Origin of the sequence: Vibrio sp. 10N.286.51.C3, assembly GCF_003050065.1 — a bacterium.
Taxonomy (GTDB): domain Bacteria; phylum Pseudomonadota; class Gammaproteobacteria; order Enterobacterales; family Vibrionaceae; genus Vibrio; species Vibrio crassostreae.
Genome location: NZ_PIGC01000005.1, coordinates 1 through 56,234 on the forward strand (window position 1 = coordinate 1; position 56,234 = coordinate 56,234).

Here is a 56,234-nt window from a genome sequence, read left to right on the forward strand (position 1 = left end):
GGTGGAGGGAGACGGATTCGAACCATCGAAGGCAGTGCCGGCAGATTTACAGTCTGCTCCCTTTGGCCACTCGGGAACCCCTCCAGGGTGTGTCTTACTCTTCACAAAGTAAGCCTAAATTGATGTTTTCCCATAAGCCCATCAACTAGGTCGTTCTCTTAACTCTCAAAGGAGGTAAGAAGAATATGGTGGAGGGAGACGGATTCGAACCATCGAAGGCAGTGCCGGCAGATTTACAGTCTGCTCCCTTTGGCCACTCGGGAACCCCTCCAGGGTGATTTTTCCTAACTCATAATGGATAGGCTAAAGAGATGTTTTTCCCAACGCATCTCTCAAGTGCGGAGCGCATCATAGCAAACACGCTAAACCTGTAAAGGGTTTTTCTTATGGTTTTGTGTTAAATGCTGCCTTTTTGGGCAAAGATGGCGAAAAGTACGCATATTGCTCGTGAAGTGAACATCTGTACTAAGGTTTACGTACTGATAGATAACACCTTGAGGTAATTGGCTTTCTGTATTCTATTCATTGTGTCTAGAACGTGATGAAACGTAAATGGAATTTAATCTAGATTTACACTTCTTGACGTTACAGCATTCATCAGTTGATAGAATACGGTTAATTTCATTTATAGATAATAATACCAATCGTAGTAAGTAACTTGTCATTCTAGCTTGTTAAAATGCTCGATAACTGCGTTAGAATTTTTGATTGTAGGATAACTACTTATCTAAAATGCTGCCTTGTTCTCAAGCCTTTTCCCTACGCTATTTTTGACCACTGACTCACTGTGATTGGTATAAACCTTACTTGCAGACCATTATTATGAAGCATAAATCTGTTTTAACCCTGCTTAGCTTGTCTATTCTTTTGGCGTCTCCAGCCGCACTTGCTAAACGTATGGGCCCTAGCACTGTCACTGTTGTTACTGAGCAAGTTGATATCCACCAAGTTAGTCAATCTCTTTCTTTGGTCGGTAAGTTAGAAGCTGAGCAATCTGTCATGATTACTTCTGAAGTGGCTGGCAGAGTGGACTCTATCAACATCAAGGCCAATCAAGATGTCACCAAAGGGCAGATGTTGGTCCAGCTCGACGATGATAAAGCGAAAGCGGCGGTTGCAGAGGCGCAAGCGTATTTAAAAGACGAGAAACGTAAGCTAGCGGAATTCCAACGACTAGTGAAACGCAACGCGATCACGCAAACTGAAATTGACGCTCAGAAAACTAATGTAGAGATCGCCAATGCTCGCCTAGCTGCTGCGAATGCTAATCTTAAAGACTTACACATTAGCGCGCCTTTTTCTGGCACGGTCGGCTTTATCGACTTTAGCCGCGGTAAAATGGTGACAGCAGGTACTGAACTAGTGACCTTAGATGACCTTTCAGTAATGCAGTTAGACCTCCAGATCCCTGAGCGTTATCTTTCCAAGCTATCTAAAGGCATGAAAGTGACGGCTCGCACCAGTGCATGGGGAGATACTCAGTTCACTGGCACTGTAGTGGGCATTGATTCTCGTATTAACGCTGAAACCTTGAACCTTCGAGTTCGAATTAATTTCGATAACAACAACGATTACCTAAAGCCGGGCATGCTGGTGTCGGCAGCGATGGACTTCCCACCAGTTGAAGCGCCAATTATTCCAGTTCAAGCCTTAGAGTACTCAGGTACCAAACGTTTTGTTTATGTGGTTGGTGAAGATAACAAGGCGACGCGAACTGAAGTTTTCCTTGGTGCTCGTATCGACAACGAAGTTGTGATCGACAAAGGCATCGACATTGGTCAGAAAATTGTAGTGCAGGGCATAGTGAATATGCGTGATGGTGTTTTGGTTCAAGAGCTTGCCGTCAATCGCCCAGCTGATGCAGCAAGTGAAAAAAAAGCACAAGAAGGCGCTAACTAATGTTGTTATCTGATGTTTCTGTAAAGAGACCAGTAGCGGCTGTCGTATTGAGCCTACTATTGGTTGTGTTTGGTATTGTCTCTTTCAATAAGCTTGCGGTTCGTGAGATGCCAGATATTGAAAGCCCGGTGGTATCGATCAGTACTCGTTATGAGGGTGCTTCGGCTACCATCATTGAGAGCCAAATAACCTCCAACCTCGAAGATCAGTTATCCGGCATCAGTGGTATCGACGAGATCGAGTCCACTACCCGTAACGGTATGTCGCGTATCACGATTACTTTTGAGCTTGGTTACGATCTCAATACTGGTGTGAGTGATGTTCGTGATGCGGTAGCTCGTGCACAGCGCTCATTGCCAGATGAAGCCGACGACCCTATTGTTTATAAGAACAATGGTAGTGGTGAAGCCTCGGTCTACATCAACTTAAGTTCGACAGAGATGGATCGAACGCAGCTAACCGATTACACCGAACGTGTGTTGATCGACCGCTTTAGTTTGATCTCTGGTGTGAGCTCGGTGGATATCTCAGGTGGCTTGTACAAAGTAATGTACGTCAAGCTGAAACCTGCGCAAATGGCAGGGCGTGGGGTTACCACATCTGACATCACTTCTGCGTTAAACAATGAGAATATCGAAAGCCCAGGTGGTGAAGTACGTAACGATGCGATTGTGATGTCGGTTCGTACCGCTCGTTCTTACACTGAAGCGGAAGATTTTGAATACCTAGTCGTTAAACGCGCTTCTGACAACACGCCTATTTACCTTAAAGATGTCGCTGATGTTTACATTGGCGCAGAGAACGAAAACTCGACCTTTAAGAGTGACGGTGTTGTTAACGTCAGTATGGGTATTGTGCCTCAATCAGATGCAAACCCGCTTGAAGTAGCTGACCTAGTACATAAAGAAGTCGAAGCAATTCAAAAGTTCTTGCCAGATGGCACTCGTTTAGCTGTCGACTATGACTCAACAGTCTTCATCGATCGTTCTATCTCAGAGGTTTACAGCACGCTCTTTATCACGGGCGGCTTGGTTATCCTTGTGCTTTACATCTTTATTGGTCAAGCACGTGCAACACTTATTCCAGCGGTGACCGTACCTGTATCTCTGATCTCGTCGTTTATTGCGGCTTACTACTTCGGTTTCTCTATTAACCTGATTACTCTGATGGCACTTATCCTGTCGATTGGTTTGGTAGTAGATGATGCGATCGTGGTGGTTGAAAACATTTTCCACCACATTGAACGTGGTGAGTCACCACTGCTTGCTGCCTATAAAGGTACTCGTGAAGTAGGCTTCGCGGTAATCGCAACGACGCTTGTATTGGTGATGGTATTCCTACCAATCTCTTTCATGGATGGCATGGTTGGACTGTTGTTTACCGAGTTCTCTGTATTGCTCGCTATGTCGGTGATCTTCTCGTCGCTAGTTGCATTAACGTTAACGCCAGTATTAGGCAGTAAAATCCTAAAAGCGAACGTTAAACCAAACCGTTTTAATCTGTTTGTCGAGCGCGTATTTGGCAAGCTTGAGTCTGGATATCGCTCGGTATTGCGCCGTGCTCTAAATTGGCGTTGGGCAGCTCCAATTATCATTATCGCGTGTATGGGCGGTAGTTATGGCTTGATGCAACAAGTGCCGTCGCAACTGACGCCGCAAGAAGACCGTGGTGTTATCTTTGCGTTTGTTCGTGGTGCCGATGCAACCAGTTACAACCGTATGTCTGCCAACATGGACATCGTTGAAGAGCGTCTAATGCCATTGCTTGGTCAAGGTTTCTTGAAGTCATTCAGCATTCAATCACCAGCATTTGGTGGCAATGCCGGCGACCAAACGGGCTTCGTTATCATGATCCTCGAAGATTGGGACGAGCGTGACGTGACCGCGCAAGAAGCACTTAATGAAGTTCGTAAGTCACTAGCTGGTATTCCAGATGTGCGCGTATTCCCTTTCATGCCGGGCTTTAAAGGTGGTTCAAGTGAGCCAGTACAGTTCGTACTTGGCGGTTCTGATTACACTGAACTTCAAAAGTGGGCAGAGCTCTTAAAGCAAGCCGCTGAAGACTCTCCAATGATGGAAGGTGCGGACATCGATTACTCTGAGAAAACACCAGAACTATTGGTAACTGTAGACAAACAGCGTGCAGCAGAGCTAGGCGTTAGCGTTTCAGACATCTCAGATACCTTAGAAATCATGCTTGGCGGACGCAGTGAAACCACCTTCGTTGACCGTGGTGAAGAGTACGATGTTTACCTGCGTGGTGATGAGAACAGCTTCAACAACGCCAACGATTTAAGCCAAATCTACATGCGAACTCAGTCAGGCGAGCTAGTAACGCTTGATACACTGACACACATTGAAGAAGTGGCATCATCGATTCGTTTGTCGCACTACAACAAGCAAAAGTCGGTGACCATCAAAGCTAACCTAATGGAAGGTTACACACTGGGTGATGCTCTGGATTTCCTTGATGAGCAAGCGATTGAACAGCTACCGGGTGACATCTCTGTGAGCTACTCAGGTGAGTCTAAAGACTTCAAAGAGAACCAATCAAGCATCTTAGTGGTGTTTGCGTTAGCGATGTTAGTTGCGTACTTGGTACTTGCAGCGCAGTTTGAGAGCTTCATTAACCCGCTGGTGGTGATGTTCACCGTACCTATGGGCATCTTTGGTGGCTTCTTAGGTTTGGTGCTGATGAGTCAAGGCCTCAATGTCTACAGCCAGATTGGTATGATCATGTTGATCGGTATGGTAACCAAAAACGGTATCTTGATCGTTGAGTTTGCTAACCAACTTCGTGACCGTGGTATTGAGTTTGAAAAGGCGATCATTGATGCTTCGGCTCGACGCTTACGTCCAATCATGATGACGGCGTTTACCACACTAGCAGGTGCTATTCCATTGATTACTTCAACGGGCGCAGGCTATGAAAGCCGAGTCGCTGTGGGTACGGTTATCTTCTTCGGTATGGGCTTTGCGACACTGGTCACTCTGTTCGTAATCCCTGCGATGTACCGACTGATTTCTGGCTCAACACGCTCTCCGGGTCACGTCGAAGCGGTGCTCAATAAAGAGCTTAGCCATGACAACGTGGGAAGAACCAGTCACGGTTAATGAACACGAAATAGTGTAACAATATTGAAAAGCCTGCGTTTGCTCCTAGCGAATTGCAGGCTTTTTTTGTATAACAAACAGAGCTCAACGAACTAATACAATAAATCGAATAAAGGAAAGTAAAGTGGCTGAATTTAAATACAAAGATCTTTCTCAAGAAGAACAAGACAAGCTTGATGCAGCAACCTTTCGTCGCCTGCTAGCACACTTGGATGATAACAAAGATGTGCAGAACATCGACTTGATGATCTTGGCGGGTTTCTGCCGTAACTGTTTCAGCAAGTGGTACAAAGCAGAAGCTGAGCAACAAGGCCTAGACTTGGATATCGATGACGCTCGTGAGCGCATATATGGCATGACTTACGATGAGTGGAAACAAAACCATCAACCAAAAGCGACGCCTGAACAACTAGCGGCATTTGAAGCGAAGCAGAAGCCAGAGTAATTTGTTGTCGTTAGTGATTGATTAACAGAACAAAAAAAGAGCCCATCAAGGGCTCTTTTCAATTTTGGTGTCGGTGCTTACCCTGTGGTTAAGCCAACTCACCTGTTTGCGAGAAAGCTTCCAACTTCGCTGCGTAAGGCTGTAGGTCACCGATATTCAGATTTACCCACTCGTCATTGAAGTAAGTGTCTAGGTAACGTTCACCACTATCACATAGTAAAGTCACGATAGACCCTTTCTCGCCACGCGCTTTCATTTCACTGGCTAGCTGAAGCACACCGTACATGTTAGTACCGGTTGATGCGCCAACCTTGCGGCCAAGAATGTCAGATAACCAATGTGTCGTTGCGATACTTGCTGCGTCTGGGATTTTACGCATTTCGTCAACCACACCAGGAATGAAGCTTGGCTCTGCTCGTGGGCGACCAATGCCTTCAATCTTGCTGAACGTACTGCCTTTCACGTTCGCATTACCGGTTTGGAAGTATTCGTGGAATACAGAGTTCTCAGGGTCGACAACACAAAGCTTAGTTTCATGCTGTTGGTAGCGAATGAAGCGGCCGATAGTTGCAGAAGTACCGCCAGTACCTGGGCTCATTACTACCCAAGCTGGAACTGGGTGATCTTCCATCTGCATTTGATTGAAAATCGAGTTAGCGATGTTGTTGTTACCACGCCAGTCGGTTGCGCGCTCAGCGTAAGTAAATTGGTCCATGTAGTGACCATTCAGCTCTTCTGCTAAACGACGAGACTCATCGTAAATTTCATCTGAGCGGTCAACAAGATGCGCTTGGCCGCCGTAGAATTCAATCTGCTCAATTTTCTTCTTCGCTGTGCACTTTGGCATTACAGCAATAAACGGCAGGCCAAGTAGGCGAGCAAAGTACGCTTCAGATACCGCAGTGCTGCCCGATGAAGATTCAATGATCGTTGTTTCTGGACCAACCCAACCGTTACAGATAGCGTATAAAAACAGAGAACGTGCTAAACGGTGCTTTAAAGAGCCAGTAGGGTGTGTGCTTTCATCTTTAAGGTAAACATCAATGCCTTCGATACTTGGTAGATCGAGCTTAATAAGGTGCGTATCCGCTGAGCGTTGGTAATCGGCTTCAATTTTACGAATCGCGTTGTTAATCCATTGATGGTCAGTGCACATAAGCGTTCTCCTGATCGAGTGTAGGAATTCTTTGTAATTGGTATGGTTCTAATTTATCTATAATTTGAGAGAAAAACTTTGCCATATTTGCTTTGTTTTGCTTAAATTGTAGAAAATTATTCTCTTTAAATTCGATCTGGTGAAAGTGTGATAGATGCCGTAGACAAAAAAATATTAGGGTTACTGCAAGAAGATAGCACGCTGTCATTGAACGATATTTCTGAAGCGGTCAATCTCACCACAACGCCTTGTTGGAAAAGGCTTAAGCGCCTTGAAGAGAACGGCATTATTGAGAAAAGAGTCGCACTGCTGAACCCGGAAAAATTGGATCTTTCCTTTACCGCGTTCGTATTGGTGAAAACCAGTGATCATTCTCATGAGTGGTATGGTCGTTTTGTGAATACCGTGTCGGAATTTCCAGAAGTGATGGAGTTCTATCGCATGGCCGGCGAATATGATTATATGATGAAGGTTCAGGTTAAAGACATGAAGTGCTTTGATGATTTCTACAAGCGCTTGGTGAATAGTATTGATGGTATCTCTAATGTGACCTCGACATTTGCGATGGAACCATTGAAGTACACGACAGCATTGCCGCTTTAAGCTAAATCTAGCGTTACGCTAACTATTTCTCAGTTTAGATATTGCCTCAGCGATAAAGAAAAGGATTATTCATGTTTGCAAAAGTTTCGACTGCTATTCAGCTGGTGTTAGCTATCGCTATTTTTTACCTTGGCTACACTATCTATTCATTCACCAATAAAGTCGGTGAAATTGTCGATACCTATCCTCAGGTTATAGAGGATCTTTCAGTGCTTACTAAAGAGCTAAAAGTCGAAGAGTTTCTGATACTGGCGGAGCACGTCGACGAGTTGGCGCCACAGATGCTAAATACCGTCGAAGATGTTAGAAAGACGGTTGAGAAGGTGAACAAAACGGTAGCATCGGTCGACAGTAAAATCCCAGCTATCCTAGATGAAGTAAAAAACGTTCGAGTTGAAGTTGAGCAGGTGAGAACCGATGTGATCCCCCCAACGTTAACAGAATTAAAGAGATACCGCGTAGACGTAATGCCACCAATGCTCGCTGAAAGTAAGTCTTACCGCGAACAGACTATTCCTGTCATCGTCACTGAGTCTGAAATGCTACGAGCGGAAGTCCCTGGTATTTTGGCACAAGCTAATTTGTTAGCTGATAAGAGTAAAGAGCTCGCTCAGGGAGCCGCAGAGGGCGCGGTGAAAGGCGTAGTGTTATCGCCATTTAATTTACTTAGAGACGCTGGCGATGGCATCAAAACACGAGTGCAAGGTGAATTCGAGCCTACGCCAGAAGCTGAGTAGAGTTTATGGATTCGAAGTAACGACTTTTCGTTAATATTAAAAATAGAGGCTAGGTACTAAACCTAGCCTCTATTTTTTGTGCGTATTTTGGGCTTGTAAGAAGCGTTTATCCGTTACTTAGTAAAACGCATCACACCTTCTTGTACTGCCGTCGCTACGAGCTCACCTTTTTGGTTAAAGATCTCGCCGCGCACTAAGCCACGAGTGTTCGCCGCCGTTGGGCTTTCAATCGCATAAAGTAACCATTCGTCCATCTTGAACGGGCGGTGGAACCAGATTGAGTGGTCAATCGTCGCCACTTGGAAATTTGGTGTCATGATAGAGACTTCATGAGGATGAAGCGCCGTAACTAAGAACCCCCAATCCGATGCGTAAGCAAGTAGGTATTGATGAATTAATTGGTTGTCTGGCATCGCGCCATTTGCTCTTACCCAAAGGTACTGTTTCGCTTCCGTCTTCTTTGGGTTGAGTGGATTCACAACCGTCACCGGGCGCATCTCAATCGGCTTTTCGCCACAAAAGGTTTTGCGCAGTTTCTCTGGTAAGAATTCTGCAATGTGGCTCGCTAATTCAGTTTCTGAAGCAAAATTCTCTGGTCCAGGAATATCAGGCATTGCAATCTGGTGCTCAAAACCTGGCGCATCGCCATGATAAGAAGCGGTGAGATAGAAAATAGGGCGGCCATTTTGAATCGCTTTCACACGGCGCGTGCTAAAGCTGCGTCCATCTCTTAGGTTCTCAACATCGTAAATGATTGGCTTTTCAGGATCACCGGGAAATAGAAAATAACTGTGGAAAGAGTGAACACTACGGTCGTCTTGAACGGTATAACGAGCAGCAGAAAGCGCTTGTCCCAATACTTGACCGCCATATACCTGTGGTAGGCCTAAGTTCTCACTTTGCCCGCGGAACAGACCTTCTTCTAGTTTCTCTAACTGAAGTAAATTGAGTAATTCTTTTAAAGGTTGACTCATCGCCAGCATGCCTCTTGGTAAAATAGGTGTCAGATTATGGTGTTAATCATTTAGCTTAGTCAGATATCTGTCAATAAATCATAGGGTTTCGAGACAGAATATGAAAGCTCTCTTATAATTGCTGAGTAGATTTGCCGAGTCCGGCAAACATGTTGAGAGAAATTGAATATGAAAAAGGCTCTAATTCTTATTACGTCTTTAGTATCGTTTGGCCTACTTGTTGGTTGCCAAGCAACATCAGAAACGAATGCTTCTCAAGAAGTGGTTGCAGAGAACACTCAAGTGATTTCAGGAACAGTTAGCTACCGTGAAAGAATTGCATTGCCAGAGAATGCAGTAGTTACCGTTACGCTAGAAGATATCTCACTGGCTGACGCACCATCAACGGTTATCGCAACTCAAGAGTTCACTACTGATGGTAAGCAAGTACCGTTCGCATTCGAACTGAGCTACGACAACAACAAGATTAAAGCTAACCACCGCTACAACATGCGTGCGTCGATTCATGTCGATGGCAAACTGCGTTTCACAACTGACACGATTAAGTCAGTGATTACAGACGTAGAAAACACGCAACAAGCAGACCTACGCTTGGTTGGTGTTCGTTAATTAGAAATAGATGCCACTGTTAAGGCATCTTAATTAACGTCTTTCGATAAATGGCAGCTCTAGGGCTGCCATTTATATATTCTTAGTTTGATCTTTCCGGCATCACTCACTTCAACCCCTTCTTTAACCAAATGCCGCTTTTGTCGGTCGAATGAATCGCCCTTTAAAGAGATCTCTCCCTTGCTGTTTATCACTCGATACCAAGGCAGTTTGCTACCTTCTGGTAGGTTACCCAGCGCTTTACCAACATGGCGCGCATAGCCCGGAAATCCTGAAAAACGTGCTATGTCTCCATAAGTTGTTACTTTTCCATATGGAATTTGGTGAATCACAGCAAAGATTTGGCTCAAAAATTGGTCCATACTAAATGTTCCTAGTTCATAAATACCAATCACAGTAAGTAAGTGTTCAAAAATAGCGCAGGGAAAAAGCTTGAGAGCAAGGCAGATTTTTTTGATAAGTAGTTATTCTCCAATCAAAAAATCTAACGAGGTTATCGAGTTTTTTAACAAGCTAGGGTGACCAGTTAATTACTACGATTGGTATGGTACCACGGATCGGTAGAAGGAGAGGGCTATGGTATTTTCAACGTTTCAGTTCTTGATCACCACATTATTAGCGGTTGTTTGCGCGAGAGCAATCAGTTTAAGTGAGGGAGATATCCCGGTGCTTGCAATGGTAATTCCTGCCTTATGGATTTTACCGCAGGGGGGCATAGCTGGATTAGCTTTGCTTGTTTCCATGACTACTTATGGTCTAACCCTTCCTTTGCAGCCCATCACGCTGTCTGTCAGTGCGTGGGTACTATTCCCGCTATTGATGGTGGTCTTCTCAAGACGCAGTAGTTTGTCGGTCGTGATTATTTCTGGCTTGATCGTGACTACGTTGCAGGTTGGAATCATGGTCACGCAATCAGCAGGCAAGCTTGAAGGCGTCCCGTGGGTTACCACACTTCAAACCTTATCTATCATCGTAATTTGGTGGGCGGCAAATCACCTTAAGCCAGCCAGCCGACACAGCTGGTGGTCATTAGGCTTAATACTTCCATTATGGATAGCCGATTTACCTTATGCTGCTTTGGTGGCCTTGTGTATAACGGGCATCATGGCATCAATGGAAACGCTGACGCGCTTGAAAACGTTCCGCTGGAATAAACTATTATGTTGGACACTGCCAACGGTCGGTTTTGCGGCTCTGGTAATTACTCCAAGTATCGAAGTTCCAAGCCCTGTCTTTGTGGTGTGGTTGTGTCTATTAGGCACCGCGTGGATGACTGACTACATCATTCGTACAGAAGATAATGAAGACATCGATGTCTAGTACTTCAGCAATCCAAACTTTCCAAATGCAGGTAAATGGTGAATTTACCTGCGATTTTCTAGTGGTTTGAATAAAGGATAAGCACTTAGACCGTAATTGTTCAAAAATAGGGTGGAAGGGCTTGCAATGGTTGCTGTGATGCTTAATAATCCAATCACTCTTTGAGGCAAGCCTCTTAGAAAACGAATCTATGGGGGCCTGGTCCTCCCGCAACAATAGCTCGTGAACTCGGTCAGGCCTGGAAGGGAGCAGCCGCAGCGAGTGACTTGTGTGCCGGGATGTGGCTGGGTTCCCACCCTTTAAAAAAGCCGCTCTTCATGAGCGGCTTTTTGCTATCTGAAGCTTAATTTTATCTTGTTTATGACTAGAGGTGCGAAAATATCAGTTTTTGAGGAAACGGTTATAAACAAACAGCAACACGAATGCGCCAAGCGTTGCGGTTATAATACTACCGATGTTAATGCCGTCAGCACTGCCGAGGCCGATGAAGCTCCCTAAAAAACCACCAACAAAGGCACCAGCAATACCTAGAACCATGGTGGCGATCCATCCACCACCATCGTTGCCCGGCATTAGCCACTTAGCTAGCGCCCCTGCAATCAACCCAAGAATAATCCAAGATATAAACCCCATAACTTCTCCTTACTCATTATTGTGTTAGGTGCATGTCGTCACACATCTATGGTTACGTTTAAATCATAGACCATGAATCAAAACTCGATTTAACTAACTGATGACCATTGCGATGTAACCCAGAATAAGAACCAATACCGATGTTAAAGCGTAGGGCACAGGATAGCCGATCGCTGGCATGTCACTGTGACTGGCATCTTGTGCGCCTTTCATTGCAGGCGTACTGTTCCTGCCTCCGGCACAAGCACCAGCTAAAATTGCAGGATTCATTTTGCGGAAATATAAGCCGTACAACCAAGCTAATAAGGGGGGTACTAAAGCAGCTGTCACCCCGAGCAAAGCTATCTTGATGACAATGATGCCTTGAAAAGAGGCCAGTATTTTGGGGCCTACCGTCGCTGCCAATACAGCAACAAACAGATTTAGGCCGATGTCTTGTAGAAAGCTTCTTGCTCCCTCGCTCATAGGGCCGCCAAAACTTGGATTCCGCGTGCGTAGGAAGGAAAAAATGATCCCGGTGAGCATACAGCCTGCCGAGGTTCCCAATGCAAATGGAATACCTGCGACTGTGACACTTAAATGGCCGAAGACATAACCAATTAATAAAGAAACGGCGAGATAGAAGGTTTCTGTGACGGTACTCTCGACGATGGGTACACTGTTCAACTTAGTGGCTGTTTGTTCTACACACCACTGAGAGCCGGCAATTCGAACCACATCGCCAACTTCGATCTGGGTTTGTGGTAATAGAGGTTGCTGGTGGCCTTGTCTGAAGACTGCTTTAAAGTAAACACCAAAACCGACTTCGGAATGTAACTGCGCTATCGTTTTTCCTGCATGTTCGGACTTCCCAACGTGAATGTCCGCTACTTCGATATCGACATTTCTAGCTCGTGGTTCATCGACTTCATTTCCGATATCAGCTTCACCTTCCGCAATCAAGACGCGATATTCTCCGCGAATGCCAATGACATCATTTAACTCAAGCATTGGATTATCAGAAGCATCAATGACTTGCTCACCTCGAACCACTTTAAGCACGGCCGCATCAGGGAAGTTTCGATACAGCTCCTGCACTGAACGACCGACTAACTCTTGGTGTGTGACCTTATAAGAGCGAACATCAATGGGTAGAATGCCAACATCTGAGAACCCAAAGGTACTTGGGAGCTTCTCGTTGTCATCGCCAGTTGAGAACTCTGCTTCTGCTTCTTTACCTGCTTTGACGGGGTCAATTCCAAAGAGAGAAGGGAGGTATTTAATGAACAAGATGATGAGGACGGTCGACAGGACATAGCTTATCGCGTAACCCGCCGCGATATTGGCACTGACCTGATCAATGCTCATGCCTTCTGGTGGCGTAAATGCCCCAGAGCTGATTGCTGACTGCGCTACGCCCATTACTGCCGTCACTGTGTAACTGCCAGAAATGATGCCCGCGGCATAGCCGGGCTCAAGGCCCATGAGCTTGGCGCCGATGACAACAATCGCAAAATTGCTGAACACGACAATTAAACCAATGACGACGAAGTCGATGCCTCCTCTAGCAAGGCCGGAGAAAAATTGCGGTCCTACTTTCATCCCAATGGCGTACATGAACATCATTAAGAAAATGTCGGAGACCAATCCTGGTTCTTCAATTTTTAGTCCATAAACTGAGAAGGACGTCAGTGCTATACCAACGCCAACGATTAGGGTGCCAGCTGTTGTGCCTAAGCTCACACCTTTAAAAGTGAGTCGACCAAGTGGATAACCAATGGTGAGTGATAGAAAGAGAAATACAAACGGATTCACTGACAAGTAACTAAATAGAAAGGACATAATGTCACCTGCTAACTTGTTGATATAAGGGCAAGGAACCATCAAGGCTCCTTGCTTTAAGTAAGATGGGACAATTAGCTGTGATTAAAGTTACTCGACTCGTCAGCGTCGCTACCATTGACGACCGGGTGTTTGTCAAAGAAATCAACGCAGTGTTGTAAGTCGGAAATCAAAAGGTCAGCCATATCACGACTAAAACCATGACGAACTAAAATACGCATGATTACCAGATCTTCACGCTCGGCGGGCATCGCATAAGCGGCAATTTGCCAACCACGAGATCGGATGCGATCCGAAAGATCGTAGAGGTTAAAGCCTGGGGTTGCGCCATCTTTAATTGACCAACTCAAGGCCGGGATACCACCATGGCCATCGTAGATGATGTGAAATATACCCATCTTTTCGACTTCTTTGGCAAGGTAACGAGCCGTGTCATAACAAGCATCATGGATCTTACGGTAGCCCTCTTTACCAAGACGTAAAAAGTTATAGTATTGCGCAACGATTTGCCCCCCAGGGCGGGAGAAATTGAGCGCAAAGGTCGGCATGTTGCCACCGAGGTAGTTGACGTTGAAAATCAAGTCTTCATGCAGAGCATCCGCATCTCGCCAAACAACCCAGCCAACACCAAGTGGAGAAAGACCAAATTTATGCCCAGAAGCATTAATTGATTTGACCCTTGGCAAACGGAAATCCCACACTAAATCTGGGTCGCAGAATGGGGCGAGAAAGGCACCACTTGCACCATCAACGTGAATCGGAATATCTAATCCGGTCTCTTCTTGTAGTTTATCTAACGCTTCGTGTACCGCTTGTACTGGCTCGTATTGGCAAGTAAAGGTCACGCCTAGTGTCGGGACGACGCCAATCGTGTTCTCGTCACAACGTTTGATTACTTCCTCTGGGGTCATGATCAGACGATCACCTTGCATTGGGATTTCGCGAAGTTCAATGTCCCAGTAACGGGCAAATTTATGCCAACAAACCTGAACTGGACCACAAATAAGGTTAGGACGGTCAGTTGGCTTACCTTGCTTCTTCATTTTCTCACGCCAAGCCCATTTTAGCGCCATACCACCAAGCATTGCGGCTTCACTTGAGCCAGTTGTTGAACATCCCATTGGATTTTCAGCGTTAGGTGCATGCCAAAGATCGGCGAGCATATGTACACATCGAGATTCGATTTCTGCCGTTTGTGGGTATTCATCTTTATCGATCATGTTTTTGTCGATGCATTCATCCATCAATTTATGGACTTCGTCTTCGACCCATGTTTGACAGAAGGTCGCAAGGTTCTGCCGCGAATTGCCATCTAGCATTAGTTCATCATGCACGACTTGGTAAGCATGAGCGGGTGCATGCTCTTGCTCTGGGATTCGATACTTGGGCATAACAACGGAAAGATCTTTGGAAGAATAAACATCATCTAAGAGTGAACCACGAACAGTCGATTTTTTATGAAGAGGCATGGTGAATCCTTTATCTTATTGAATTTATTTTACTTATTGCCATTGAAACATCAGTAAATAGCAATATTGGCAGCTAAATAAACATAGCAGGATTTTATAAAAATTCAGCTTAAATAAGAGTCTGGTTGCTTATTTCACATTGTTTTATCTTGTTTTGTGCACGGTAAAACAAATATTTCAAAAGTACACTGTGTGGTGAAAAAACGGAGTTGTCATGATGAACTTTATATGAGTGTTAATGCTTATTTTTTAGTGTTGTAAGTTTTGGATATATAATTTTGGTGGCTGATTATAATTTGGTCATTCTACGATGTTAAATTTTTAATCCTCTTAATTCGCAGGCAACACAACGGCAGACGCTTCTTCCTCTGAATCTTCTTTGTCTTCTACTTGATCCGCAACCCAATCAATTGTCTTTGTTAGATAGAGCTTATTGGTTTCAGTATCACACCAACTCTTCGACAATCCTCTTCGATTAAACTCACTGCCAATGGCTGCCAATGTTTGGTTGCTCGAGCGCCCGTAATATAAGGTGTCGCATAGTTGTAGGTTCGACATTGATTGTGGGTATGTATTAACCGACGAGGAGTTCATGCTTAGTGCTTTGGATTGATTGTGCGTGCAGCCTGTAAGGCTTAAGAAAAAGATCAATGCTAAGGCTTTCTTCATAATATCTCTGAACAGTTGCCAATAGTTGGTGGGGATTATGAGCATGATTAAGTCACTGATTTGTCAATTCTTCGCCAAGTACCTAAACAGCATGACTTTGCTCGCAATTAGAGCGCGTTATTGAGTTGTTTAATTCCTCGGTCAAAAAGCGCATTAATCGCCAAATGCGCAATTTTGTACAAAAGCTGAAAGAGACTATAGAGTAGACTGATAAGTCGCTCGATAATCAACAGGCTTGGGAATTGTTATGGAGAACAAGAAACGCTCTAAAGAAAAGGCCGAATATAAGATAACGGAAGAGCTCGGCGGCCTTGAAATTCTTAATGCTGAATATGAAAAGCAGAACTTCTCACGCCATAGCCACGAGGGCTACACGCTGGGAGTCATCGAGCAGGGCGCTCAGCGTTTCTATCGAACGGGCGGACATCATATTGCGCCACAAGATGCGATTATTTTGGTCAATGCCGACGAAGTTCATAGCGGTCACTCTGCCACTGAAGGCGGTTGGGCGTATCGAGCCATGTATCCACTCCCAGAGCAACTTGCTAAGATCACTCAAGAGCTTAACCTACCCAATTACGGCGCGCCTTATTTCCCAAGAGCCGTTGTTGAAGACCCAGAGCTCGCCAATCAATTGAGGTTGGTCTTCAACACGATTGATGAATCCGACAATCGCCTGTTAAGAGAGACCTTGATGTATGGGATGTTGGTTAAGCTGATTAGCCGACATGGAAAATCGCCGCTTAACCCTCAACTCGATGGGAAAACTCAGCGGCAACTTGTCTTAGTGAAAGAGTTCTTAGATGACTTTCCACAAGCCGATGTGTCTCTAGAAGAACTCTCTAAACTGGCGGCTTTAAGCCCGTTTCATTTGGTACGCTCTTTTCAGAAAGAGTTTGGCCTTCCGCCGCATGCGTATCAGATCCAATCTCGATTAAGGCTTTCCCGTAAGTTATTGAAACAAGGGCATACCATTTCTGATACCGCGCAAGAGTGTGGTTTTCACGACCAAAGCCATTTTCATCGACACTTCAAAAAGGCCAATGGCTACACGCCGGGGCAATACATCAAAATGCTCTAAATCGGACACCTTAATTCGTTTGTGAAATCGAGCAAGTTTGTACAATCGAACCGACTCAACTCTTCTTACATTGAATAGCTAATGTGGGAGAGAAAAGAATTATATGGATAATGAAACAATGGATAGACGAACACAGTTATGGAAGGGCGTTTTAGCGGGAATGCCCTTGAGCATTGCGGTTATCCCTTGGGGAATTCTAGCGGGCTCATATGCGATAGATGCTGGGTTGAATCAGCTTCAAGCTCAAGCGATGTCGGCTATTTTATTTGCTGGCTCAGCGCAACTTGTCGCAGCGGGTATGTTCAAAGCGGGTATTGGTTTAGGGACCATGTTGTTGACCACACTGTTCATCACCTCAAGGCACTTTCTGTATAGCGTATCGATGCGAGACAAAATCAGTCATCTTCCTGCGCGTTGGCGTCTATTACTCGGATTTTGGCTCACCGACGAGCTGTTCGCGATTTGTAGTGGGCAGTCTCAGCAAGAGTTTAATCGTTGGTATGCCGCGGGTGTAGGTGGAGGTTTTTACCTTGTTTGGAATATCGCGAGCTTTGTTGGCATTGTCGCGGGAAGCCAAATCCCGTCACTCAATGAAATCGGTCTCGACTTCGCGGTAGCCGCGACGTTTATCGCGTTGGTTTTTCCACTAATCAGAACATTGCCTGTTGTCGTGTGTGTGGTGGTTTCACTGGTCACTTCGGTTGCCATGTCGGTTAACAATATTGATGGTGGGCTAATGATTGCAGCGATCGCTGGTATGTTAGCCGGCTTTTTCAGCGAATCATTCCAAGAGCGAACCAACGGTGACAAGACAATCGTGGAGGGGAAATAGAGATGATTTGGTTAACGATATTCCTCATGACTGCGATTGTTTTCTTTAGTCGGTATCTGTTTCTTGAACCTGCAATCCCGCTTCGACTCAATCAAACCGCAAGGCGCCTATTGCGCTATTCAAGCCCAGCGGTGCTGACTGCGATTTGGGGGCCAATTGTATTTGCTCCTGAACAAACATTTTGGCCAAGCCTTGAAAACCCTTACTTGATAGGCGCGGTGGTGACTGGCTTGCTGATTTGGAAAACAGGCAATGTGTTACTTACGATTGGCGTCAGTATGGGGGTGTTTTTGTTTTATAACCTTGTCGCGGTTGATTACCTTTTCTCGTGAGCTTCAACTTCAACTTTATGTTTCTCCCATAATTTAAGGGCCGTATAAATATGATTACTTGTTATGTTCGATATGTGATTGATCCTAAAAAGGTAAATGAGTTCGAGACATACGCAAAAATGTGGATTCCTCTGGTCGCTAAATTCGGGGGCCAACACAATGGTTATTTCTTACCGTCGGAAGGGGCGAACAATATTGCCTTGGCGCTGTTTACCTTTGAAAGTTTGGTTGCCTATGAAGAATATCGGATTAAATCGCTGAGCGATGCTGAGTGTATTAAAGCGTTTGAATTTGCGGACGAAGTTGATTGTATCGTGAGTTATGAACGAAGCTTTTTTAGACCTGTTTTAGAGTGATAGACCTTGCAACGTATAGCGTGGTGGCATCTAATGTACTGATTCACTGTTTGTGTGTTTAGGTTTTGGTAAGGAGTTAGTTTGGCTAAGAAATATTATGTGGTTTGGAAAGGTCGCACACCGGGTATTTTTACTACTTGGAACGAGTGTAAATCGCAAGTCGATGGCTTCGCTGGTGCGAGATATAAATCGTTTCCAACATTAGGCGAGGCTGAGTCTGCTTTCGGTGGTAAAACGTCGTCTGTGTCAGGCTCTACAGCGACAAAGCCAAGCTCTGCGGGGAAGGCGACGAAAGCAAAGGTTCCGCCTCTTTCAGAGCAGCAAATCACTGATATGCCTTTTGATATCAAGATCTTTACTGATGGTGCTTGTGAGCCAAACCCTGGTGAAGCGGGGACGGGTTTAGCGGTCTATCAAAACAACCAATTAACCGAATTATGGTATGGCTTGTATCAACCTGTTGGTACCAATAATACCGCTGAGTTACATGGCCTTAAACAGGCGTTTTTGCTTGCGAAAGATAAGTTAAACGCAGGCCTCTCTGTGGCGATTTATTGTGACTCGAAATACTCGATAGACTGCATTACTAAGTGGGCAACAGGTTGGGAGAAAAAGGGCTGGACCAAGTCGGGAGGCGAGATCAAAAACCTCGATATTATTAAGCCTGCGTATGCTCTCTACCAAGAGCTTGCTTCAAAAATCACCATCTACCATGTGAACGGACACGTTGGGATTGAAGGCAACGAATTGGCCGATAGAATGTCTATTGTGGCGATTTCATCGAAAGAGCAACAACTCGCTCAATATCGTGACATCGAAGATATTGAGTCTATTTTGGCATTGCGAGCTGGCTAGCTAGGCTTCTTAATGAAAAGCTAATGAAAGTCACTGAAAGCATAAGTCGCCATCATTGGGCAGTGCTAAGTTGAGCGTTACATTTCAAATTGATGTAGCGCTCTTTTGATCTTGTGGTGCTCAGTTTTCTTATGGTGCTTTGTTCTTGTGATGCTTAGCTGCCTGAGTTAATCCTTATTGAGCTGGGTTCTCTATCCAGCGAGATAATTGCTGAGCTTGTTTTATCGAATTAAAACTGTCTTTCACTCTCTGACGTGCCTCCAATCCCATTGACGCTTTATCATTACTGCTCAACTGCGCAAAACGCTCAATCGCTTCTCTTAATTCCTCAACGTTCTTTTCGCTAACCACAAAACCTGTTTCAGGTGAGACGATCTCTTTGCATCCCATGATGTTGGTTGTGATGACAGGCGTACCAACGGCCATCGCTTCTTTTAAAACCAGTGGCCCGGTATCCACACATCCTGTTTCGGAAAAGCAGAAGGGCGCGATTAGGCTCTCATAGTTCGACAGTTTCTCTTTCACCCATTCGTGAGATTTGGCACCAAGAAAGGTCACGTTTCGAGTGAGCCCTTGCTCTTTGACCTGCAATTTTAATTGTTGCTCTAAATCGCCAGTACCGATGATATCGAGATGAATGTCGAGAGGTTCGGCAATCGGCGCTAGTGCATCAATAAGATGGTGGATGCCTTTCTGCTCCACTAATCGGCCAAGAAAAACAAAGCGAAGTTGCTTGGTTTCGGTTTTTGGGTTGAGTTGGAATTGTTTGGTATTAACTCCGCAGTGCAGGAGCTTAATGTTTCCTTTCGCCATGGTGTTGAAGTCAGCTAGCATGTCTTTACATACTGCAACCACAAAATCACTCGATGAAATCTTGTGTTCAATATCATAAGCAAACTCGTAAACATCATGGCCGTGAGCAACGAACGAACAGGTAATATTCAGCAGTTTTGCCGCGACGATGGCGTGAGCTGCAGTGTGCTGACAGAAATGTGCATGAACGTGTTCGACGTCGTTTTCCGCGAGTTGCAGCGCTAATTTAAAGCCATAAGCGAACAGTGACTTCTTGGGCATGCTGGTTTGCTTAGAAATAAATGAGACAGCCTTGATTAACCCTATCCAATTAATGTGGGTGACTTTACTCATCCGAACATCTTTACCTATCTCGACAATGTCGTAGTCGAACTGTTTTTCGCTGTTTTCAATTTTGAACGTCATTACACAAACATCGTGCCCACAGGCTTTCACAGAGTCGACTTCTGTTTGAATGAAGGTCTCACTGAGTACAGGGTAGGTTGGCGCCACAAATGCTACTTTCTTCATTCTTTGCTCCTCAAATCCATCTGATTAAAGCTATCAAGCCAAGGTAATAACCAATAAAGCAAGATACGAACCAAGATCAAATCGTAGCTTTGGCGGGCATTTCAATGGTTTCCTGAAGGTTACCCACCCAGAAGTAGTCCGTTTTCTCAAATTGAAAATCAAATTGAGGTTGTAGGTTTTTTGACCGGTTGTGTTTTGTCGTCATTTTGGGAATGGGTACGTAGGGGACTGATCTAGAAGTGATTTTATCGCAAGGTGCTCTCGGCATAGAACATGCAACGATAGCCATATAACGTATAAATCTGAGGGCGTCATTATGGCTAAAGTAAGCGTTATCATTCCTACTTACAATTGTCTGGATTACCTGCCTAAGGCAATTGGTAGCGTGCTTAAGCAGACTCATCAAGACATAGAATTAATCATTATCGATGATAATAGTAATGATGGTACGTCGACTTACCTGGCGTCAATCCATGATGATCGTATCGTCAAGTTATCAACCTTGGGTGTCGGGGCTCCTCAAGCAAGAAACCTTGGTATCGAAAAGGCGACGGGTGAATTTATTGCGTTTTTAGATGCTGACGACTTTTGGTTTCCCGAAAAAGTCGAACGCCAGTTTGAATTTCATCAACGATATCCTGATCTTGCGATGAGTTTTACCAATTACGAGCACCTTACGGAAGACTACCAAGTGATAGTCGATTGCTTTAGTTATTGGTCGCAGTTTCAAGATCAAGACGAGTTGTTCATCAATATCGAGAACCCGCTAGAGTTCATTATTGAAAACAATGTGATTGGGACATCGACGGTCATGGTGAGAGCGGATGTGTTTTCTCAAACAGGCAGTTTCAATGCTGATATTAAGTATGGGGAAGATTGGGAGCTGTGGCTTCGAATGAGTGAAAACCATCAGATTGGTGCGTTGAACTCCGTGCAGGTTGGTTACTTGATGAGAGCGAGTTCCGTTACCCAAACTGAAAATCTTAAATTGAGAAATTTGCAGTCGATAGAGACCATTCTTCAACATTACCAAGATGATAGTCAACGATGGAATCTACCCTCTTCAAGTTTCAAAATAGCAAAGGCGAGAATACTGGAAGGCTACGCTGACTATTATCGAGGCTTACAAATAAACCGACTGGCCATCTCATACAGTATTCGTTCGTTGGTTTTGGCTCCGCAAAAACGAACGTTCCGACATCTACTTGGGGACTTTAAGAGTTTCCTAATGCCTGCATTGTAAGGAATAGGTGCCTGCTATGGGGTCACTAAAACAGTCCGCATATTACGCCATTGGCATTGTGATGATGAAAGGGATATCACTCGTGATGGTCCCCTATATCACCCATAAGATGACGTTGGTTGAATACGGTTCTTTAGAAGCCATTGTCTTGTTGGCTGATATCGGGACGATCCTATTTAGCTTTGGGATTGTTGAGGCTATGTATCGATATGTTGGCGTCGCTGAGGGGGAAGAAAAGAGGAAATTGGTTTCTAACTGTTTCACATTGAGTGTCTTAGTGTGTGTGTTAGGGGGGAGCTTAATTGCACTTAGCATGCCGCTACTGTTATTGATGCTGCCCGTCGAGTTCCAACCCTATCAAATCCTACTTCTGTTGATACCGACCATGCTCGATGGTGCGATTTCTATCCCATTAACACTGATGCGAATGAATGCGATGGCAAAACGTTTTTGCATGCTCAATGTCTTGAAGGCGAGTGTGCAAGCTGCAATGACGTTTGTGCTGCTTGAAGCGGGTTATGGCATCGATGGTGTACTAATATCTTCCGCTGTTTCGAGTGTGCTGCTGATGCTGTGTTTACTGCGTTATCAATGGCAGGAGATGGGCTCAATTGGCAGCCTCAAGTACTCCGCTAAGATCCTAAAATTTGGATTGCCCACGTTAGTCGGTGGTGCTTCGATTTACATGATTACAGGGCTAGACCGTTGGGTGATGGCGAGTTTCGTCGGCGTTGAAGAGCTTGCGATTTATGCGGTCAGCGGTAAGTTTGCGTTGATTCTAGGCTTACTGTTGCAGCCTTATGCACTTTGGTGGTTTCCGAACCGAGTAGCTATGCTTCAGCAGCTTGGCGGTAGTAAAATTTGTGCAGATAGAGCCTTAGTCGGCGTTAACCTTGCCATCGTGTTAGGGATCCTGATGATTCTAACCGTTCCTGGTTTCATCTCATTAATTTTGCCTAGCAGCTATCACTATGCTGGTACTCTCGTCGTGGCCTTGCTTGTGATTGGTGTTATCAAAAGCGCAGGCGATTACCTCAATTTAGGCTGCTTTAGTGGCGATTCAAGTCAATCACAAATGTGGATTCAAGGTGGCTGTGCGATCTTGGCTGCGATTGGCTACTTTGTTGTGGCACCGATTTATGGAGTGTGGGGTGTGGTGGTGGTGCTTTGTGGTACTTATATCGTGAGGCTGTCACTGCTCTATATCGTGAGCCAAAAGATGGAATATTTACCTTATGATCACCGTAAATGGATAGTCGCGGTGAGTATCGGTCTATTTGCGATTGTCAGTGATAGGGTTCTTGGTTGGGTGCTGGTTGATGTGCATGATTTTGTTTTAGGCAGTTTTGTGGCGATAGTGACGTTAGTTGCCTTCATTCGATACTCTATTATCCCTGTACCACAGCCGCTACTCGATAAGTTTATGTTAGGTAAGCATTCGCATGTGAGTTGAATTCATGTCACCCCAAGTACAGCGGGTAATCGGCACTTAGCTACATAATTATCTTCAACAATAAAACACTGTTCATAACGACTCGAATTAGATAGTATTTATAAATTCAGTGAATGCTAACCATGGAAAGATTTATGAATAAGTGGATGCTGCTCTTGTCTCTGTTTTCAGCTGCCTCATACAGCGCCTCTGATTTTTCAAGTAAGGGTATTACTGCTCCCGACTTCAATTCACAGGATTTCAAGCCGCCAGAAGTTTCTCAACAGGAACAACACAACATCGTTTGTGAAAGCGTAGTCTGCAATTCAACATCTGTACGTCAGCCCGTTCCTGTTGTTGGTGAAGTGCCCGATAGAGAGCTTAACCAAACCATAGAGACTCTTGCGAGTGCCATTTATATAGTGGGTGAAATGGGGATTGCAGAAAACTTAGCGACACCAGAGTACGAGAAATTTTTTGAGAATTAGTTGAAAGGATACGACAGTAGGATTGGTACTGGTTTTAATAGCTGCTATAAAAGGTCATATCTCATTTAATGATACGATAACCTTGGCATATTGAGACTAGGAAATACCAATGGAAATATGGAAGTTGCTACTGTTTATACCGGCTTGCTTTGCGCTCAACATGACACCGGGCCCAAACAATTTGTTATCAATGAACAACGCCCGTTGTTACGGATTTCAGGCCGCCTTTGTCGCTGGCTTAGGAAGAATCCTCGCTTTTTCTGGCATGATTGCTTTGGCTGCATCCGGTTTAGCTGTTGTGCTTTATACCTCTGAAACTCTGTTTTTCCTTATCAAGCTATTTGGCGCGATGTATCTGTTGTGGATCGCGTTCAATCTTTGGCGCTCACAAGCCAGTCCGGTCGCGGATATTGAACGAAATAAGAACTGGTTTGGTCTTGTTAAACAAGAGTTCGCACTGGCTGCTGGCAACCCCAAAGCGATACTTATCTTCACTGCATTCCTACCTCAATTTGTCGATGTTTCAGCGAACGTAAATACTCAATTCTTTGTTTTAGGCAGCACGTTCCTTGTATTAGAAATGCTCGCGATTTCCATCTATGCAGCCTTTGGTTTATATCTACGAAATTGGTTTTCAAAACCTCAAATGGCCAAGCGTTTCAACAAAGCGTGCTCGGTTTTTCTTGCTCTATCCGGTGCTAATCTGTTGGTGAGTCGACAGTAGTTCTCATTTTGCTTGTCTAGTTTATCGTTAATCTTTTAAGGTCTGTCTATGAATATTGTCTGTGCGGAAAAACAGGAACTGGCTGATATCTACCAGCTTGAACATGCTTTATTTGGCGATCACGCCTATCCGTTGTTTTTCTTTCGTCAGGCATTTGATTGCTGGGGGAAGGGCTTGCTGGTGGCGAAACAAGATTCGCAGGTTGCGGGCTATATATTAATGACACCAACCGACAAACAACAAGAGTATTGGGTTTTGTCACTGGCTGTTGATACTGCTTACCGAGGTATGGGGATTGGCCGTTCATTGATGCAACTGGCGATAGAAACCTTGCCACAAGGTTCCAAGCTTTTACTTACCGTTGATCCAAGTAACAGTTCGGCTTGTGAGCTGTATTTGTCGATGGGTTTTGTGACCATCAAAGAAGAGAGTAATTATTTCGGAGACGATGAGCCTCGTCTGGTCATGCAGCTCATCATCTAGTTCCCGCTTCATGTATCCGTTTAGATATAGGCATCGCATGCTTAAGTTAGCATCACGATACCGTGCATCAATACCACGCTAGAGGTGAGCCGAGTTCTCATATCCAAGTAGCCATCTGGGCCTTGGCTCTGGTTCTCTTCTCTCATTGACCTTTCAGCTCGCCAAACCGCAATGTAGCCAATGATGAGAATTAGGGTAGTGAGAAACTCTTTTTGCTCTCCAAGCAACACTGCCAACCATGCGATTAACACAACCATGTTGCTTAGAATCAGCGCTTTGTTGCTTGATTGGCTTTCGAAATTTTCGATGCCATTTCCCCATAAGATGCCCGACAAAAAGCTCAAGATGACCACGCTGTAAGTGATGAAGAGTGTTTCCCCGCTCAAGCTTAAAAGTTGGCTGTCGGTGAGCGAAAGGAGGAGACCGAATAAAAACGGAATTAACCCCATATAACCAAGTTTGGCCATGGTGTTACGTGTTTGAGTTGTCCCCATGTAATCTGACTTCATAACTGCTGCTCGATAGCGGTTTTAAGGATAGTACTGGTTGGCGATGTAGAACTCGGGAAGGTTGCGACCACTTTACCTTCTTTGCTGATCAAGAACTTATAGAAATTCCATTTAGGCGTTACGCCCGCTTGTTGTTGGATTTCGGCAAAGACTGGGTTTGCTTCTGGCCCAGAGATTGATGCACGCGCCATCATCGGAAAGGTGACGCCATAATCTAAGTAGCAGATTTTAGCGGATTGCTCCTCGCTGCCTCTGTCTTGGCGAAAATCATTACTTGGGAAACCAACAACCGTGAAGCCTTGGTCTTTATAGGTTTGATGGAGCTGCTCTAGTTGTTCGAACTGAGGAGTGAAACCACATTGGCTTGCCGTATTCACGATCAATAAAGCCTTACCTTGAAACTCTTCACACAGTTCAATCTCTTCGTTTGAATTTAACAGCCTTTGTTTTCCGTTGAGTATCTCTGGGCAGCTAGCTGAAAAAGCGAATGAACTCGTGAGGCTCGCGATTAGGGCGGTGGAGCGCAGCAGTGAATGTTCCATAGGTGTGACTCATTTTAGTTGGCGTAATGGTTATTACTCTTGAGCACGTTGAAATGATCACTTTGTGTCTTATTTACTGTCTCTTTCATTAGCGTTTTAACTATCGTTTTTAATTGTGCTTTTACTCTCTGGCATAAGGTATGGAGCGACCAAACGACTTATATTCACTTTCGCACCAAGGCGAGCCGCTAACAGATACATGCCACCAATTTTTCGGTGCAGGAACAGCGCATCGGCTGGTGGTGTGTGCCAATACTCTTGTTCCATGCTCAATATGGTGCCTGCTTCACGAAGCCTTTGTGCCAAACCACTGGCTCTGAAGTCGTAGTCTTCGTCAACCAACATCGGCTCACATGCCATCTTTACGAGGTTTAAAATAGCTTGACGTTGATCGGGAAGAATCGTCTCGCTGAAGAATCCAATTTGCTCTAACGCTTGGTTGAGCCCTTGCTCATTGTTATTAATCACTGACGAAAAGGCTAAGCGATAACCTTCGCTGAAGCGGTCACTGTATTCACGTGTTGCTCCGAAATCTAACAAGCCAATTTGTCGGGTGTTTTCAACGTAAAGGTAGTTGGCGAAATTGGGATCGGTTTGCACCATCTTAAAGTCGAACAACTCTCTGAATAGAAGCTCAAGCAAGCTGTGCATCACAAAGTCACGGGTGTCTTGGTCGTAACTTTCTATCTGTTCTATAGAGACGCCTTCGATGAAGTCCATGGCGAGCACGGATTCTGAAGAGACTTGCGGATGAATCTTAGGTACGACGAAGTGAGAGTGCTCTTTTAATGCATTGTGATAACGAGTTGCATAGCCAGCCTCTCGAGCGTAGTCCGCTTCATCATGGAGCTGTTTTTTTGCCTCTTCTAACAAGCCTTTGTAGTCGACCGACTTTGGTATCAAGCCAACAATGTTGAGCAGTGTGCCGACGTTGTCCACATCACTGTCGATGCTTTTTCGAATGCCTGGGTATTGGACTTTGACGGCGAGTTTGTCCCCGGCATCGCTATAGGCTTGGTGAACTTGTCCGATAGAGGCACTGGCAATCGGTTTAAAGTTGAAGGAAAGGAATTCGGTTTTCCACTGGTGCCCAAGCGAGCTCTCTAAGACTTGATTGAGCTGCTTTGTTGGCAGTGGGTCAGCGTCGGAGCGCAGGCGAGAAAGAATGTCGGCTAATTCTGGCTCTAGAACATCGCCCGCATCCATTGATAGCATCTGCCCCAGCTTCATCGCAGCGCCACGTAGGTGCGCCAGTTGATCGGTCAGGCGAGCAATGTTCTGTGGCGTTAACAGTAAGTCTTTTGCTTTGGGTCTGTTGCCTTGTGCAAGCTGCTTGGTGCCTTCCGTTAGCACGTTGCCCGCGACCCTTGTCGCCAATGAGGCAAACTTACTGAATCTAGAAATTCGATGTGTGGGAAGGTTTCTCTCTTTTGCCGACATAAAGGTTCTCTCTGAGAATCAAGGTTGATACCAATCGTAGTAAATAACTGTTCACCCTAGCTTTTTTCCTGCGCTATTTTTGATCACTTACTTACTGTGATTGGTATGACTACAAAGTTCTGCCAATCATTACACAACCGAATGTTTTGTTGTGGTAACTTGTCTCGCGAAACAGTAAACAGAATTAAAAGGACAAAGCATGAGATTTATTTGGTTGAAAGTGGCCGTTACGGTATTGGTATTCGCAGCTCTGTTTGGCATCGTTTACTACAAAGTCGCCAGCGGCATGTCTTAACTCAATCCTATTTAATGCAGCTGTTTCCGTTGCAGCGTGATTTTCCAGTTAGCCAGAAAGAGACTTTATATCTGTTCTTGGCAAATCGTAAATAACACCAATCTGCGATTGGCTTAAATATCGCCCAACGCAATGGAGCATATAGCCAACCTTTTCCTACTAAGCGCCACGCTTGGTAGGTCACGTCTAAACCTAACAGCACTTTGCCGTTCTCATCCAGTGCATGCAAAATGGTGTTGGCTGCGTCCGCATCAATCTGAGGGTAGTCTGAAAAGGATTCGCTGTAGATGTCAATGGTTTGAATCTTATTCTCGATATCATGCTTGGCAAGTGCCGCCATCTCTTTTGCGCACAATGGACAAGTCCCATCATAAAATATCGTCAGTTGTGTCATTGTTTATTCGCCTGTGACTTAGCTAGAAGAACCTTCAGTTGCCCGTTAAGTCGGCACCCTTCAATTCAATCGCTTGTTATTCGATAATCTTAAAATGGCTACGCTATTGTACCTTTTAAAGATCACTCTTCTCGAATCAAAGTTCTAAAGATGTCTGACTTAGACACTTTGTTCACCCTTTCAAGTCCTTGATTATTTGGTCAAATCTCTGGTTTATGGACAAATGATAACAAAACGTCCAAGAAAGGTGTGCCTTCAATATATAAACATCAACCAAATCAATTAGTTGAAGTTGGCTTGGAATATGCTCTATCGAACCTACGAATTGCTAAAGGATTTTCTCCAGTTTGGGCATGGAAGAAAACCTTAAAAGCATAAGTATGAACAAATGGAGAGAGAACATGAAGGTTATAAATTATTTACTTAGTGTGCTTCTGTTGTTTAGTAGTCCTCAGTTGGCGTGGGCTACTGTTGATGTGATGGAACTCGATGGTAACGCGACCAGTGATAATAGTGGTATTGATTGGGACGATGTAAATGACCCCAACAGCATTGTTGGGATTGCAGAATTTTTCGAAAAAGACCGTAATGGTATCGACCAAATCTTTTGGAAAGGTGGATCAAAAGATGATTCCGACATTACAGATTGGGCATTCCGTACGGCGTCACCACAACCAAAAGATGACTTTACTAATGCGTATGCCACAGCTTTTGAAAGCGAAGGTGACTTGCTGATTTACTTTGGTGCCGACCGATATGCGAACAATGGTGATATGTACATTGGTTTTTGGTTCTTGCAAGATCAAGTAGGATTACCGGCAGGAGCGACAAAAGGTGATTTCGTTGGCGAGCACGTTAATGGAGACATATTGGTCTTGATTTCTTTTCCGCAAGCCAGTGGTGGTAAACCTTATATTGAAGTGCTGCAATGGGATTTGAATAATGGTGATGTGACTGACAACATGACCAGACTGTTCCAGACGGCTGGAGACCCTAAATCGAATGATTTCGTTGGTGCAAGATGTGGCAGTGGTGCTGTCGGTGTCGAGAAGATATGTGCGATTTCAAATGATGATTCTATCGGGGCAATTGCTCTACCCAATGTACAAGGTTGGGATTATCTAGCTAAAACGGGTGAAACTACGTCTATTCCGACGGAGAGCTTTGTTGAAGGACGCCTGAACTTATCTGCACTATTGAATGATGAGTTTGGTATTGAGGATATCCCTTGTTTTAGTAGCTTCTTAGTGGAGTCTCGAGCTTCCCGTTCGATTGATGCGTCTTTGGCTGACTTCGTTGTCGGTTCATTTAGTTTATGTAGTATCAGCATAGCGGCGACTTGTAACACAACCAGTTTTACGGTCGATGGCATGTTTAACATCGATTACACCGTGACGGTCACCAACACCGGTCCTGGTTCGTTAGGCACCAATGGTGATTACCAAGTGGCCTTTTTATCTGATTCACCAATCTTAGGTGCGCTTCCTGTCGTGGGTAACGGTGATGAAGTGTGGAGTGTCGGTGAGTCATTCTCATTCATGGGTAATTACTTGTCTGTAAATAATGGTGCCGTTGGTGTGATCGATGGTTCAGTAGATCTTGATGGGCTTATCGTGAATGCTCAAGCTCCTGTGGCTTACAATTGTCCGCCAATCGACTTGAGTCCAATGGTTGAGATTTCTAAGGTATGTAATAGCTTCTTAGAGGTTGATAGTGGACAAGTTGTGCTTAAGAAAACCTATGATGTTGAAATATGTAATACCGGTGATATCCCATTGGCTATTGAATCGCTGGTGGATTCTAAGGATGACTCTTTGAGCCGTTCTGACTTACCTACCGAAGTCGTCAACAGCAGTTATTACCTCGACTTCGCTTTACCTTGTGATGATCTTGAGGATGTGACCACATGTGGTGCTGGTAATATATGTAGTGTATTAAGTGCCGACCCTGGGCTGTTTGCTTGTAAAACGGGTGAAGGAGAGTGGATACCGAACTTTGGTGATGCGATTGGTCAAGTGTGTACACAAGTAAGCAAAACTTATGCGCCAAATGTGTTACCAACTGGAGTAGACGGAATGCTATCTAATCAAGTAACAGCAACGTTTGACTCGCTGTTCTTGCAAGAAGCATTTATGGAAACATCGAACATTGCAACCTGTGATGTTTGTCCATTTACTGTTCCTGAGCCATAAGTACTTTCATTAACTGAGTACAACTAAACTCTAAAGCAGCCTAGTTCGTTAGGCTGCTTTTTTTAGTTAGGTAATTAATTAACTAGGCGACTTAAATTACTATCTGATGTTTTTTGATCAGCTTGTACAAGGTTGTCCGAGAAATAGACAACGCTTTAGCAGATTGGGAAATATTGTAGTGGTGTTGCTGAATCACTCGACGGACATTTTTTGAAGAAAGTCGAGTGTCACTCTCAGTGGCGAGCGATGCACCTTTCAATTGAATCCCCATATGATGAGTAGAAAGGGCGCTTGAGTTAGAAAGAACAATCGCCCTTTTTATGCAGTTGAATAATTCCCTGACATTGCCCGGCCAATGGTACTGTTTCATTTGCTCAAGGGTGTCACTAGGCAGTTTGATTTTGGATGCGTAATTGTGTTTTAGTTCAAATCGAATCAAATCTTCAATGTCTTCCTTGTGATCATTGAGTGGCACTAGATCCAATGGAAGTACATTGATCCGATGAAAGAGATCCTTTCGAAATTTACCCGCCGCGACGGCTTGTTCGATATTGACGTTGGTGGCGAAAATTACACGGCAATCTACAGTTAGTTGGTTGTTACTGCCTAATCGCTCTATCAAGTTATTTTCTAGAAAGTGGAGCAGGTAAGTTTGCAGCGACAGCTCAAGATCGCCGATCTCATCGAGAAATAGTGTGCCACCATTCGCTCTTTCTACATGTCCGACGTAGCGCTTGTTTGCTCCCGTGAACGAGCCCTTTTCAAAGCCAAACAACTCGGAGTGAACCAGTGACTGTGGTATTGCGCCACAATTTACAGCGATAAACGGTTTCTGACAGCGGGCTGAGGCCTCATGTATTAAACGTGCACAGAGGCTTTTTCCTGTACCTGTTTCCCCTTGAATCAGTACTGGGAAATCGTTGTTAGCGATCTTAGTTATTTTCTTTTTAAGTTGTTGGATGGTGCTGGATTTCCCCACCAATTGATATTCATGGCATGAAGCAGGCTTAGGTTTGTTCTGTTTGGTGTCTACCATGCCATACGCATGCCCTAAATTTCGACAAAGCCACTCTGTATCAATTGGTAGGTGGTAATAATCCCAATAGGTTTGCTTAATGAGCGATAAGTTTCGGCTTGGTGGTTGTTTGAAGATAGCGATTGCTTTTAAACTTGGAAAGCGTGCCTTCAACGTTGATATTTGCTCACATTGCTTATCGACCGAGGATGATGTTAGACAAGAAACCACAATTGGTGCGCAGCAGTGGCTGTGGGAATTGAGCAAGTGAATGGCTTGTTCGGTCGTTTCTGCAATTTGAGCTTCCCAGTTATGGAGGCGCAATTCATCTACCCACTGATTATGGTGCAGGCATGTGGTGTTACATAGCAGAATCACAGAACGAGTTTTAGGCTCAGGTGATACTCTTTTTGATGGCATTGTGCTCACTCTTCATGTTTCGACTCCATGATGAAACCTACAGTAAGCCCCCTAAATATCCCATAAGCTTAGGAGCAAAACTCAATTAATTCGAGTACACAAATCTGATGGCGTTTGGCTGACAAGTGTCATTATCTAAAGCGGGAAAGCTAATCTGGTGCTTTACTTATTGATATTTATGCTTATTAATAAAGGTATTCACGAATATCGTGTTTTTACTGTTTTGTTTATTGATGATGACACAGTAAACTCCGCGCTAATCACTAACGATAAAGAGCTGATATTGATGATAATTAACGTAGCAAAAAAGTTCATTTTGGCAGCTTCTGCGCTGGTGCTAGGCGGTTGTGTTAGCTATAGCGTTACTGAACAAGAAATGACGAACTACCTGCAAGATTCGGTGATGTTAGAGCAAGAAGTCGGTGTGCAAAACGTTATGTATGCACAAGTCGCGGTTGATGACTTAGCGGTACAAATTGGCCGAGCTGATGCCGAGCGCGTGTCTGTTCTGGCGAATACTAATGCACAAGTTCAGGTGTTTAATGTGCCGAACATGAGGTTGGGTCTTGATATCGAGTTCAGTGCGATTCCTGAATATGACAAAGAGAGTGGCGAGATTTATTTGAAATCACTGCGTTTAGAGCGCTTTGAAGAAAAAGACAAACAACTTTCTCCTGAGATCGCCAAACTACTTAAGCCTGCCGTTTCTATGATTGGTTTTGCCTTATCTCAGTCGCCAGTTTACAAACTCGACAGCAATAAGGTTCAAGAGTCATTGATTAAGTCTTCGGAACCTAATCTTGTGATTAAAGACAACAAGCTGGTCATCGAGTTATTCGATTAACCTTTCACGTTTAGCTTAGACTAAGATTTAAAACACAATGGCTGCCAGTTTGGTGGCCATTTTTGTTTGTGTTGAACAGTCAATGCTTCTGTTTTTTGGCTGTATATTAAGCTTGTTTTCTCAGGCCCATTTATTGAATTCGCTGCGTATCTCATCTTTACTTTACTCTTGTGAGCAAGTCATCGCTTCAGTCATCAAATCATAAGAAAGAAAAGGTGAACGAACTATGAAGAATCCAGTGATAGCGGATAACAAACCCGTTAAGGTCGAGCTAACCGAAGGGGAGGAGTATTACTTCTGTACCTGTGGGAAATCGAAAAACCAACCGTTTTGTGACGGTTCCCATGCCGGTTCGGGGTTCAAACCGAAAAGCTTTGTTGCCGAAGAGAGCGGAGATGCCTACCTGTGTCGCTGTAAGTATTCTAGCAACCTTCCTTTTTGTGATGGTGCCCATAAACAGTTTACGGCTGAGCAAGTGGGTCAAGAAGGCCCTGATGTGCATATCCAAGCGGCAACGCCCGATCTCTCACCTGCACCTTCTGCAACTAAAGAAGAGCCCACGGTTGAGTTCATTCATCAATTGGCACGAGATGGCTTATCCAAAGTAGGTCACCATGGGCCAATGACCTCAATGGGCGTCCCAAGATATCTATTACCTCACTGGGATGATATTCAAGTGATGGTCGCGCAAATGGCCACCAAGCCTTTGCTAGAAAATGTGCCAGTTGGTACTGAACTGATTATTGGTCCCAAAGCGAAGAAGCCGCTTAAATTGGACATCTCTTTGTTTGTGTCTGATATGAGTTTTGGCTCGCTATCTGAAGAAGCAAAAGTCTCCTTAGCGAAAGGTGCTGAACTTGCAGGAACAGGCATCTGCTCTGGAGAAGGCGGTATGCTACCCGAAGAGCAAGCGGCGAACTCTCGCTACTTTTATGAGTTAGCCAGTGCTCAGTTTGGTTACGATGAAGCTAAGCTCAAAAACGTTCAAGCCTTCCACTTTAAAGGCGGGCAGGGGGCGAAAACCGGAACGGGCGGGCACTTACCGGGCGCGAAGAACATAGGTAAGATTGCAGAAGTACGTGGCATTGAAGCGGGTACGGCAGCGATTTCTCCGCCCACCTTTGTTGACCTTAAAACAGTCGAGGATTTCAAAAAGTTCGCTGACCGAGTTAGAGAGGTGACAGGCGGTATCCCAATAGGCTTTAAGCTAAGTGCTAACCATATCGAGGAAGACATTCAGTTCTCATTAGATGCCAGTGCCGATTACATCATCTTGGATGGGCGTGGCGGCGGTACAGGGGCGGCGCCAGAAATGTTCCGAGACCATATCAGTGTGCCAACTATTCCAGCGCTTGCTCGTGCCAGAGCCTATCTAGACAAGCAAGGTGTCAGTGACAGAGTCACATTGATCATCACGGGCGGTTTGCGCGTACCGATGGACTTTGTGAAAGCAATGGCGCTTGGGGCTGATGGTGTCGCCATCTCGAACAGTGCCATGCAGTCGATAGGTTGTGTAGCGGCGAGAATGTGTAACACCAATAATTGCCCAGCGGGTATTGCGACTCAAAAAGCCGATTTACGCCAGCGTTTAAATGTGGAGAAGGCATCGAATCAGCTTAAAAACTTCTTCGAGGCGTCGACAGAATTAATGCAAGTGATGGCGAGAGCGTGTGGGCATGATCACTTGAATCAATTTAACCCTCACGATTTAGCAACATGGAATCGCGAAATGGCAGAGCTATCGGGAGTTGCCTATTCTGGTGTCAGTCCACTAAACCAACTTAAGTAAACAGCACTTCGATAAGGCACACCTACTGCTCTTTTGGGTGTGCTTATTTCCTCAACCCCAAAGTTGCCCTTTTGTAATGCATTGCTTTATAAGCGTTTTTAAAATATTTCCTATTTTTTAAAAATATCGCTTTACCTCAAGTTAACTTGAGGTTTTATTATCATTCCCAATCTAAATACACAGACAATCGCCTCTGAAACCATGAATGTGGAAAGGTGATACAAATGAATTAGGAACCAACAATGAAAGTATTAGCGATTGGCGCGACTAACAGTACAACATCAATTAACCAACAACTTGCAGCTTACACAGCAGGTTTAGTCGAAGGCGCGCAAGTCGAGGTGCTCGACCTCAATGATTTCGAGATGCCAATTTACAGTGAAGACAGAGAAAAAGAGTCCGGCGTTCATCAACATGCGCAGCGCTTTTTTAGCAAGATTGGTGAAGCTGATGCTGTGGTCATCTCTTTTGCTGAATACAACGGTTCATACACCGCAGCCTTTAAGAATGTGTTTGATTGGACATCACGCATCGACATGAAAGTTTATCAAGGCAAACCTGTTGTTATGCTCTCCACATCACCAGGCCCTGGTGGTGCAAGTTCTGTGTTGTCGTCAGCGGTAAATTCTGCACCTTACTTTGATGCTGATGTGAAAGGCTCTATGTCGGTGCCAAGCTTCTACGATAACTTCGATATGGAAGCGGGAGAGATGACTAACGTAGAGATGATCGATAACCTTAAGATGATAATGAAAAAGATCTAGGTGCATATTGGTCATAAGACTCAAACCCCCTTCCTTGATGGCTGTTTTTGCGTTTTAAGCCCTGCTGTTGTTATATGAAAACTCAAAGCTAACTCAAGAACCTCAACTTAAACTTAAGATTAACTTTAGCTATACTGCTCTGTGGACTTGAATAGCTAAATAACATGAACAGGGAAAGTGATAGAGCATGAAAAACATCGTGTATTTAACGATTGGTCAACTCTCGGAGCGCAGTGGTGTTGCTCCTTCTGCACTGCGTTTCTATGAGACTAAAGGGTTAATTGCCTCTATTCGAACGAATGGAAACCAACGCCGTTATCAGTCAGCGATGTTGCGTCGAATTGCTCTTATTCAAGTTGCGCAGTCGATAGGCTTTACTCTTGAAGAGATCACGGAAGAGTTATCGACGCTGCCGATGAACCACACAGCAACCAAGCGAGATTGGGAGCGAGTAGCGAAGAAGTGGCAAGGGCAACTCGATAGCAAGATGGCACAAATACGTTCGCTACAAGAGAATCTAACAGGTTGTATTGGCTGTGGTTGTTTGAGTATGCAAAAGTGCCATTTATTAAACCCAGAAGATATTCTTCATGACCAAGGGCAGGGTGCTCAGCGTATTGTTGATTAGCCTCCATTTCGTCTGAACATCGAACTCAATTCTATATGTGTTATCACTTGATAGAGCAGTGGTGGCAGGGGTAGGGGTATCTCGTCTAGACAAAGCGGAATTAAGGGTCTAGTTTAGGTGGTTCTTTCAATAAAAGAAGAGGTTAGTTATGTTCAGCCATGTTTTTCTCGGTACCGAAGATATTGAACGCGCGAAGTGTTTTTATGACCCCATCATGAAAGTACTTGGTTATAACGAAGGCTCAGTTGATCCCAAAGGGCGCTGTGTTTACGTTAGCCAAACGGGCGTGTTGGGCTTAACGAAGCCGATTGATGGCCTGCCTGCAACGCACGGCAACGGCATGACGGTGGGTTTTCTGGCGTCTTCTCCTGAAGTTGTAGATGAGTGGCATCGGGTTGGCGTCGAAAATGGCGGTACCAGTATTGAAAACGGCCCCGGAGCGAGAGGTTCTGACGAGCGTCGCTTGTACATGGCTTATTTGCGAGATCCTGATGGAAACAAGATCTGTGCAACTCACTTTATGCCATAGTTTACCTTATGTCATCGTTCATTTTATGCCACAGTGGCGTATACTTAGATCATGTTGATGGTTCGGAGTTGGCGAAGTCGCGGCTCTGAACTTGTTAGCTTTCTGAATACTCAAAATTTTGCAAAGGTTCAGCTAAATGACATCGAACGAACTGTTTTATGAAAGCTTTGAGCGCTGCCGGATCGACCAAGAATTTCTCGAAACGTTTTTGGCGGATTTTTGCGAGCATAATCCAAGGTTTTCAGAGCGTTTCGAAAAGATAGGGTTAGAGCAACAAACCAAGATGCTTAAAGCCTCGATCATTCTTATCTACAACTCTGCTGGTCTGCCGAGCGTGCGTAACTCAGTAAAGAAATTGGGTAAAAGGCATAAAGACTTAGGGCTGGATATTTCCGAAACTGAGCTCAACGAGTGGTTCAATTCGTTACTCAATACGGTTAAAAAATACGACCCTCACTATGATGAAAGCGTCGAACAAGCTTGGACAGAAACTCTCGAAGCAGGCTTAACTATCATGAAGAAAGAGTGTGTTGTGCCAGGTTCTGTGAATCAATAGTTAAGTCACCAGCAGCTTTTCTTGAAAGGTAGATTTCGTTTGAGAGGTAAGTCATGAATCAGGCTTACCTCAATTCTCAATTTTTTGACTCATCATTAAAAATGAGCAGCCCAACCAATCAGGAATCCTTGCGATGCGGTATCGTATTCAAAGGTTCCTTTGTTTTCGTAATCAACCCAGGTCGATTTATAGGCAATATTTAAGTCAGACCAACTGTTTATCTGGTATCGTACGCCAGTTAATAGGGAAGAGGTAAAGTCGGTGTCGCTACCAAGCCCTGCATCCATGGTTGCGTGAAACTTCCAATCCTTATTGATCTGCGTAATCCATCTCACACCTACTTGGTAGTCAACCCATTCTTCATCAAGTGATCGGTCGACACTTAACCTACCACCTGAACCGTAAAGCTTGGTATCAATGTCGTTATCCCACCAACGAAGCCCAAACAGATAATCAATCGTGCCAAAATCGTATTGGTAGCGCTTAAAACCCTTCACATCTAAAACACCTTGTCGGATATCAAGGTTACCTCTTAATAACTCTGCGTTGGATCCTAATACCGAGTTTGTTTTTCCGCTTAGTTTCATGAAGCTGTAGTCAATGTAATAGCCCCATTGATTGTCATAGACACCCTCTAAACGCACCATTACGGTCATATCAAGATGATCCATGATGAATGAAGGATCAACATCAACATCTGCTGACAAATTACCAATGGTGCTATCTCCACGAATATTGAGTGCGAGCGCGTAGATTTCGAAGCTATGTTGCCACTTTTTTGTATCCATCGGTGTACTTGCTTCTTGCGCATTTACAGTTGAACTAACAGCCAGTGCTGATGCGATTAGATAGCGCCATTTAGTCATATTGATATCCTTATCCTCAATGTGAAATCGCACTGTTATGAATGTATGTTTTGACCATTCATTTACCATATATGCAACTTGTATATCGCTGATTGTAGACTATGTTTTTTGAAAAGAGCTAAGTTAAGAGAGTTAGGGGATGAAGCCACAGAGTATTTTCTTGTTCGTCGCGGTTTTAGGTTTAACACCGATTGCACTGTCTTATGGTTATGCACCAGTTGTCTCTCTTGATTACCTTTTTGGGATCGACGCGAGCCCCATCAATGTGACTCATATCTTTCGTGCAGTGATGGGGCTTTATTTGGCTCTGGCGTTGTTTTGGGTGTTTGGCGCACTGTTCAAAAAGTATCGACTGCCAGCGCTCTATAGTTTGGTGGTTTTCATGTTGGGTTTAGCTGCCGGACGAGTCATCAGTTTGGTGGTGGATGGCATGCCGCATTGGCTACTTTTTGTCTATCTGATCTTGGAACTGGGCTTTGGCTTAGTCGGTTTAAAAATGATTCATAACGAGCAATCTGAAACAGCATAAGGACATTCTATGAAAAGGATTTTCCATCTTCTTATTCTGAGTGTGTTGAGTAGCTTTTCGCTATCAGCATGGTCAGCTCAAGAGCAGCCAAATATCTTTGTTATCTTCACTGATGATGTGGGGATCTCAAACCTAAGTGCCTATCACAACGGCGTGATGAGCAGTGAAACACCGAATATCGACAGCATTGCCGAGAAGGGCATGTTACTCACCGATTACTACGCTCAACCATCGTGTACCGCGGGTCGTTCTGCCTTCTTAACTGGGCAACTACCAGTGAGAACGGGCATGCACTCTGTTGGATTGCCGGGTGGGCCTGTGGGTTTGAGTGCGGATACCCCAACGCTTCCAGAAATGCTCAAGAGCATGGGCTATGTGACGGGGCAGTTTGGTAAAAACCATTTAGGCGACCGAGATGAATTCCTTCCGACAATGCACGGTTTTGATGAGTATTGGGGCTGGTTGTATCACTTGAATGCGATGGAATACACCGAAGACCCTGATTGGCCAAAAGACGGTTCGTTAGACGCATTTGCACCTCGTAACGTGATCTATTCAAGAGCGGATGGTAAGGGCGGACAAACCATCGAGGATGATGGCGCGCTGTCGATTGAGCGCATGCGCACACTGGATGACGAAGTCAATAAACACGCGATCAACTTCATCGAAAGGGCGGTTGAAGCGGATAAACCGTTCTTCACTTGGTACTGTCCATCACGTGGTCACGTTTGGACGCACCTTTCTGAAGAATATGAGGCCATGCTTGGCCAGAACGGGTGGGGACTGCAAGAAGTGGTCATGAAAGATCTCGATGATCACGTTGGTGAGATGCTTGCCAAAATGGAAGAGCTCGGCATTGCAGATAACACCATCATCATTTTCACGGCCGATAATGGCCCAGAAATCATGACATGGCCAGATGGCGGTATGACACCATTCCATGGCGAAAAAGGCACAACATGGGAAGGTGGTGTTCGTGCTCCTGCATTGGTGAGTTGGCCGGGAAAAATCCCAGCTGGCAGTGTCGGTAATGGCATCTTTGATGGTATGGATTGGTTGCCAACATTGATTGCAGCGGCGGGTGGTCCAACAGACCTGAAAGAGAAAATGCTGAAAGGTCACGATGGCTTTAAAGCGCATCTCGATGGTTACAACCAAGTCGATATGTTGACGGAAAAAGGCGAGTCGAACCGTAAAGAGATTTACTATTACGAGCGAGATAAGCTACAAGCCGTTCGAGTAGGAGATTGGAAGGCACACTTCGTGGTTCAGAATCACGGTTGGAGTGGCCCGAAAGAAGAACTTAACGCACCACTATTGTTCAACCTGCGTCGTGATCCTTACGAGCGAGCAGCTGAAGAGTCTGGAATGTACTTGAAATGGATGGGACAGAAAATGTGGGCATTTGGCCCTGCTCAAGCCGCTATTCAGCAACACTTAGCAACCTTCGAAGAGTGGCCGCCAGTCACACCAGAATCTCCGGCTGAGAAAACCGGTGGTGTGGGGAATTAACGTATGCTCATTTCCTAGAACCTAAATAAACAAAGCCCAGCCCCTAAGTTTTAGAAATCTAGGGAGCTGGGCTTTTGTTTTGCTGAAAGAACAGGGCAGTCAGGAGAAGTGAACTAGTCCTCAAGAGGAAGCTGATAGCTGTTTTTTAGTTCTTTCACTGAGATGTTGGATTGAATCGCACTCACGCCTTTTACTCGTCTTATTGAGCTAATACGCTCAAAGTACTCTTCCAAATCTTTTGCTAACACTTGCACCATGTAGTCGGCACCGCCTGCAATGCAATGACACATAGGAATCCAATCGGTAACTGCAACAAACTCTTCGAACGGCTCTGTGTTTTCAACCTCGTGGTTGCCGAGCGTGACTAAGGTAAAACCTGCCACATGAAAGCCTAATTTCTTTCGGTTGAGTTTGGCGGCGTAACCGTCGATATAGCCTGTCTCTTCCATACGTTTCCAACGGCGCCAACATGGGGTTTCGCTGAGGTTAACCTTTTCAGCGAGCTTACTGTTGCTCATGCGACCGTCTTGTTGGATATGTCCTAAGATGGCGATATCTGTGTCATCTAACACTTCTTTGGTGGATTCTTTCTGTTTCATGATAATCTTAGAAAAATCTTGCTCAAATTTGCATTAATATTAGCCTATATAGCAATTTAATTCCTAGTCGAATCTGTAAACTCTCTCCCTATAAATACTTTACTTATTAGGAGTGAGAGGAAATGAGCTCTCAATTAATGCTGGCGTTCTTGCTATTTTCAACATCAATTGCAATTACACCTGGGGCTGGCAATATCGCATTACTTGGGATTTCAAGTCGTTATGGGTTTGCTGCAACTTTACCTTTTATCTCTGGAAACGCTGTTGGCATCATCATCGTACTGGCGGGTTCCAGTGTCGGTTTGGTGAGCCTATTTACCCTTTACCCAGAGCTATACAACATTTTGAAATACGTGGGTGCGGCCTATTTGTTGTTCATGGCGTGGTCGATTGCGAATATGCAAATCGAAGAAAGCACCACCGACAATCGCTCGGGCTTTATGTCAGGCGTGCTGGTGCAGGTGCTAAACCCTAAAGGTTGGATTGCTTCATTAACTGTGTTTTCACAGTTCATCACCCCGAACGCGGACTACCTGATTCAAGTGGTGACCATTATCGCGGGTATGGTGATCACGGGTGTACCGTGCATGTTGGTGTGGGCGTATTGCGGCACCATGCTTAAAAAATTGCTTCAATCACCAAAACAGATGATGTTTGTGAACCGTTGCTTGGGTGGAAGTCTCGCGCTTGTTGTTGCTTTCATGCTTTATCAACCGGCATAGTTCAGAAAGAAAAAAACCACTCCTAAATCCATAGGAGTGGTGTCTAAATGTCGACTAAGTCGTTAACAGTAAAGAATTAAGTTAACAAATATTTAAGGAACTTGAGTTAAAAGCTTTTATGCCTAGAAGCTTTTAAGTTTTAAGATTAAGCGGTTTCAGCCTCTTTAACTGGAGCTGAGTTACGGATTAGGTGGTCAAATGCACCTAAACTTGCTTTGGCACCTTCACCCATCGCGATGATGATCTGTTTGTAAGGTACGGTTGTTACGTCACCCGCTGCAAATACACCTTTCATTGATGTTGCACCATGAGCGTTAATCTCAATCTCACCGCGTGGTGATAGTTCTACCTTCGTTCCCTTCAACCATTCGCTGTTTGGCATTAGGCCGATTTGAACAAAGATACCCGCGAGTTCAATCTGTTTCAGCTCATCGGTGTTGCGGTCTTTGTATTCCAGACCGGTTACGCGGTTGCCATCACCCAACACTTGTGTCGTTTGAGCCATCTTAATGATTTCGATGTTTGGCGTTGCGTTCGCTTTGTCGATAAGTACTTGGTCAGCGCGTAGCGTGTCTGCAAATTCAAGTACGGTTACGTGTTCCACGATACCTGCTAGGTCAATAGCGGCTTCAATACCTGAGTTACCGCCACCGATAACGGCTGTTTTCTTGCCTTTGAACAGTGGGCCGTCACAGTGTGGGCAGTAAGCCACGCCTTTGTTACGGTATTCTTGTTCACCCGGAACGTTCATTTCACGCCAGCGTGCACCTGTACTGGTGATAACAGTGCGAGCTCGTAGTGTTGCGCCGCTCTCTAGCTCAACGTGGATGTAACCGTCTTCAGTGTCTTCTGCCGCAATGATGTTTGCAGCGCGCTGCTCAGTCATCACTTCAACACCGTACTCTTTTACATGCTCTTCAAGGCTTGCCACTAATTTAGGGCCGGTTGTCGCTTTCACTGAGATAAAGTTCTCAATCGCCATGGTATCCATCACTTGGCCACCAAATCGGTCAGCAACCACACCAGTGCGAATGCCTTTACGTGCAGCATAAATTGCCGCTGAAGAACCTGCAGGGCCGCCGCCGACAACCAATACATCAAATGGTGCTTGTTGGTTTAGGTTTGCCGCTTTCTTTTCTGCTGCGCCTGAGTCTACTTTATTAAGGATCTCAGCCAGTGACATACGGCCTTGACCGAATAGCTCACCATTAATGAATACGCTTGGTACTGCCATGATGTCGCGAGACTTCACTTCTTCTTGGAATGCCGCGCCATCAATCATGGTTGTCTTAACTAGCGGGTTAATCGCCGACATCATGTTGAATGCTTGAACCACTTCCGGACAGTTTTGGCATGAGAGTGAGATGAAAATCTCTACATTAAGCTCTTGATCTAATTCTTTAATTTGCTCGATTACGTCAGCTTCAAGCTTGATAGGGTGACCACCACTATGAAGCAGTGCCAGTACCAGCGACGTGAACTCGTGACCCATTGGTAAACCGGCGAAACCGATCGCAGTGCCTTTCTCTTGGTTTACTACCTGCATGATAGGGCTGCGCGTGCTAGCGCTATCATCGCGTGTTACTTCAATTTTGTCGGTTAAAGACGCGATATCATTCGCTAGGTCTTGAAGTTTGTGTGCGGTATCGCTGTCATCCAGGCTCAGCACTAACTGAACATTGGTTTTTAGGTTTTCTAGGTATGCTTTTAGCTGCTGCTTCATTGCTTGATCTAACATAATCGTGCCTGCTCTTAAATTCTGTGTCTTGGTATTGACCAATACCTTCTTGCTGAAAAAGGAAAATAAAAAGGGGGCGCAAGTCGGCAAATATTGTGGTGTTGATGTTTTGAAAGGGTGGCGCGCAACTGCCCTTTAGGAGGGAGGCCGAAGCGCGCCTGTAGAACCGTTTTATTTGTTCTTTTTAGCTATTCTTGTTAGCTAGGCTTAGATTAAATCTTACCTACTAGGTCTAGAGATGGTGCTAGTGTCTCTTCGCCTTCTTTCCATTTAGCTGGGCAAACTTCACCTGGGTTAGCCGCTACGTATTGTGCTGCTTTAACCTTGCGTAGTAGGTCTTCAGCGTCACGACCGATACCTTCAGCTGTAATTTCCATTGCTTGGATAACGCCTTCAGGGTCGATTAGGAACGTTGCACGGTCTGCAAGGCCTTGACCTTCACGCATAACGTTGAAGTTATTTGTGATGTTGCCCGTTTGGTCACCTACCATGAAGTATTCGATAGTGCCGATTTTGTCAGAAGTATCGTGCCATGCTTTGTGAGAGAAGTGAGTGTCAGTTGATACTGAGTAAACTTCTACGCCGCGAGATTGAAGCTCTGCGTATTTTTCTTGTAGGTCAACTAGCTCAGTTGGACATACGAAAGTGAAGTCTGCTGGGTAGAAGAAGAATACTGCCCACTTGCCTTTAACGTCTTGCTCAGTGATTTCTACGAATTCGCCGTTTTTGAATGCTGTTGCGTTGAATGGTTTGATTTCTGTGTTGATCATGTTTTGACTCTCTTTCTAATTTGTAGTGTTTAACGCTATCCCGCGTCGATGGAGATATATTGCATTGGCACCGAAAATTAGTGAAATCGGACATTTCTATAGATTCAATAGGCAAATCCTATCTTTGATAGAAGAAAGCTATCGATAAAAGCTATCAACAAAAAACATTAACAAAAGCTATCAAACATCAGCATCACCCATTTGAGGAGCTATGCTCTTTAGGCTGTCCTCTACATTTGGCTTATCTCTATTAGCGTGAACGGCTATTTATAGCGTGAACATCGAGGTAGACAGTGTTTCTTTAAGTGAGCTGAGATCTCCTGTTAATTTTTGTATAACAAAAAATTATTATTAATATAATTTATGATAATTTCAGTTAATCACAGTCTCTCCCTATACTCTCTTCATCGAAACGAAATACCGAAGCTAGTCTTCGAAAAGCACAGAATAAAAAACGAATTGGAGAAAGTTATGAAAATGAATCACGTAGGCATCATGGTAGGCGACATGGACCAAGCAGTAGAGTTTTACACTAAAGCTCTAGGTCTAAGAATTGTAATGAACAACACTAAGGTTATGGAAGAGCGCGAATCAGCAATCGGCCGCATGTGTATCGCAGTATTTGGCGAAGGCTTCAAAGGCTTCAACATTGCACATTTAGTAACTTCAGACGGTATCGGTGTTGAGCTATTCGAAATGGTTGACCGTGAAGAGCGTCACGAAGTGGATTTCTCTCGCCTGGGCATTTTCCACTTCTGTCTGCAGCTTCCAAAAGAGCAGTTTCATTCAGCGATTAAGCGCGTTGAAGAGTTTGGCGGTAAAGTACGTATGGATATTCACCGTTACCACCCAGAAGACGAACTAAAACAAGCTCAAATGGTTTACCTAGAAGACCCGTTTGGCAACCTATTCGAATTCTACTCGCACTCATACGAAGATACATACGCGACTGATTACGAGTAATCGCGCTATCTACCTACCATAAGGTAGAAAAACCGAAGCACACCCCTAAAGAGGATTGGTAGAGATACCAATCCTTTTTTCGTATTTGGATGTTTGGTTGAGTGATTTATCTACATGAAGTGATTAAGAAAGATACAGATTAAAGTCGTTGATAAAGTTGACGTTTTGAAGATAAAACCTTTCATGAATATGACGGAATAAAGCGTTGTTCATGAAAACATTGCGCCATCATACAGAATGGTAGCCTTGGCTGAGCCGTGACTATACTCAGCATTATATTGCTAACCAATAACAACGAAAATAGAGAAAAATGCACAGATTAGCGCACCCAAATTACATGAAAAAATCACATATTATCTTTACTGCTCTTATTCTTATGATATTAGCCGGATGTACCTCAACGTCGGCTGTCGGCAGTTCCAAAACAAAGGAATATGCCAAGTCCCATGCTCTTGCTGGTAAAGCTTCTTGGTATGGCGATAAATTCCATGGAAGGCTCACAGCAAGTGGTGAGACGTATAATATGAATGCGAATACTGCGGCTCATAAAACCTTACCCTTCGGCACTATCGTGAGAGTGACCAATACAGACAATAACAAGTCGGTCGATGTGAAAATTAATGACCGAGGTCCTTATGTAAAAGGTCGAGTTATCGACCTTTCGCACAAGGCATTTGCCAAAATCGGCAACATTAAACAAGGCACCGTTCCTGTCAAAATCGAGATTGTTGATGACAGCAATACCTTCAGGTACAAACACTAACCTTCTTCTAGCCTCCCCCTTAACCAATATCATCGACTTCTTATTGATTGCCAAAAGGGGAGGTGCTGAATACCGAAGTCTAAAGTATAACTGGACATTGAGAGGTCAATACGGTTAGGTCTGATAGCAGTACTCGTTTGCTATATGGTGGAGATAGGTGTGGAAAAAGAGTAGCTGTTGCTACTCTTTTATTTTTATGTATTACGAGGCCTTTATAAAGCCATCAAATATGACTTCATTGCGGTAAGGCGCATGGTTGCACCACCAATCATATCGATAAATCCTACGGAAGCAGGTTTCTTGGCACTAATCCAAGCCTGACCGGATGAACCAATCGGGATGTCGTAACCACCGTTCATGTTTTCATCAAACTCAATCAACACGGTACGTCCATGAGCACTCATGTTATTCCCAATGTGCTGACGTACATGCTGGTCACCTGGCATCAAACTTACTTGAGCTTCACCCGTACCAGTACGAATGCTGTGTACACGGCCTCGGAAGGTTTTTCCTGGGAACGCATCCACATAGAATTCGGAAAACTGACCGGGTTCAATATAGTTGTAGGTTTGATCGGCAATACGCATCTCAACAAATTTACGAGAGGTATCGTACAAGTGAATACCACCAAAAATGGTACCTGCCGAAATGTTTACAACACTGACTTGGCCGTCGAATGGAGCGCGCACCTCTTTACGTTCATCTTGCCACTGTGCTGTTTTTAACCTTGCTTCAACGCCAACGATTTGAGATCGAACAGCATGAATAGCCGCATCAACAGCTGCAGATGCTGCTCTTGCCGTGTTGAGTTGAGCTTTTACATCATCAAGGTTTTGTTCCGCTGCAAAGTTTCCCATTTTACTTAGACGTCTATAGTTTGACTCGATGTTTTTGATAGTGTGCACATCCGCCGTTTTTTGCGCTTTATGAGCCGTGATTTGAGCCAGCAATGCCTGTTTTTCGGCATTGAGAGCTTCAATGGAGCTTTGTGTATCCACGTTCACTTGCGTATAAAGCAGTTGCCCTTTTGTGACTTTCTGGTTGTGGTCAACAAACACCTCGTTAACTTGCATCCCCATAAACGGAGCTAATGTAGCGTGGGGAGCTTTTACTGTCGTTGAATTAGTCATATCAACAGGTGACCAGATGCGGTGGCCGAAAAATAACACCATGAGAATACCAAATCCGATCCCGACCATCTTTACGGCGTTACGAAGATTCCATGTGACAATGCCCATCTTGACCAAAATCCAACAGATCAAAATATACGGTATTAGCATCTCTTTCATGATTGAGTTTCCTCTTTAACCTTCTTAGATAATCGAATGATTGATTCGCCTAATGCAGACCAATTTGTAAACGCGATAATGATGGCTAAAATCCACCATGTATTATCAATAAACAGACCCAGCATGGTGAGGGCTGAAACGAGGGTTACATGCGCCGCCATGGTCTTTTCCGCTTTGTGGACAGCAATCTCATGAAGTTCCCACGCCAATTTAAGCAGATAAACCACCATTAATAATGTCAGTACAGAAGCAAAACCAATAAACCACTCCGCGTCCATTAGCGCGATAGGGACAGGGTAACCACCGCTGTAAAAGTACTCTTCAGGAATGTCTTTACCATTAATTTCTGCGCCGAGCTGGAAAAACCAACCCAGACCAACACAAGCAGAAACGAACAAGAGTTTTTTGAATAAAGCTGTTAAAAAGGATCGAATTTTCTTAAACATACCAATCTCGAATGTTGAGATTAGGCAACACATAATGGCTGCCTAACCGTTAAATACTGAGGTTTACACCAACAACCCACGCGTAGTAATCACGATCCTGTTGAGTTCTGATCTCAACGAATGGTGAAAACGTTTCCGCTTGTTTGGTCACTCTCCATTGAAAATCGTTGCGATTTTCGTTAGAAAAGTAGATGTGTTGTAGGTAGGTATCAAATCCATTGAAGGCATAGCCAATGATATTATCTAAACGCGTCGTGCTACTTAGTGCATCAAAGTCCGCGTGGTGATAACGAGTTCGGTGGCTAAGGTAAAGTCCGTTTTCAAAGCCATATTGCAAAGCGATAGACGGACGATTCTCAAGAGATTCACCTAGTCCAAATAAGTTCTGGTAACCAAAACTTATTGCCGCCTGCTGCCCTATTGCAATACGCTGGATAGCTCCAAACTGAGTCACTTGAAAGGGAGGTGTGTTTTGATCTACCTCGCCAACATTAGCGCTGTCGATCTCACCCATTAGCGTCAAACGACCAAGCGTATTTTGACGGTAATGGTAGCCTTCAAAAGAAGTGGTGACATTTGAACCATTGGCTTCGATATCGCCAAATTTAGCGTAGCCGCTAAATAACCAGCTGTTGGCAACCGCAGCATGACTCATTAGACACAGAGTGACTGAAAGAACGTACTTTCTCATTTTATTTCCTAAACAAAGTGTGGTGCTGTTTTGTATGCCCATGGACTCGCATTTTCGAGTTCATAAGCGAGACCAAATAGCGTTCGGTCGTTGCCACGAGCTGTGCTGAACATGCTACCAATCGGGAGGCCTGTACGAGTCCAATAAAGAGGAACTGATATCGATGGGTTGTCAGCCATGTTAGCGATCGGTGTATACGATAGAGCACGGTTGCTTTGTTCTTTGAAGATACCGAAATCGCTGTTCAGGTTTGGATTCGTTAGTGTGTGGTCATGGGATTTGTCCGGTGTTACTGGCGTTAGCCATACATCGATAGACTTATAGAATTGATCGTTCATTTGCGCATCCAGTGCCTGTTGGTAAGCAAAACCTTGCTCAACGAACTTGCTGTTTTTGCTCGCATGATGTTCAAATTCACGGATCCAACCAACCGTTTGCCAACCAAGAATTTTAGAATCTTCGAGTTTTTGTTTCGTTTGTGCTTCAACCATTTTACCCAGTTGCCCCAAACGACTACCAAATACAGCTGTGAAGTTGTGCATGAACTCAGGACCACGTACAGGGTTGGTTACTTCAATCACTTCATGACCAAGATTAAGCAGTATCTTGATGGTGTTTGTCATCGCGTTTTGAGTTTCTGTGTCTGGCATATCGCCAAACATGTTTTTCATTGAAACGCCGATGCGGAGCTTTTTCTCGATAGGTTGAGTTACATAGCCGAGCGGCACACGGCGGTGCTTGTTATTACTACGAACATGGTTCTCGGTTAAGCTTGCTGCTAAAGCCGTATCGCGAACTGAACGCGACATAAATGAGGAGTGAGTGAGTACGAAATCATCGGTACCAACAGCACCCGAAATAAGTAAGTTGCGACTTGGTTTGTAGCCGAAAATGCCACACATTGACGCAGGAATACGACAAGAACCGCCACCATCGGTACCATGAACAATGGGCGTATAACCCGCAGCTACAGCTGCGCCAGAACCACCAGATGATCCGCCAGAGCTACGTTCGAGATTCCAAGGGTTACGAGTAGTGCCAAAGAGGATGCTTTCTGTTGATGCAGAACTGGTAAATTCAGGTGAGTGAGTCATGCCCAGAACGTTAAATCCCGCCGTTTCACACGCAACGACAAAATCAGATGATTGCTGAGGAATGTTATTCTGGAGCAATAGCGAACCATTGGTTGATGGCATTCCAGCAACGTCGACACAATCTTTAACTAGTAACGGAACACCCGCAAAAGGAGCATTTTTATTGATGTTATTTGCGTTTTTCAACGCGGCATCAAAACGCTCATTGACTACAGCATTAATTGTACCGTTAGTCAGCTTAATTTTTTCGATGGCTTCTTGGGCTAGCTCTTTGGGGGTCGCTTGCCCAGTTCGGACGAGGTTCGCCATGGCAATACCATCGAGTGGGGTGCGTTTTGGTGAAGCATTTGTCCGCTTAGTTGTACTCGTTGAAATGGAAGCGGCCATTGCAGTTGGAATTGTTGTACTAATCGCTACAGCTGAACCGGCCATGCCGATGTTCTTTATAAAATCACGTCTTTTCATAAAATATTCCTCAAAAATCTAGTGAGGATTATATGAATTTACATGTTGTCAGCTTTGCTCTCTGAAGCCATAAAGTTGTTATTATCCGCCAATTATCTCTAGTGTGAATATGCTCGAATGACGTTCATCATTCATGACTATTTCTAATTGTGATGTTGTTTGAGGGCCTGTTTTGGAGAGATTCCTGTCCAACGTTTGAATGCGTGTGAAAATGCACTGAGATCCGAAAATCCAAGTTGGTAGGCGATTTCTGTTAAATTGTCTTTGTTGCTATCAAACTCTTTTAGAACAAATTCGAGGCGAACTTGTTTGAGCACTTCAGAAAAAGAGGTATCGAGCCGCTTCAATTTACGACTGTATGAACGAGACGACATATTAAGATATTGGGCCACAGCCTCTTGGTTGGAATCCGTTAATCCTATTCCGTACAGTGCCTTGTGTGTGAGTGCGATAATGTTGGTACTTACGTTTAATTGAAGCTCTTCATAGGCTCGTTTTTTTGTTGCTTCATGAAGGGAAGCGTTGGCGAACTTTAATGGTTTATATAGGTTTTCTTTCTTAATAGATAGGCGACGCATGCTGTGGCCATAATCCATTTCGCAACCGGTGATCTGTTTGAATTGCTCTAAGTATTCCTCTCCAATATGCCAGGCTAACATCTTGAAATGGACAGAGAGTGTTGGGTCACCACTGCATACTCGTATGAATTTTAGGAGAGCTGCGCCATAAACGATTACAAGTTCCAGATGTAAATCTTGCTCTGACTGCTCTATTAGCCACATTTCGCCTTCACCAAAGGCAGTCTCACGATAAACGGTACTAATAGTCCCACCAAATAGAACCTGAAATTCAGACATGAGTTTCATTAACGTACGTAAGTCAGGTGCTGAAGCTAGCATGACCCCCACCGTGCCAAAACTTAAGGGGTTGAGGCTCTCCACTGCTAGGAACAAAGAAGCGTAATCTTTACGGTATTCAACAATCCGTCTTAGAGACTGTTTAAACTCACTATAATCGACAGAAGAGGAGCATTTCCACTGTTGGTATTGTTGTGGGTCGGGGAAAATACGATCTAAGGGGATGTCATTAGCTTTTACAAAATCATCGATCATTTCAAACCAGGCTGAGTTGATCTCCATACCTTTCATTGTTGGGCCTACCATATATTGAATGCCTTGACCTTATGTTCCTTGTTGGACTGTACCTTAGTATTGGTTGCTACTATAGGTATCTTCGTCGTCAATAAGACAGTGTATGAGTGAGTTCTTTTCATCCTCTAAGCTCTGTTGGAGAGTGACCAGTCCAATTCTTGAATGCTCGGCTGAATGCGCTTGAGTCTGAGAAGCCAAGCTCGTGAGCCACATAGGTAATATTACTGTTGTTTTGATTTAGCAACGTCATGCTCAGCTCAAGTCGATATTTATCGAACAAACGACGAAAACTCACCCCTTGTTGTTTAAGTTTACGATTCAGGGTTCGAGGGCTGATGTGAAGGTTACTCGCCACGCTATCTAGGTTGGTGTCTTTTACCGCGAGCACTTTGAACGTTTCATTCACTTTGTATATTAAGTTGGTTTTTAACGCTTTCTCCATCTGTTGGTCGGCGATTCGTACTAACTCTGCATGAAAGTCGGCTTGGAATTGACGAGGTTTTGCCTGAACAAGATCGTTAGGGAGCAGTATATATCGGGCGGGGAAGCCTTCCTTCATTTCTACATTAAATACGCGCTCATATATGCTTAAAAACTCATCACCGATGGTGTTCTTATGAATGTGGATGGCGACTTTCTGTCTTGGTGTATTTAGGTACTTTCGAACGAGCTTGAGGATAATACTGAAATACAGCCCTAAGCTGATGTGTGTCATTAGGGTGGTTTCGTCAATGTACTCGGGTGTTACTCCCCATAATTCGACTTCCCCATTCTCTGTTTCACGACTGAATATTTTCAGTAACGGATGTATATGAATGGAGTATTGACTTAGGAGTTGGCAAAAGCTGGCGAGGTTTGGCGCGGTGAGCATGGCCATAACCGGAGCGCCCATCTCAAGCTCATCGAAATAGCGAGCGGATTCATCAAACAGGTCGATCAGTTCATGATCAAAGCGTTGGTAGATATTGATGATGGCGGTTTGAAGCTGATAAGCCGAGATCGATTCGGCGGAGCAAAGTTGTTTATAGACCTCTGCTCCCGACCAGATATCGCTGCTGTCTCCAATTCTTGCTTTAATAGCAGAATCTAAAGTTTTAAACCAAAATATGGGCAATTGTGTGCTAAAACTTTCCACCATAACTCCCTGTTATTTCGTGTGATTGAAGAGTGCTCTTCTCGGTAATATATCCAAATTAAAGGATTTGTTTATGGGTTACAAGTAATGAAAATCTCTGTTCAGCCTTAGAATTTATAATCAACACCTACGGAAACCACGTATTGTGATGATTGGTAATACTCAATATTCGAATTCGTTGTTTTAGCACCGAGTAGTGATACTAGAGACCAGTTTTTTGTATCAAAGATATTGGCATACTCATAAGCGATGAATGCTCCAAAGTCTTTATCTTCGCGAGTTTTATTAAAAATTGGATTCTCTTTATCATAGCTACGCTTTGCTGCATTAAGTGTTAAAGCTAGACCATGATTTCCATACATTTTCGCTAGGTTAATTTCCGCGCCAAGGCTCAAGAACGATAGTGCGTCTCCCTCTGAGTCTGATGAGACAACATTCATCGAGGGTGTGAAAAGGCCAGAACCATCTTTTAAGAAGTACTGGTAACCCGATTTTAGGTAAAAGTATTTTCGCTCTCGAATCATCAGTGCGCGTTCTTCTTCGGTTAAACCAAGCCCCTTTAGACCGGTGTTTTCTTTTTTAACGTCTGACTCACCAGAAGCGACATCGAGATTAAAATTCGAGCCCATTATTCTTGAAAGTTGCATTCGAACGACAGTACCAGTGACATCGGTCTCTTCTCTTTTCGAGTCTACAGCATAAGGGTCATCCCATACTTCGCCAGATATTAGAGTCGGCAAGATAGAAAAGTCGACTACCATGCCATTTTCCACTTGCTGTCTATATCCAATTTCAAATGCCAGCGTACCTGTAATGATGTCGTCTCTTGAGGTACCTAAGAAAAACTGTTTATGATTCAAAGCGCCAAAGGTGTATTGCACTGAACCCAAAACAGCGACCATTCCCTCGGCTTCCGTATTCCCCGACGACATTAAATCGGCTTGAGATTGATGATTGCTTTGACCAACATCGAGGTTGCTTGAGTCTGCAGTGAGGCCGGTTAGGAAGGTCATGTTACCACTGAAGCCTTCACTTGGTGCTAGAGCAGCGAATGAATATGGCGCAAGCGTCAGGCTTGCCAAAAATAGGAAAATAATATGTTTCATCAATAGACTCGTACTTGGATAATTTTCTAAATCGAATTGCTTTCGAACATGAATGGCTTTCTAAAACGAAAAGCTCTTTAAAGTTAATCGCTTGTTAAAGCGCAATCGGGGCTTTTCTGTTTGCCCAAGACTTTCGAGCAAAGAGACAGTAGAACGAATGGTTTCTTGTGCGAATTCTTTTTGGTGAGGCTTTTTTGTCTCTTATCAGGTTCGCCATCTCGGTCGCATCCAGTGGCGAGTCAACGGTTTGGTGATCTGAAGGCAAATTGGTTGGTGAAGTTGGTGTTGCATTCGCTAAGGTAGGCAGAGAGATAGCCGCAGCTGAAACTGCATCTTTCCCCATAACTTTGAACAAATATCTTTGTTTTAATTCATTGATAGTCATCGTTTCTATCCCAAGTTAGAAAGTCACTATCCTTGTTTCGAAACCTAGCTCGCTAGGCTTAGCGTCACTCCGTGTGCTGATTTATGGGATTAGAATAAAGGTTGGGGTGTTGGTGCGCAGTGCAAATACCGCCAATGTTAATACTATTCACGCCAACTCGTTTGTCGGGTTATGTATAGGGTGGGGTTACTGATCTGCTCTCAACCAAAACTCAGAAAGATCTTCAAACAGGTCGTCGTTATCTAAAATGCTTAAATGGTTTTCGTCGTAACCAAGAATTTGCTCGGCATTCAATTGAGCTGGGCGCGACAACTGGCTTGATAGGCTAATGACGCCATCGTTACTGCTGGTATTAAACAGTTCGCCCGAGTTATAACCAAAGGCTAGGAAGTGAGGGATTTGAATCTTATTATTATCAATGAATAAGTCAGCGATAAATTTACCTTCTGGGTTTAAATCAACCCATGCAGGCATTACCACGGGGGAGTACTCAACCCCTTGTTTAGCTGACTCAACACCACCAAACGGCGAAGAGATGGTAGTCACGCTGCTTACAAAGTCGCATAACTGTCCAATTCGGCACTGACGAATGCTGTTGGTGACGATAAGCCCGCCCATGCTGTGGGCAACAACATGTAGTTGTTGGTTCTTATATTCATTTACAACCGTATGTAACAGATTGTTCAAGCCTTTCGAATTTAAAGATAAAGACAGGCCAGAAGGGTAGTTAAACACCCATATTTGGTATTTAGATTGGTCGATTTTTTCAATGAGAGGGGCGAAATCTAAAGCGGTGGCATTGATCCCGTGCACAAATAAGATTGGGATTTTATTTGGATCATATTCAGATAGAAAATAGAGTCCTGCATTATCTTCGAGTAAGAATGTTAGTGGTTGCCACATACCGAGTTTTGCATTGCCTTTCTCAAAAGGAGGATCCGATAAATCCACCACGGTGCCTATATCGACGAGGTCTAACTCAATTTTCAGTAGTGAGGATAATGAGCGATCAACAAACGCACTTGGGGCTTTGCTCTCATTAACGGTTAATGATACTTCTATTGTCGACCTATCTTCGTGATCACGTAGGTTGAGCACACTGAAAGCTTCATCGGCCTGTAGGGTAAGATCTTGATTCTTATCTTCAAAGATAAGTAGGTAGTGGATGTTATTTGATACATGCAAGTGAATACTGTCACTGTCGATGATGCCATCGTAGCCATCAACCTCGCTTTTGTTGATGTCTTTAATTTGTTCAATTACCACGGCAGAGCCAGAGGCAGGTTGGCTCAAGGTAACTATGTATTGATTGGTAATGGAGTCGATAGCTTGTATCTCATTAGATAGGTTTCTAAAGTTACCGCATCCGAAAAGCGCTGAACTGATTAGCAGCACAGTAAGTAATCGCTTCATTAAATTCTCATCCTTAGATCAACTCGTTCCATCATTGAATCAATAGCCTGTGTTTAATAGTAGCAATAAAACAACGCTTAACAAAAAGGCAAGCAAGCGACTAAAAAGTTCGCTTGCTTGCCTTTGAGTTTTAGTTACTCAGTGAGTGAATATTGAACGCTAAAGCGTGTTTTTGTACACCTTACCGTCTTTCATGATCAGTTTTTGTGTATCGGTGTTAGCAACACATACCACGCCTTGCAGTGGGTTGCCGTCGATGATCAATAGGTCGGCATACGCGCCTTCAACGATCTGACCTAACTTACCTTCTTGGTAAGGGTGTTGGTAAGTCGACATTTCGAACAAGCGTCCACAATTTGATGTCGCCATACGAAGTGCAGTGATGGTATCGAACACTTGTTCAATCGCACCGAGTTCATTCAGCTGAGTGGCATGCACATTGGTTTCGCCGACACAATCGGTACCAAAGGCGATGTTTCGAATGTCGTATTTCTTAATCAACTCTGCTGACTTGAACATGGCTTTACCCACGCGCTCTGTCTTGCGGTATGTCTCTTCGTTTGGCAGAGGGATCTTACGCTCTGCAATCAATGAAGAGGTAAAGTAAGAAGGAATCACCCAAATACCTTTCTCTTTAATGATCTCCGCAATGTCGTCATCCATGATAGTCGCATGTTCGAATGACATCACACCTGCTTCTGCTGCTCGGCGCATCGCATCAGAAGTGTGGATGTGCGCAGCAACATAAGTGCCGTAGTCTGAAGCGGCTTGCACAGCGGCTTCCATCTCGTCAGAAGTAAATTGTAATGTGTCTAGTGGATCGAAGGTTGATGATGCACCGCCGCCTGCCATGATCTTGATTTGTGACGCGCCCATAAACAGTTGTTCACGTACTGCTTTCAATACTTCTGAACGGCCATCGGCCACTCGCATTGCGCCAAGCTTCATCATTGGCGAGTCTTCGTGCCCATTAGCTAAACGTTCTTGCGCTTGGTTCTGGCGGTAATCTGAGTGACCACTAGTTTGTGAAATCGCCGCCATTGAAGGCAGAATACGTGGGCCAGTTGCGTAGCCGTTATCGATACTTTTCTTAAGGCCAAGCGTGTTACCCGCTACATCACGAATGGTGGTAAAGCCGCGCATCAGCATCTCTTCTGAAATCTTCGCCGAGCGAATCGCCACTTCTTCACGTGTCATGGTATCAATCACATTGAAAGGTGCAGATAGCGTGATATGAACGTGCGCATCAATCAAACCTGGCATTACCGTGCCACCCTGAGCATCGATAATTTCATCCGCTAACGTTGTATCAACCTCGCCAATTTGTGTAATCAAGTTGTCTTCAATAAGAATTGATACGTTCTTGATTAGGTTGTTATCAACACCGTTAAATACGTTCGCGTTAGTGATTAGCTTTTTCATAGTCTGCACCTTTTGGAAATGAGAGTGTGTCGCTGATGGAGTTATCTTATGGCGGGCAGTATTTGAAAAATGGCCATTTGGTGACAAGCAATGATGAGAGTTATCTTTTGGTGCATTTCTATATTTTTGAAAATTGCTTTATAGAGGGAAGCGAATTATTGGTGTGAGAAATGATGAATCGATAAAAACTAATAATTTCGAATGGAATGGAATGGTTGTGGTGTCATCAAATGGTAAGTTTTGCTTCGATTCGAACGCTAAGATGTATTTCAAATCGAGACTACTTATCCAATTAGAGAGAAACAGAATGACTAAATCAGACAAAGTTTACGGATTCAATACACCACAACGTCTATTCGTTGGTTACACGTTAGCTGTGCTGGTGGACCTAGTGGTTCTTAACTTCTTTGATGAGTACTGGGACTTTGTAAACATTGAATCTTTCACTATCTCTTTGATTGCGGCGTTGTTGTTGCAGTTGTTGTTGAAGCTCTCTATTGGTTTAGAGCACAAGATTGCTGAGCACTTCAAAAGCAAGCCGGGCACCGCACCTAAGGTTTACCGAGCAATCACCACTTACATCATTTTAGTGGGTTCAAAATTCGTGATGCTAGAAGCGATTAACTTGTTGTTCGGTGAGAAGGTGAGCTTTACTGGTCCT

The 56,234-nt window shown here is 44.3% G+C and carries 57 protein-coding genes, 2 tRNA genes and 1 other RNA gene (1 of these 60 running past the window's edge); 31 read left to right on the top strand and 29 right to left on the bottom strand.

The window, feature by feature from the left end; translation table 11 throughout:
• Positions 1–2: 2 nt before the first annotated feature.
• Positions 3–84: transfer RNA gene (locus CWO27_RS06505), tRNA-Tyr, on the bottom strand.
• Positions 85–186: 102 nt separating this feature from the next.
• Positions 187–271, bottom strand: a tRNA-Tyr gene (locus CWO27_RS06510).
• Positions 272–822: 551 nt separating this feature from the next.
• Here CWO27_RS06510 and CWO27_RS06515 point away from each other — a divergent pair.
• The 3 genes from CWO27_RS06515 to CWO27_RS06525 all read left to right on the top strand — a co-directional run bounded on the left by CWO27_RS06515 (position 823) and on the right by CWO27_RS06525 (position 5,457).
• Positions 823–1,899 (top strand): efflux RND transporter periplasmic adaptor subunit, encoded by a 1,077-nt coding sequence (locus tag CWO27_RS06515; RefSeq protein ID WP_107898721.1) that lies wholly within the window; start codon positions 823–825, stop codon positions 1,897–1,899.
• Positions 1,899–5,012 carry a vibriobactin export RND transporter permease subunit VexH gene (gene vexH, locus CWO27_RS06520; protein WP_102432883.1) on the top strand — a complete coding sequence of 1,038 codons (3,114 nt, stop codon included), beginning with the start codon at positions 1,899–1,901 and terminating at the stop codon, positions 5,010–5,012. The genes CWO27_RS06515 and vexH overlap by 1 nt, the downstream gene beginning before the upstream one ends.
• 124 nt (positions 5,013–5,136) lie before the next feature.
• The gene (locus CWO27_RS06525) at positions 5,137–5,457 is read left to right on the top strand and encodes a DUF1244 domain-containing protein (protein WP_048658194.1); all 321 of its coding nucleotides are present in this window, start codon (positions 5,137–5,139) and stop codon (positions 5,455–5,457) included.
• Positions 5,458–5,545: 88 nt separating this feature from the next.
• Here CWO27_RS06525 and CWO27_RS06530 read toward each other — a convergent pair whose 3' ends face one another.
• A complete protein-coding gene (locus CWO27_RS06530) occupies positions 5,546–6,613 on the bottom strand; it encodes a PLP-dependent cysteine synthase family protein (protein ID WP_017064069.1) in 1,068 nt (355 codons plus the stop codon).
• A gap of 147 nt (positions 6,614–6,760) precedes the next feature.
• Here CWO27_RS06530 and CWO27_RS06535 point away from each other — a divergent pair, with 147 nt between their 5' ends.
• Complete coding sequence (locus CWO27_RS06535) at positions 6,761–7,216, top strand: Lrp/AsnC family transcriptional regulator (protein ID WP_017056968.1); 456 nt, start codon at positions 6,761–6,763, stop codon at positions 7,214–7,216.
• Between the two features lie 71 nt (positions 7,217–7,287).
• Entirely contained in the window at positions 7,288–7,953 is a 666-nt protein-coding gene (locus CWO27_RS06540; protein WP_102432882.1) for a hypothetical protein, read from the top strand.
• A gap of 113 nt (positions 7,954–8,066) precedes the next feature.
• On the opposite strand, the gene tesB is transcribed toward CWO27_RS06540, so the two are convergent.
• A complete protein-coding gene (gene tesB, locus CWO27_RS06545; protein WP_048664245.1) occupies positions 8,067–8,927 on the bottom strand; it encodes an acyl-CoA thioesterase II in 861 nt (286 codons plus the stop codon).
• A gap of 168 nt (positions 8,928–9,095) precedes the next feature.
• Here tesB and CWO27_RS06550 point away from each other — a divergent pair, with 168 nt between their 5' ends.
• Positions 9,096–9,536 carry a YbaY family lipoprotein gene (locus tag CWO27_RS06550; protein ID WP_048664235.1) on the top strand — a complete coding sequence of 147 codons (441 nt, stop codon included), beginning with the start codon at positions 9,096–9,098 and terminating at the stop codon, positions 9,534–9,536.
• Between the two features lie 59 nt (positions 9,537–9,595).
• Here the strand turns inward: CWO27_RS06550 and CWO27_RS06555 are convergent, their stop codons facing one another.
• On the bottom strand, positions 9,596–9,898 hold the full coding sequence (locus CWO27_RS06555; RefSeq protein WP_048664234.1) for an MGMT family protein: 303 nt from the start codon (positions 9,896–9,898) through the stop codon (positions 9,596–9,598).
• Between the two features lie 214 nt (positions 9,899–10,112).
• Here CWO27_RS06555 and CWO27_RS06560 point away from each other — a divergent pair, with 214 nt between their 5' ends.
• Together CWO27_RS06560 and ffs are read left to right on the top strand one after the other, a co-directional pair.
• The gene (locus CWO27_RS06560) at positions 10,113–10,856 is read left to right on the top strand and encodes a hypothetical protein (protein ID WP_048664232.1); all 744 of its coding nucleotides are present in this window, start codon (positions 10,113–10,115) and stop codon (positions 10,854–10,856) included.
• A 196-nt stretch (positions 10,857–11,052) separates the two neighbouring features.
• An RNA gene (gene ffs, locus CWO27_RS06565) (signal recognition particle sRNA small type) lies at positions 11,053–11,149 on the top strand.
• An 88-nt stretch (positions 11,150–11,237) separates the two neighbouring features.
• On the opposite strand, the gene CWO27_RS06570 is transcribed toward ffs, so the two are convergent.
• The 4 genes from CWO27_RS06570 to CWO27_RS06585 form a co-directional block, all read right to left on the bottom strand.
• On the bottom strand, positions 11,238–11,489 hold the full coding sequence (locus tag CWO27_RS06570; RefSeq protein ID WP_017105442.1) for a GlsB/YeaQ/YmgE family stress response membrane protein: 252 nt from the start codon (positions 11,487–11,489) through the stop codon (positions 11,238–11,240).
• A gap of 93 nt (positions 11,490–11,582) precedes the next feature.
• A complete protein-coding gene (locus tag CWO27_RS06575) occupies positions 11,583–13,310 on the bottom strand; it encodes an aspartate:alanine exchanger family transporter (RefSeq protein WP_107898801.1) in 1,728 nt (575 codons plus the stop codon).
• A 74-nt stretch (positions 13,311–13,384) separates the two neighbouring features.
• A complete protein-coding gene (locus CWO27_RS06580; RefSeq protein ID WP_017105444.1) occupies positions 13,385–14,779 on the bottom strand; it encodes a glutamate decarboxylase in 1,395 nt (464 codons plus the stop codon).
• Between the two features lie 330 nt (positions 14,780–15,109).
• Positions 15,110–15,448 carry a hypothetical protein gene (locus CWO27_RS06585; protein ID WP_102432881.1) on the bottom strand — a complete coding sequence of 113 codons (339 nt, stop codon included), beginning with the start codon at positions 15,446–15,448 and terminating at the stop codon, positions 15,110–15,112.
• Positions 15,449–15,695: 247 nt separating this feature from the next.
• On the opposite strand from CWO27_RS06585, the gene CWO27_RS06590 reads away from it, so the two are divergent.
• The 5 genes from CWO27_RS06590 to CWO27_RS06610 all read left to right on the top strand — a co-directional run bounded on the left by CWO27_RS06590 (position 15,696) and on the right by CWO27_RS06610 (position 18,904).
• The gene (locus CWO27_RS06590; RefSeq protein WP_055320095.1) at positions 15,696–16,529 is read left to right on the top strand and encodes an AraC family transcriptional regulator; all 834 of its coding nucleotides are present in this window, start codon (positions 15,696–15,698) and stop codon (positions 16,527–16,529) included.
• A 103-nt stretch (positions 16,530–16,632) separates the two neighbouring features.
• Positions 16,633–17,361 (top strand): AzlC family ABC transporter permease, encoded by a 729-nt coding sequence (locus CWO27_RS06595; RefSeq protein ID WP_048658202.1) that lies wholly within the window; start codon positions 16,633–16,635, stop codon positions 17,359–17,361.
• A gap of 2 nt (positions 17,362–17,363) precedes the next feature.
• Positions 17,364–17,693 carry an AzlD domain-containing protein gene (locus CWO27_RS06600; protein ID WP_048658203.1) on the top strand — a complete coding sequence of 110 codons (330 nt, stop codon included), beginning with the start codon at positions 17,364–17,366 and terminating at the stop codon, positions 17,691–17,693.
• A 50-nt stretch (positions 17,694–17,743) separates the two neighbouring features.
• Positions 17,744–18,049 carry an NIPSNAP family protein gene (locus CWO27_RS06605; protein ID WP_048658204.1) on the top strand — a complete coding sequence of 102 codons (306 nt, stop codon included), beginning with the start codon at positions 17,744–17,746 and terminating at the stop codon, positions 18,047–18,049.
• 81 nt (positions 18,050–18,130) lie between these two features.
• Positions 18,131–18,904, top strand: coding sequence for a ribonuclease H1 domain-containing protein (locus CWO27_RS06610; protein ID WP_048658205.1), 774 nt, complete (start codon positions 18,131–18,133; stop codon positions 18,902–18,904).
• 174 nt (positions 18,905–19,078) lie between these two features.
• Here the strand turns inward: CWO27_RS06610 and CWO27_RS06615 are convergent, their stop codons facing one another.
• Positions 19,079–20,227, bottom strand: a complete 1,149-nt coding sequence (locus CWO27_RS06615) for a glycosyltransferase family 4 protein (protein WP_048658206.1) — start codon at positions 20,225–20,227, stop codon at positions 19,079–19,081.
• Between the two features lie 316 nt (positions 20,228–20,543).
• On the opposite strand from CWO27_RS06615, the gene CWO27_RS06620 reads away from it, so the two are divergent.
• The 5 genes from CWO27_RS06620 to CWO27_RS06640 all read left to right on the top strand — a co-directional run bounded on the left by CWO27_RS06620 (position 20,544) and on the right by CWO27_RS06640 (position 24,597).
• Positions 20,544–21,470 (top strand): glycosyltransferase family 2 protein, encoded by a 927-nt coding sequence (locus CWO27_RS06620; RefSeq protein WP_107898722.1) that lies wholly within the window; start codon positions 20,544–20,546, stop codon positions 21,468–21,470.
• 16 nt (positions 21,471–21,486) lie between these two features.
• Entirely contained in the window at positions 21,487–22,923 is a 1,437-nt protein-coding gene (locus CWO27_RS06625; RefSeq protein WP_102530472.1) for a lipopolysaccharide biosynthesis protein, read from the top strand.
• Between the two features lie 113 nt (positions 22,924–23,036).
• On the top strand, positions 23,037–23,390 hold the full coding sequence (locus CWO27_RS06630) for a hypothetical protein (protein WP_102478645.1): 354 nt from the start codon (positions 23,037–23,039) through the stop codon (positions 23,388–23,390).
• Positions 23,391–23,499: 109 nt separating this feature from the next.
• Positions 23,500–24,114 carry a LysE family translocator gene (locus CWO27_RS06635; RefSeq protein ID WP_017089636.1) on the top strand — a complete coding sequence of 205 codons (615 nt, stop codon included), beginning with the start codon at positions 23,500–23,502 and terminating at the stop codon, positions 24,112–24,114.
• A gap of 48 nt (positions 24,115–24,162) precedes the next feature.
• Positions 24,163–24,597, top strand: coding sequence for a GNAT family N-acetyltransferase (locus tag CWO27_RS06640; RefSeq protein WP_055320100.1), 435 nt, complete (start codon positions 24,163–24,165; stop codon positions 24,595–24,597).
• 41 nt (positions 24,598–24,638) lie between these two features.
• On the opposite strand, the gene CWO27_RS06645 is transcribed toward CWO27_RS06640, so the two are convergent.
• The 4 genes from CWO27_RS06645 to CWO27_RS06660 form a co-directional block, all read right to left on the bottom strand.
• Entirely contained in the window at positions 24,639–25,106 is a 468-nt protein-coding gene (locus tag CWO27_RS06645; protein WP_107898723.1) for a DUF3429 domain-containing protein, read from the bottom strand.
• The gene (locus CWO27_RS06650) at positions 25,103–25,648 is read right to left on the bottom strand and encodes a glutathione peroxidase (RefSeq protein WP_048669003.1); all 546 of its coding nucleotides are present in this window, start codon (positions 25,646–25,648) and stop codon (positions 25,103–25,105) included. The genes CWO27_RS06645 and CWO27_RS06650 overlap by 4 nt, the downstream gene beginning before the upstream one ends.
• 96 nt (positions 25,649–25,744) lie before the next feature.
• Positions 25,745–27,088, bottom strand: a complete 1,344-nt coding sequence (locus CWO27_RS06655) for an ABC1 kinase family protein (RefSeq protein ID WP_055320103.1) — start codon at positions 27,086–27,088, stop codon at positions 25,745–25,747.
• Between the two features lie 302 nt (positions 27,089–27,390).
• The gene (locus tag CWO27_RS06660; RefSeq protein WP_102432873.1) at positions 27,391–27,777 is read right to left on the bottom strand and encodes a thiol-disulfide oxidoreductase DCC family protein; all 387 of its coding nucleotides are present in this window, start codon (positions 27,775–27,777) and stop codon (positions 27,391–27,393) included.
• 401 nt (positions 27,778–28,178) lie between these two features.
• Here CWO27_RS06660 and CWO27_RS06665 point away from each other — a divergent pair, with 401 nt between their 5' ends.
• Positions 28,179–29,969, top strand: a complete 1,791-nt coding sequence (locus tag CWO27_RS06665) for a hypothetical protein (RefSeq protein ID WP_107898724.1) — start codon at positions 28,179–28,181, stop codon at positions 29,967–29,969.
• 91 nt (positions 29,970–30,060) lie between these two features.
• On the opposite strand, the gene CWO27_RS06670 is transcribed toward CWO27_RS06665, so the two are convergent.
• Complete coding sequence (locus CWO27_RS06670) at positions 30,061–31,404, bottom strand: sigma-54 interaction domain-containing protein (RefSeq protein ID WP_107898725.1); 1,344 nt, start codon at positions 31,402–31,404, stop codon at positions 30,061–30,063.
• 286 nt (positions 31,405–31,690) lie between these two features.
• On the opposite strand from CWO27_RS06670, the gene CWO27_RS06675 reads away from it, so the two are divergent.
• From CWO27_RS06675 to CWO27_RS06700, 6 genes are all read left to right on the top strand, one after another.
• A complete protein-coding gene (locus tag CWO27_RS06675) occupies positions 31,691–32,248 on the top strand; it encodes a DUF1439 domain-containing protein (protein WP_107898802.1) in 558 nt (185 codons plus the stop codon).
• 226 nt (positions 32,249–32,474) lie between these two features.
• Positions 32,475–34,037: a glutamate synthase-related protein gene (locus CWO27_RS06680; RefSeq protein ID WP_107898726.1), complete on the top strand. Its 1,563-nt coding sequence runs from the start codon at positions 32,475–32,477 to the stop codon at positions 34,035–34,037.
• 242 nt (positions 34,038–34,279) lie between these two features.
• A complete protein-coding gene (locus CWO27_RS06685; RefSeq protein WP_055320105.1) occupies positions 34,280–34,801 on the top strand; it encodes an NADPH-dependent FMN reductase in 522 nt (173 codons plus the stop codon).
• 187 nt (positions 34,802–34,988) lie between these two features.
• Positions 34,989–35,429 carry a redox-sensitive transcriptional activator SoxR gene (gene soxR, locus CWO27_RS06690; RefSeq protein ID WP_055320106.1) on the top strand — a complete coding sequence of 147 codons (441 nt, stop codon included), beginning with the start codon at positions 34,989–34,991 and terminating at the stop codon, positions 35,427–35,429.
• A 148-nt stretch (positions 35,430–35,577) separates the two neighbouring features.
• Positions 35,578–35,958, top strand: coding sequence for a VOC family protein (locus CWO27_RS06695; protein WP_102432870.1), 381 nt, complete (start codon positions 35,578–35,580; stop codon positions 35,956–35,958).
• 136 nt (positions 35,959–36,094) lie between these two features.
• Positions 36,095–36,514, top strand: coding sequence for a globin (locus tag CWO27_RS06700; protein ID WP_048658228.1), 420 nt, complete (start codon positions 36,095–36,097; stop codon positions 36,512–36,514).
• 95 nt (positions 36,515–36,609) lie between these two features.
• Here the strand turns inward: CWO27_RS06700 and CWO27_RS06705 are convergent, their stop codons facing one another.
• Complete coding sequence (locus CWO27_RS06705; protein WP_102432869.1) at positions 36,610–37,380, bottom strand: DUF481 domain-containing protein; 771 nt, start codon at positions 37,378–37,380, stop codon at positions 36,610–36,612.
• A gap of 139 nt (positions 37,381–37,519) precedes the next feature.
• Here CWO27_RS06705 and CWO27_RS06710 point away from each other — a divergent pair, with 139 nt between their 5' ends.
• Both CWO27_RS06710 and CWO27_RS06715 read left to right on the top strand, forming a co-directional pair.
• The gene (locus tag CWO27_RS06710) at positions 37,520–37,909 is read left to right on the top strand and encodes a DUF4345 domain-containing protein (RefSeq protein ID WP_102432868.1); all 390 of its coding nucleotides are present in this window, start codon (positions 37,520–37,522) and stop codon (positions 37,907–37,909) included.
• 9 nt (positions 37,910–37,918) lie between these two features.
• Entirely contained in the window at positions 37,919–39,421 is a 1,503-nt protein-coding gene (locus tag CWO27_RS06715) for an arylsulfatase (RefSeq protein WP_107898727.1), read from the top strand.
• Between the two features lie 113 nt (positions 39,422–39,534).
• On the opposite strand, the gene CWO27_RS06720 is transcribed toward CWO27_RS06715, so the two are convergent.
• Positions 39,535–40,020, bottom strand: a complete 486-nt coding sequence (locus CWO27_RS06720; protein WP_019825927.1) for an Lrp/AsnC family transcriptional regulator — start codon at positions 40,018–40,020, stop codon at positions 39,535–39,537.
• 122 nt (positions 40,021–40,142) lie between these two features.
• On the opposite strand from CWO27_RS06720, the gene CWO27_RS06725 reads away from it, so the two are divergent.
• Complete coding sequence (locus CWO27_RS06725; RefSeq protein WP_102277316.1) at positions 40,143–40,742, top strand: LysE family translocator; 600 nt, start codon at positions 40,143–40,145, stop codon at positions 40,740–40,742.
• 145 nt (positions 40,743–40,887) lie between these two features.
• Here CWO27_RS06725 and ahpF read toward each other — a convergent pair whose 3' ends face one another.
• Both ahpF and ahpC read right to left on the bottom strand, forming a co-directional pair.
• Positions 40,888–42,480 carry an alkyl hydroperoxide reductase subunit F gene (ahpF, locus tag CWO27_RS06730; RefSeq protein WP_107898728.1) on the bottom strand — a complete coding sequence of 531 codons (1,593 nt, stop codon included), beginning with the start codon at positions 42,478–42,480 and terminating at the stop codon, positions 40,888–40,890.
• Between the two features lie 212 nt (positions 42,481–42,692).
• Positions 42,693–43,250, bottom strand: a complete 558-nt coding sequence (gene ahpC / locus CWO27_RS06735; protein ID WP_017629768.1) for an alkyl hydroperoxide reductase subunit C — start codon at positions 43,248–43,250, stop codon at positions 42,693–42,695.
• 471 nt (positions 43,251–43,721) lie between these two features.
• Here ahpC and CWO27_RS06740 point away from each other — a divergent pair, with 471 nt between their 5' ends.
• Positions 43,722–44,213: a VOC family protein gene (locus tag CWO27_RS06740; protein ID WP_048669017.1), complete on the top strand. Its 492-nt coding sequence runs from the start codon at positions 43,722–43,724 to the stop codon at positions 44,211–44,213.
• Positions 44,214–44,523: 310 nt separating this feature from the next.
• Positions 44,524–44,976: a septal ring lytic transglycosylase RlpA family protein gene (locus tag CWO27_RS06745; protein WP_107898729.1), complete on the top strand. Its 453-nt coding sequence runs from the start codon at positions 44,524–44,526 to the stop codon at positions 44,974–44,976.
• Between the two features lie 212 nt (positions 44,977–45,188).
• Here the strand turns inward: CWO27_RS06745 and CWO27_RS06750 are convergent, their stop codons facing one another.
• The 10 genes from CWO27_RS06750 to CWO27_RS06795 form a co-directional block, all read right to left on the bottom strand.
• On the bottom strand, positions 45,189–46,265 hold the full coding sequence (locus CWO27_RS06750; protein WP_107898730.1) for an HlyD family secretion protein: 1,077 nt from the start codon (positions 46,263–46,265) through the stop codon (positions 45,189–45,191).
• Positions 46,262–46,711: a magnesium transporter gene (locus CWO27_RS06755; protein WP_136975654.1), complete on the bottom strand. Its 450-nt coding sequence runs from the start codon at positions 46,709–46,711 to the stop codon at positions 46,262–46,264. Before CWO27_RS06755 ends, CWO27_RS06750 begins: the two co-directional genes overlap by 4 nt.
• A 49-nt stretch (positions 46,712–46,760) precedes the next feature.
• Entirely contained in the window at positions 46,761–47,402 is a 642-nt protein-coding gene (locus tag CWO27_RS06760; protein WP_107898732.1) for a hypothetical protein, read from the bottom strand.
• An 8-nt stretch (positions 47,403–47,410) separates the two neighbouring features.
• Complete coding sequence (locus CWO27_RS06765; protein ID WP_107898733.1) at positions 47,411–48,961, bottom strand: amidase; 1,551 nt, start codon at positions 48,959–48,961, stop codon at positions 47,411–47,413.
• 143 nt (positions 48,962–49,104) lie between these two features.
• A complete protein-coding gene (locus CWO27_RS06770) occupies positions 49,105–50,109 on the bottom strand; it encodes a helix-turn-helix domain-containing protein (RefSeq protein ID WP_170960823.1) in 1,005 nt (334 codons plus the stop codon).
• Positions 50,110–50,230: 121 nt separating this feature from the next.
• Positions 50,231–51,250 (bottom strand): helix-turn-helix domain-containing protein, encoded by a 1,020-nt coding sequence (locus CWO27_RS06775; protein WP_107898735.1) that lies wholly within the window; start codon positions 51,248–51,250, stop codon positions 50,231–50,233.
• 104 nt (positions 51,251–51,354) lie between these two features.
• The gene (locus tag CWO27_RS06780) at positions 51,355–52,353 is read right to left on the bottom strand and encodes a DUF2860 family protein (RefSeq protein ID WP_107898736.1); all 999 of its coding nucleotides are present in this window, start codon (positions 52,351–52,353) and stop codon (positions 51,355–51,357) included.
• 94 nt (positions 52,354–52,447) lie between these two features.
• Positions 52,448–52,738, bottom strand: a complete 291-nt coding sequence (locus CWO27_RS06785) for a hypothetical protein (RefSeq protein WP_240699566.1) — start codon at positions 52,736–52,738, stop codon at positions 52,448–52,450.
• A gap of 186 nt (positions 52,739–52,924) precedes the next feature.
• On the bottom strand, positions 52,925–54,151 hold the full coding sequence (locus CWO27_RS06790; protein WP_107898737.1) for a lipase family alpha/beta hydrolase: 1,227 nt from the start codon (positions 54,149–54,151) through the stop codon (positions 52,925–52,927).
• A 159-nt stretch (positions 54,152–54,310) separates the two neighbouring features.
• The gene (locus CWO27_RS06795; protein ID WP_107898738.1) at positions 54,311–55,573 is read right to left on the bottom strand and encodes a metal-dependent hydrolase family protein; all 1,263 of its coding nucleotides are present in this window, start codon (positions 55,571–55,573) and stop codon (positions 54,311–54,313) included.
• A 307-nt stretch (positions 55,574–55,880) separates the two neighbouring features.
• On the opposite strand from CWO27_RS06795, the gene CWO27_RS06800 reads away from it, so the two are divergent.
• On the top strand, positions 55,881–56,234 hold the 5' portion of the coding sequence (locus CWO27_RS06800; RefSeq protein ID WP_107898803.1) for a hypothetical protein. It continues 126 nt past the right edge of the window; only the first 354 of its 480 coding nucleotides appear in the window; it begins with the start codon at positions 55,881–55,883; the stop codon falls past the right edge of the window.

Excerpts from the sequence above, each read along its gene's own strand:
- soxR (WP_055320106.1), top strand. The coding sequence starts at position 34,989 with ATGAAAAACATCGTGTATTTAACGATTGGTCAACTCTCGGAGCGCAGT.
- CWO27_RS06770 (WP_170960823.1), bottom strand. The coding sequence starts at position 50,109 with ATGAAAGGTATGGAGATCAACTCAGCCTGGTTTGAAATGATCGATGAT.
- CWO27_RS06780 (WP_107898736.1), bottom strand. The coding sequence starts at position 52,353 with ATGAAACATATTATTTTCCTATTTTTGGCAAGCCTGACGCTTGCGCCA.
- CWO27_RS06620 (WP_107898722.1), top strand. The coding sequence starts at position 20,544 with ATGGCTAAAGTAAGCGTTATCATTCCTACTTACAATTGTCTGGATTAC.
- CWO27_RS06550 (WP_048664235.1), top strand. The coding sequence starts at position 9,096 with ATGAAAAAGGCTCTAATTCTTATTACGTCTTTAGTATCGTTTGGCCTA.
- CWO27_RS06540 (WP_102432882.1), top strand. The coding sequence starts at position 7,288 with ATGTTTGCAAAAGTTTCGACTGCTATTCAGCTGGTGTTAGCTATCGCT.
- ahpF (WP_107898728.1), bottom strand. The coding sequence starts at position 42,480 with ATGTTAGATCAAGCAATGAAGCAGCAGCTAAAAGCATACCTAGAAAAC.
- CWO27_RS06720 (WP_019825927.1), bottom strand. The coding sequence starts at position 40,020 with ATGAAACAGAAAGAATCCACCAAAGAAGTGTTAGATGACACAGATATC.
- CWO27_RS06660 (WP_102432873.1), bottom strand. The coding sequence starts at position 27,777 with ATGACACAACTGACGATATTTTATGATGGGACTTGTCCATTGTGCGCA.
- vexH (WP_102432883.1), top strand. The coding sequence starts at position 1,899 with ATGTTGTTATCTGATGTTTCTGTAAAGAGACCAGTAGCGGCTGTCGTA.
- CWO27_RS06650 (WP_048669003.1), bottom strand. The coding sequence starts at position 25,648 with ATGGAACATTCACTGCTGCGCTCCACCGCCCTAATCGCGAGCCTCACG.
- CWO27_RS06630 (WP_102478645.1), top strand. The coding sequence starts at position 23,037 with ATGCTAACCATGGAAAGATTTATGAATAAGTGGATGCTGCTCTTGTCT.
- CWO27_RS06655 (WP_055320103.1), bottom strand. The coding sequence starts at position 27,088 with ATGTCGGCAAAAGAGAGAAACCTTCCCACACATCGAATTTCTAGATTC.
- CWO27_RS06675 (WP_107898802.1), top strand. The coding sequence starts at position 31,691 with ATGATAATTAACGTAGCAAAAAAGTTCATTTTGGCAGCTTCTGCGCTG.
- CWO27_RS06605 (WP_048658204.1), top strand. The coding sequence starts at position 17,744 with ATGATTACTTGTTATGTTCGATATGTGATTGATCCTAAAAAGGTAAAT.
- CWO27_RS06705 (WP_102432869.1), bottom strand. The coding sequence starts at position 37,380 with ATGACTAAATGGCGCTATCTAATCGCATCAGCACTGGCTGTTAGTTCA.
- CWO27_RS06740 (WP_048669017.1), top strand. The coding sequence starts at position 43,722 with ATGAAAATGAATCACGTAGGCATCATGGTAGGCGACATGGACCAAGCA.
- CWO27_RS06680 (WP_107898726.1), top strand. The coding sequence starts at position 32,475 with ATGAAGAATCCAGTGATAGCGGATAACAAACCCGTTAAGGTCGAGCTA.
- CWO27_RS06695 (WP_102432870.1), top strand. The coding sequence starts at position 35,578 with ATGTTCAGCCATGTTTTTCTCGGTACCGAAGATATTGAACGCGCGAAG.
- CWO27_RS06700 (WP_048658228.1), top strand. The coding sequence starts at position 36,095 with ATGACATCGAACGAACTGTTTTATGAAAGCTTTGAGCGCTGCCGGATC.
- CWO27_RS06795 (WP_107898738.1), bottom strand. The coding sequence starts at position 55,573 with ATGAAAAAGCTAATCACTAACGCGAACGTATTTAACGGTGTTGATAAC.
- CWO27_RS06555 (WP_048664234.1), bottom strand. The coding sequence starts at position 9,898 with ATGGACCAATTTTTGAGCCAAATCTTTGCTGTGATTCACCAAATTCCA.
- CWO27_RS06585 (WP_102432881.1), bottom strand. The coding sequence starts at position 15,448 with ATGAAGAAAGCCTTAGCATTGATCTTTTTCTTAAGCCTTACAGGCTGC.
- CWO27_RS06615 (WP_048658206.1), bottom strand. The coding sequence starts at position 20,227 with ATGAAGAAAGTAGCATTTGTGGCGCCAACCTACCCTGTACTCAGTGAG.
- CWO27_RS06775 (WP_107898735.1), bottom strand. The coding sequence starts at position 51,250 with ATGGTGGAAAGTTTTAGCACACAATTGCCCATATTTTGGTTTAAAACT.
- CWO27_RS06760 (WP_107898732.1), bottom strand. The coding sequence starts at position 47,402 with ATGAGAAAGTACGTTCTTTCAGTCACTCTGTGTCTAATGAGTCATGCT.
- tesB (WP_048664245.1), bottom strand. The coding sequence starts at position 8,927 with ATGAGTCAACCTTTAAAAGAATTACTCAATTTACTTCAGTTAGAGAAA.
- CWO27_RS06765 (WP_107898733.1), bottom strand. The coding sequence starts at position 48,961 with ATGAAAAGACGTGATTTTATAAAGAACATCGGCATGGCCGGTTCAGCT.
- CWO27_RS06515 (WP_107898721.1), top strand. The coding sequence starts at position 823 with ATGAAGCATAAATCTGTTTTAACCCTGCTTAGCTTGTCTATTCTTTTG.
- CWO27_RS06600 (WP_048658203.1), top strand. The coding sequence starts at position 17,364 with ATGATTTGGTTAACGATATTCCTCATGACTGCGATTGTTTTCTTTAGT.
- CWO27_RS06710 (WP_102432868.1), top strand. The coding sequence starts at position 37,520 with ATGAAGCCACAGAGTATTTTCTTGTTCGTCGCGGTTTTAGGTTTAACA.
- CWO27_RS06785 (WP_240699566.1), bottom strand. The coding sequence starts at position 52,738 with ATGACTATCAATGAATTAAAACAAAGATATTTGTTCAAAGTTATGGGG.
- CWO27_RS06640 (WP_055320100.1), top strand. The coding sequence starts at position 24,163 with ATGAATATTGTCTGTGCGGAAAAACAGGAACTGGCTGATATCTACCAG.
- CWO27_RS06685 (WP_055320105.1), top strand. The coding sequence starts at position 34,280 with ATGAAAGTATTAGCGATTGGCGCGACTAACAGTACAACATCAATTAAC.
- CWO27_RS06560 (WP_048664232.1), top strand. The coding sequence starts at position 10,113 with ATGGTATTTTCAACGTTTCAGTTCTTGATCACCACATTATTAGCGGTT.
- CWO27_RS06670 (WP_107898725.1), bottom strand. The coding sequence starts at position 31,404 with ATGCCATCAAAAAGAGTATCACCTGAGCCTAAAACTCGTTCTGTGATT.
- CWO27_RS06790 (WP_107898737.1), bottom strand. The coding sequence starts at position 54,151 with ATGAAGCGATTACTTACTGTGCTGCTAATCAGTTCAGCGCTTTTCGGA.
- CWO27_RS06530 (WP_017064069.1), bottom strand. The coding sequence starts at position 6,613 with ATGTGCACTGACCATCAATGGATTAACAACGCGATTCGTAAAATTGAA.
- CWO27_RS06665 (WP_107898724.1), top strand. The coding sequence starts at position 28,179 with ATGAAGGTTATAAATTATTTACTTAGTGTGCTTCTGTTGTTTAGTAGT.
- CWO27_RS06595 (WP_048658202.1), top strand. The coding sequence starts at position 16,633 with ATGGATAATGAAACAATGGATAGACGAACACAGTTATGGAAGGGCGTT.
- CWO27_RS06745 (WP_107898729.1), top strand. The coding sequence starts at position 44,524 with ATGCACAGATTAGCGCACCCAAATTACATGAAAAAATCACATATTATC.
- CWO27_RS06645 (WP_107898723.1), bottom strand. The coding sequence starts at position 25,106 with ATGAAGTCAGATTACATGGGGACAACTCAAACACGTAACACCATGGCC.
- CWO27_RS06725 (WP_102277316.1), top strand. The coding sequence starts at position 40,143 with ATGAGCTCTCAATTAATGCTGGCGTTCTTGCTATTTTCAACATCAATT.
- CWO27_RS06750 (WP_107898730.1), bottom strand. The coding sequence starts at position 46,265 with ATGAAAGAGATGCTAATACCGTATATTTTGATCTGTTGGATTTTGGTC.
- ahpC (WP_017629768.1), bottom strand. The coding sequence starts at position 43,250 with ATGATCAACACAGAAATCAAACCATTCAACGCAACAGCATTCAAAAAC.
- CWO27_RS06635 (WP_017089636.1), top strand. The coding sequence starts at position 23,500 with ATGGAAATATGGAAGTTGCTACTGTTTATACCGGCTTGCTTTGCGCTC.
- CWO27_RS06755 (WP_136975654.1), bottom strand. The coding sequence starts at position 46,711 with ATGTTTAAGAAAATTCGATCCTTTTTAACAGCTTTATTCAAAAAACTC.
- CWO27_RS06575 (WP_107898801.1), bottom strand. The coding sequence starts at position 13,310 with ATGTCCTTTCTATTTAGTTACTTGTCAGTGAATCCGTTTGTATTTCTC.
- CWO27_RS06570 (WP_017105442.1), bottom strand. The coding sequence starts at position 11,489 with ATGGGGTTTATATCTTGGATTATTCTTGGGTTGATTGCAGGGGCGCTA.
- CWO27_RS06715 (WP_107898727.1), top strand. The coding sequence starts at position 37,919 with ATGAAAAGGATTTTCCATCTTCTTATTCTGAGTGTGTTGAGTAGCTTT.
- CWO27_RS06590 (WP_055320095.1), top strand. The coding sequence starts at position 15,696 with ATGGAGAACAAGAAACGCTCTAAAGAAAAGGCCGAATATAAGATAACG.
- CWO27_RS06580 (WP_017105444.1), bottom strand. The coding sequence starts at position 14,779 with ATGCCTCTTCATAAAAAATCGACTGTTCGTGGTTCACTCTTAGATGAT.
- CWO27_RS06625 (WP_102530472.1), top strand. The coding sequence starts at position 21,487 with ATGGGGTCACTAAAACAGTCCGCATATTACGCCATTGGCATTGTGATG.